This is a genomic window from Olegusella sp. (genome assembly GCF_057238325.1).
This window is the reverse complement of the sequence record NZ_DBHHGF010000009.1, coordinates 1-57,671: the sequence shown is the minus strand read 5'-3', so window position 1 is coordinate 57,671 and position 57,671 is coordinate 1. Positions and strand designations below refer to the sequence as shown.

51 protein-coding genes and 2 tRNA genes (1 of these 53 running past the window's edge) are annotated in these 57,671 nt (G+C 49.6%); 41 read left to right on the top strand and 12 right to left on the bottom strand.

What is annotated here, in order from left to right:
* From ACO5JD_RS07245 to rpsI, 5 genes are all read left to right on the top strand, one after another.
* Window positions 1-589, top strand: partial view of an ROK family protein gene (locus tag ACO5JD_RS07245; RefSeq protein ID WP_484988779.1) — the 3' portion only. The gene continues 386 nt to the left of window position 1, outside the view; only the last 589 of its 975 coding nucleotides appear in the window; its start codon lies off the left edge, out of view; it ends in the stop codon at window positions 587-589.
* Between the two features lie 11 nt (window positions 590-600).
* The gene (locus tag ACO5JD_RS07240; RefSeq protein WP_484988777.1) at window positions 601-1,290 is read left to right on the top strand and encodes an N-acetylmannosamine-6-phosphate 2-epimerase; all 690 of its coding nucleotides are present in this window, start codon (window positions 601-603) and stop codon (window positions 1,288-1,290) included.
* Between the two features lie 97 nt (window positions 1,291-1,387).
* A complete protein-coding gene (gene nagB / locus ACO5JD_RS07235) occupies window positions 1,388-2,116 on the top strand; it encodes a glucosamine-6-phosphate deaminase (RefSeq protein ID WP_484988775.1) in 729 nt (242 codons plus the stop codon).
* Between the two features lie 257 nt (window positions 2,117-2,373).
* Window positions 2,374-2,814, top strand: coding sequence for a 50S ribosomal protein L13 (rplM, locus tag ACO5JD_RS07230; RefSeq protein WP_021626479.1), 441 nt, complete (start codon window positions 2,374-2,376; stop codon window positions 2,812-2,814).
* A gap of 2 nt (window positions 2,815-2,816) precedes the next feature.
* Window positions 2,817-3,209 carry a 30S ribosomal protein S9 gene (rpsI, locus tag ACO5JD_RS07225; RefSeq protein WP_021626478.1) on the top strand — a complete coding sequence of 131 codons (393 nt, stop codon included), beginning with the start codon at window positions 2,817-2,819 and terminating at the stop codon, window positions 3,207-3,209.
* Between the two features lie 709 nt (window positions 3,210-3,918).
* Here the strand turns inward: rpsI and ACO5JD_RS07220 are convergent.
* Window positions 3,919-4,806, bottom strand: coding sequence for a DeoR/GlpR family DNA-binding transcription regulator (locus ACO5JD_RS07220; RefSeq protein WP_484988773.1), 888 nt, complete (start codon window positions 4,804-4,806; stop codon window positions 3,919-3,921).
* A gap of 283 nt (window positions 4,807-5,089) precedes the next feature.
* Here ACO5JD_RS07220 and ACO5JD_RS07215 point away from each other — a divergent pair, with 283 nt between their 5' ends.
* From ACO5JD_RS07215 to tsaE, 12 genes are all read left to right on the top strand, one after another.
* The gene (locus ACO5JD_RS07215; RefSeq protein ID WP_484988771.1) at window positions 5,090-5,542 is read left to right on the top strand and encodes a PTS sugar transporter subunit IIA; all 453 of its coding nucleotides are present in this window, start codon (window positions 5,090-5,092) and stop codon (window positions 5,540-5,542) included.
* An 85-nt stretch (window positions 5,543-5,627) separates the two neighbouring features.
* A complete protein-coding gene (gene ulaA / locus ACO5JD_RS07210; RefSeq protein ID WP_484988769.1) occupies window positions 5,628-7,091 on the top strand; it encodes a PTS ascorbate transporter subunit IIC in 1,464 nt (487 codons plus the stop codon).
* 193 nt (window positions 7,092-7,284) lie between these two features.
* Entirely contained in the window at window positions 7,285-7,566 is a 282-nt protein-coding gene (locus tag ACO5JD_RS07205; protein WP_021626590.1) for a PTS sugar transporter subunit IIB, read from the top strand.
* Window positions 7,567-7,648: 82 nt separating this feature from the next.
* Window positions 7,649-8,503: a transketolase gene (locus ACO5JD_RS07200; RefSeq protein ID WP_484988767.1), complete on the top strand. Its 855-nt coding sequence runs from the start codon at window positions 7,649-7,651 to the stop codon at window positions 8,501-8,503.
* Window positions 8,504-9,463: a transketolase family protein gene (locus tag ACO5JD_RS07195; protein WP_484988765.1), complete on the top strand. Its 960-nt coding sequence runs from the start codon at window positions 8,504-8,506 to the stop codon at window positions 9,461-9,463.
* Between the two features lie 199 nt (window positions 9,464-9,662).
* Window positions 9,663-9,845 carry a hypothetical protein gene (locus ACO5JD_RS07190; protein ID WP_484988763.1) on the top strand — a complete coding sequence of 61 codons (183 nt, stop codon included), beginning with the start codon at window positions 9,663-9,665 and terminating at the stop codon, window positions 9,843-9,845.
* 157 nt (window positions 9,846-10,002) lie between these two features.
* Entirely contained in the window at window positions 10,003-11,850 is a 1,848-nt protein-coding gene (gene glmS / locus ACO5JD_RS07185; protein ID WP_484988761.1) for a glutamine--fructose-6-phosphate transaminase (isomerizing), read from the top strand.
* 4 nt (window positions 11,851-11,854) lie between these two features.
* Window positions 11,855-12,355 (top strand): holo-ACP synthase, encoded by a 501-nt coding sequence (locus tag ACO5JD_RS07180; RefSeq protein ID WP_484988759.1) that lies wholly within the window; start codon window positions 11,855-11,857, stop codon window positions 12,353-12,355.
* A 4-nt stretch (window positions 12,356-12,359) separates the two neighbouring features.
* Window positions 12,360-13,976, top strand: a complete 1,617-nt coding sequence (locus tag ACO5JD_RS07175; RefSeq protein WP_484988757.1) for an NAD(P)H-hydrate dehydratase — start codon at window positions 12,360-12,362, stop codon at window positions 13,974-13,976.
* A 10-nt stretch (window positions 13,977-13,986) separates the two neighbouring features.
* On the top strand, window positions 13,987-15,147 hold the full coding sequence (gene alr, locus ACO5JD_RS07170) for an alanine racemase (protein ID WP_484988755.1): 1,161 nt from the start codon (window positions 13,987-13,989) through the stop codon (window positions 15,145-15,147).
* Between the two features lie 43 nt (window positions 15,148-15,190).
* Window positions 15,191-15,805, top strand: coding sequence for a uracil-DNA glycosylase (locus ACO5JD_RS07165; protein WP_484988827.1), 615 nt, complete (start codon window positions 15,191-15,193; stop codon window positions 15,803-15,805).
* A gap of 11 nt (window positions 15,806-15,816) precedes the next feature.
* Window positions 15,817-16,302 (top strand): tRNA (adenosine(37)-N6)-threonylcarbamoyltransferase complex ATPase subunit type 1 TsaE, encoded by a 486-nt coding sequence (tsaE, locus tag ACO5JD_RS07160; RefSeq protein WP_484988825.1) that lies wholly within the window; start codon window positions 15,817-15,819, stop codon window positions 16,300-16,302.
* Between the two features lie 234 nt (window positions 16,303-16,536).
* Here tsaE and ACO5JD_RS07155 read toward each other — a convergent pair whose 3' ends face one another.
* Complete coding sequence (locus ACO5JD_RS07155) at window positions 16,537-17,244, bottom strand: hypothetical protein (RefSeq protein WP_021626601.1); 708 nt, start codon at window positions 17,242-17,244, stop codon at window positions 16,537-16,539.
* Between the two features lie 921 nt (window positions 17,245-18,165).
* Here ACO5JD_RS07155 and tsaD point away from each other — a divergent pair.
* The 13 genes from tsaD to ACO5JD_RS07090 all read left to right on the top strand — a co-directional run bounded on the left by tsaD (window position 18,166) and on the right by ACO5JD_RS07090 (window position 29,911).
* Complete coding sequence (gene tsaD, locus ACO5JD_RS07150; RefSeq protein ID WP_484988753.1) at window positions 18,166-20,655, top strand: tRNA (adenosine(37)-N6)-threonylcarbamoyltransferase complex transferase subunit TsaD; 2,490 nt, start codon at window positions 18,166-18,168, stop codon at window positions 20,653-20,655.
* Window positions 20,656-20,793: 138 nt separating this feature from the next.
* Window positions 20,794-20,867 (top strand) — tRNA-Gln (locus tag ACO5JD_RS07145).
* Window positions 20,868-21,061: 194 nt separating this feature from the next.
* Complete coding sequence (locus ACO5JD_RS07140; protein ID WP_484988751.1) at window positions 21,062-22,057, top strand: bifunctional UDP-N-acetylglucosamine diphosphorylase/glucosamine-1-phosphate N-acetyltransferase GlmU; 996 nt, start codon at window positions 21,062-21,064, stop codon at window positions 22,055-22,057.
* Window positions 22,058-22,184: 127 nt separating this feature from the next.
* Window positions 22,185-23,192 carry a ribose-phosphate diphosphokinase gene (locus ACO5JD_RS07135; RefSeq protein WP_484988749.1) on the top strand — a complete coding sequence of 336 codons (1,008 nt, stop codon included), beginning with the start codon at window positions 22,185-22,187 and terminating at the stop codon, window positions 23,190-23,192.
* 9 nt (window positions 23,193-23,201) lie between these two features.
* Window positions 23,202-23,786 (top strand): aminoacyl-tRNA hydrolase, encoded by a 585-nt coding sequence (gene pth / locus ACO5JD_RS07130; protein WP_484988747.1) that lies wholly within the window; start codon window positions 23,202-23,204, stop codon window positions 23,784-23,786.
* 213 nt (window positions 23,787-23,999) lie between these two features.
* The gene (locus tag ACO5JD_RS07125) at window positions 24,000-24,491 is read left to right on the top strand and encodes a hypothetical protein (RefSeq protein WP_484988745.1); all 492 of its coding nucleotides are present in this window, start codon (window positions 24,000-24,002) and stop codon (window positions 24,489-24,491) included.
* Between the two features lie 56 nt (window positions 24,492-24,547).
* Window positions 24,548-25,318 carry a GntR family transcriptional regulator gene (locus ACO5JD_RS07120; RefSeq protein WP_021626608.1) on the top strand — a complete coding sequence of 257 codons (771 nt, stop codon included), beginning with the start codon at window positions 24,548-24,550 and terminating at the stop codon, window positions 25,316-25,318.
* Window positions 25,311-26,033 carry a GntR family transcriptional regulator gene (locus ACO5JD_RS07115; protein ID WP_021626609.1) on the top strand — a complete coding sequence of 241 codons (723 nt, stop codon included), beginning with the start codon at window positions 25,311-25,313 and terminating at the stop codon, window positions 26,031-26,033. Before ACO5JD_RS07120 ends, ACO5JD_RS07115 begins: the two co-directional genes overlap by 8 nt.
* A 169-nt stretch (window positions 26,034-26,202) precedes the next feature.
* Complete coding sequence (locus ACO5JD_RS07110) at window positions 26,203-27,264, top strand: SIS domain-containing protein (protein WP_484988743.1); 1,062 nt, start codon at window positions 26,203-26,205, stop codon at window positions 27,262-27,264.
* Between the two features lie 39 nt (window positions 27,265-27,303).
* Window positions 27,304-27,729 carry a PTS sugar transporter subunit IIA gene (locus ACO5JD_RS07105; protein WP_484988741.1) on the top strand — a complete coding sequence of 142 codons (426 nt, stop codon included), beginning with the start codon at window positions 27,304-27,306 and terminating at the stop codon, window positions 27,727-27,729.
* 39 nt (window positions 27,730-27,768) lie between these two features.
* Window positions 27,769-28,239: a PTS sugar transporter subunit IIB gene (locus ACO5JD_RS07100; protein WP_021626612.1), complete on the top strand. Its 471-nt coding sequence runs from the start codon at window positions 27,769-27,771 to the stop codon at window positions 28,237-28,239.
* Between the two features lie 48 nt (window positions 28,240-28,287).
* Window positions 28,288-29,058, top strand: a complete 771-nt coding sequence (locus ACO5JD_RS07095; protein WP_484988739.1) for a PTS mannose/fructose/sorbose/N-acetylgalactosamine transporter subunit IIC — start codon at window positions 28,288-28,290, stop codon at window positions 29,056-29,058.
* Window positions 29,048-29,911, top strand: a complete 864-nt coding sequence (locus ACO5JD_RS07090; protein ID WP_484988737.1) for a PTS system mannose/fructose/sorbose family transporter subunit IID — start codon at window positions 29,048-29,050, stop codon at window positions 29,909-29,911. Before ACO5JD_RS07095 ends, ACO5JD_RS07090 begins: the two co-directional genes overlap by 11 nt.
* 826 nt (window positions 29,912-30,737) lie before the next feature.
* Here the strand turns inward: ACO5JD_RS07090 and ACO5JD_RS07085 are convergent.
* Window positions 30,738-31,751 (bottom strand): LacI family DNA-binding transcriptional regulator, encoded by a 1,014-nt coding sequence (locus ACO5JD_RS07085; protein ID WP_484988735.1) that lies wholly within the window; start codon window positions 31,749-31,751, stop codon window positions 30,738-30,740.
* A gap of 241 nt (window positions 31,752-31,992) precedes the next feature.
* Between ACO5JD_RS07085 and ACO5JD_RS07080 the strand changes: the two genes are divergently transcribed.
* The 7 genes from ACO5JD_RS07080 (at window position 31,993) to gltA (ending at window position 40,253) form a co-directional block, all read left to right on the top strand.
* Window positions 31,993-33,024, top strand: a complete 1,032-nt coding sequence (locus ACO5JD_RS07080; RefSeq protein ID WP_484988733.1) for a Gfo/Idh/MocA family protein — start codon at window positions 31,993-31,995, stop codon at window positions 33,022-33,024.
* 38 nt (window positions 33,025-33,062) lie between these two features.
* Window positions 33,063-33,983: a sugar phosphate isomerase/epimerase family protein gene (locus ACO5JD_RS07075; protein ID WP_484988731.1), complete on the top strand. Its 921-nt coding sequence runs from the start codon at window positions 33,063-33,065 to the stop codon at window positions 33,981-33,983.
* Window positions 33,984-34,073: 90 nt separating this feature from the next.
* Window positions 34,074-35,183 carry a substrate-binding domain-containing protein gene (locus ACO5JD_RS07070; RefSeq protein WP_484988729.1) on the top strand — a complete coding sequence of 370 codons (1,110 nt, stop codon included), beginning with the start codon at window positions 34,074-34,076 and terminating at the stop codon, window positions 35,181-35,183.
* A 69-nt stretch (window positions 35,184-35,252) separates the two neighbouring features.
* Entirely contained in the window at window positions 35,253-36,782 is a 1,530-nt protein-coding gene (locus ACO5JD_RS07065; protein WP_484988727.1) for a sugar ABC transporter ATP-binding protein, read from the top strand.
* Window positions 36,782-37,810 (top strand): ABC transporter permease, encoded by a 1,029-nt coding sequence (locus tag ACO5JD_RS07060; RefSeq protein ID WP_484988725.1) that lies wholly within the window; start codon window positions 36,782-36,784, stop codon window positions 37,808-37,810. Before ACO5JD_RS07065 ends, ACO5JD_RS07060 begins: the two co-directional genes overlap by 1 nt.
* A gap of 209 nt (window positions 37,811-38,019) precedes the next feature.
* The gene (locus tag ACO5JD_RS07055) at window positions 38,020-38,862 is read left to right on the top strand and encodes a sulfide/dihydroorotate dehydrogenase-like FAD/NAD-binding protein (protein WP_484988723.1); all 843 of its coding nucleotides are present in this window, start codon (window positions 38,020-38,022) and stop codon (window positions 38,860-38,862) included.
* Window positions 38,850-40,253, top strand: coding sequence for an NADPH-dependent glutamate synthase (gene gltA, locus ACO5JD_RS07050; protein ID WP_484988721.1), 1,404 nt, complete (start codon window positions 38,850-38,852; stop codon window positions 40,251-40,253). Before ACO5JD_RS07055 ends, gltA begins: the two co-directional genes overlap by 13 nt.
* Window positions 40,254-40,591: 338 nt before the next feature.
* On the opposite strand, the gene ACO5JD_RS07045 is transcribed toward gltA, so the two are convergent.
* The 3 genes from ACO5JD_RS07045 to galE all read right to left on the bottom strand — a co-directional run bounded on the left by ACO5JD_RS07045 (window position 40,592) and on the right by galE (window position 43,773).
* The gene (locus tag ACO5JD_RS07045; protein WP_484988719.1) at window positions 40,592-41,521 is read right to left on the bottom strand and encodes a peptidoglycan-binding domain-containing protein; all 930 of its coding nucleotides are present in this window, start codon (window positions 41,519-41,521) and stop codon (window positions 40,592-40,594) included.
* Entirely contained in the window at window positions 41,522-42,580 is a 1,059-nt protein-coding gene (locus ACO5JD_RS07040) for a polyprenyl synthetase family protein (RefSeq protein WP_484988717.1), read from the bottom strand.
* Between the two features lie 125 nt (window positions 42,581-42,705).
* On the bottom strand, window positions 42,706-43,773 hold the full coding sequence (gene galE, locus ACO5JD_RS07035) for a UDP-glucose 4-epimerase GalE (protein ID WP_484988715.1): 1,068 nt from the start codon (window positions 43,771-43,773) through the stop codon (window positions 42,706-42,708).
* Window positions 43,774-43,965: 192 nt separating this feature from the next.
* On the opposite strand from galE, the gene ACO5JD_RS07030 reads away from it, so the two are divergent.
* Complete coding sequence (locus ACO5JD_RS07030) at window positions 43,966-46,629, top strand: acyltransferase family protein (protein WP_484988713.1); 2,664 nt, start codon at window positions 43,966-43,968, stop codon at window positions 46,627-46,629.
* On the opposite strand, the gene ACO5JD_RS07025 is transcribed toward ACO5JD_RS07030, so the two are convergent.
* Window positions 46,626-47,231, bottom strand: coding sequence for an HD domain-containing protein (locus ACO5JD_RS07025; protein WP_021626631.1), 606 nt, complete (start codon window positions 47,229-47,231; stop codon window positions 46,626-46,628). The two genes, ACO5JD_RS07030 and ACO5JD_RS07025, sit on opposite strands and share 4 nt — an antisense overlap.
* A gap of 305 nt (window positions 47,232-47,536) precedes the next feature.
* On the opposite strand from ACO5JD_RS07025, the gene ACO5JD_RS07020 reads away from it, so the two are divergent.
* Window positions 47,537-47,992: a hypothetical protein gene (locus ACO5JD_RS07020; protein ID WP_484988711.1), complete on the top strand. Its 456-nt coding sequence runs from the start codon at window positions 47,537-47,539 to the stop codon at window positions 47,990-47,992.
* A 144-nt stretch (window positions 47,993-48,136) separates the two neighbouring features.
* Here ACO5JD_RS07020 and ACO5JD_RS07015 read toward each other — a convergent pair whose 3' ends face one another.
* The 3 genes from ACO5JD_RS07015 to ACO5JD_RS07005 all read right to left on the bottom strand — a co-directional run bounded on the left by ACO5JD_RS07015 (window position 48,137) and on the right by ACO5JD_RS07005 (window position 53,344).
* A complete protein-coding gene (locus ACO5JD_RS07015; RefSeq protein ID WP_484988709.1) occupies window positions 48,137-51,868 on the bottom strand; it encodes a phosphoribosylformylglycinamidine synthase in 3,732 nt (1,243 codons plus the stop codon).
* Window positions 51,869-51,937: 69 nt separating this feature from the next.
* On the bottom strand, window positions 51,938-52,534 hold the full coding sequence (locus tag ACO5JD_RS07010; protein ID WP_021626634.1) for a hypothetical protein: 597 nt from the start codon (window positions 52,532-52,534) through the stop codon (window positions 51,938-51,940).
* Window positions 52,535-52,720: 186 nt separating this feature from the next.
* Window positions 52,721-53,344 (bottom strand): glycerol-3-phosphate acyltransferase, encoded by a 624-nt coding sequence (locus ACO5JD_RS07005; protein ID WP_021626635.1) that lies wholly within the window; start codon window positions 53,342-53,344, stop codon window positions 52,721-52,723.
* 184 nt (window positions 53,345-53,528) lie between these two features.
* Here ACO5JD_RS07005 and ACO5JD_RS07000 point away from each other — a divergent pair.
* Window positions 53,529-53,605 (top strand) — tRNA-Met (locus tag ACO5JD_RS07000).
* A 692-nt stretch (window positions 53,606-54,297) separates the two neighbouring features.
* The gene (locus ACO5JD_RS06995) at window positions 54,298-55,434 is read left to right on the top strand and encodes a CobW family GTP-binding protein (protein WP_484988707.1); all 1,137 of its coding nucleotides are present in this window, start codon (window positions 54,298-54,300) and stop codon (window positions 55,432-55,434) included.
* 27 nt (window positions 55,435-55,461) lie between these two features.
* Here the strand turns inward: ACO5JD_RS06995 and ACO5JD_RS06990 are convergent, their stop codons facing one another.
* Window positions 55,462-56,220 carry an ABC transporter ATP-binding protein gene (locus tag ACO5JD_RS06990; protein ID WP_484988705.1) on the bottom strand — a complete coding sequence of 253 codons (759 nt, stop codon included), beginning with the start codon at window positions 56,218-56,220 and terminating at the stop codon, window positions 55,462-55,464.
* A 12-nt stretch (window positions 56,221-56,232) separates the two neighbouring features.
* Window positions 56,233-57,671: ABC transporter permease/substrate-binding protein (locus ACO5JD_RS06985; RefSeq protein WP_484988703.1), on the bottom strand; the 1,439-nt coding region annotated here is incomplete at its 5' end.

Sequence of the window (57,671 nt, the reverse complement as noted above, 5' to 3'; positions counted from 1 at the left end):
GCGCCGCGGCGGTGGTCGTGGAATGTCGAGCTGTTTGGTGGTAGCTGTCGGTACTGGCATTGGTGGCGCCTATGTAGAACGTGGCACCATCATGCTTGGTGCTCACGATGAAGCAGGACACATCGGACATGTAGCCTGCATTGCAGCGGCAGGTGTTCCCTGTTCTTGCGGAGCAACTGGTCATCTTGAGCCTATTGCTGCAGGTCCTGGCATTATTGAGGAATTTATTCGCCTTGGTGGCAGTGATACTCAGGCAGATGGCAGTCCCATGGATGGTGCTGAAATTGATCGGCTGGCTGCGGATGGGGATAGTGCCGCCAAAGGAGCAGAAGAGCGCGCGGGCAGAGCATTAGGTGAGGTACTTGGTAGCATGTGCAATATGCTTGACCCTGCCTGCGTCATATTGTCTGGCTCGGTAGCACAGTGCGGTCCCGACTGGTCTGATGCCATGCATCAGGCGTTTATGGGACAAGCAATGCCGCCCGTCCAAAAGACAGCGATTGTCAGTGGTGATCTCGGTGGAGATGCTCCGATTATCGGTGCGGCAGAAAACTTCTTGCACTCAGGTTACGCAGAGATTAGTGAGTAGGAGGAAGCTTCATGGCAGTGCCACAGCTCATCCAAAATCTGAAGGGCAAACTCATCGTTAGCGTGCAGGCTTATCCTGGTGAGCCCTTGCGTCATCCCGAAACTATGGCTCAGATGGCGCGTGCATGCGAGCTAGGAGGGGCCGCAGCTATTCGCTGTCAAGGATTGTCCGATATTGCTGCTATCAAGGGTCGAGTGGACGTTCCCGTTATTGGTATTTGGAAAGAAGGCCATGAGGGTGTCTATATCACACCAACTCTGCGCCATGCTATTGCTTGTGTAAATGCAGGTGCTGATGTGGTTGCAATCGACGCGACGGATCGCCCTCGTCCGGATGGCCGCAGCTTTGAACAGACGGTTGCTGATTTGCGCGCGCAGTGCGAGACGCTGGTGATGGCTGACTGCATGACAATCGAAGATATTCGTCGCGCAGTTGCTGCTGGTTGTGATTTGGTTTCGACAACTCTTTCGCACAACAAGGCTGCTATCAATACCACAATGGCGGAAGGCCCCGATTTGCCAATTTTGCGTCAGGCGGTTGAAGAATTCCCAGGCATGCCTGTGATTTGTGAAGGGCATGTCCACACACCAGCTGATGCTGCTGCTGCTATGAGTGCGGGCGCGTGGGCAGTTGTTGTGGGTACGGGCATTACCCATCCCACTTCTCTTACCAAGTGGTTTTGCGCTGCAATTGATGAGTAAGGTGTAATCCAGTATTGTTGCGAAAGATTTGAGTGAACGAACGTTTTGCTCGGCTTAAAAATGAGTTTCATTGGGTTTCCGCGAAAGGAGATGCCGTATGCGCATCATTGAGGCAAAAGACTATGAGGATATGAGTCGCAAGGCTGCAGCCATTATTGGTGCACAGGTACTGCTCAAGCCCAATTGTGCTTTGGGTTTGGCTACGGGTACCACTCCTATTGGGGCGTACAATCAACTTATTGATTGGTACAAGCAGGGCTATTTGGATTTCTCTCGGGTAAGCTCGTACAACCTTGATGAGTATCGTGGTCTGTCTCACGATGATCCTCAGAGTTACCACTACTTTATGAACGAGCATCTCTTCTCACACATCAATATTGATATTGAGGCAACCCACGTACCCGATGGCTCCAACCCCAACGCTGAAGAAGCATGCTCGAGTTATGATGCGTTGGTTGAAGCTGCTGGATATGTCGATCTGCAGCTGCTAGGCATTGGTAATAACGGTCATATTGGTTTTAACGAGCCCGCCGCCGCCTTTGCTGCTGGTACCCAATGCATTGATCTTACTGAGTCGACCATTGAGGCAAATAGCCGTCTCTTTGATCATATTGAAGACGTACCTCGTCAGGCATACACCATGGGTGTTGGCACCATCATGCGTGCTCGTCGCGTTCTGCTGATTGCTAATGGTCCCAAGAAGGCACAGGCAATTTACGATACTGTTCGTGGTCCCGTGACGCCTGAAGTGCCTGCCTCTGCTTTGCAGCTGCATCCTGACTGCACAATTGTTGCCGATAGCGAGGCGCTGGCTTTGCTTAAGTAAGTAAAGCTGCAGGAACAGATGGTTTTTTGTCCTCCTGGGTTTTAAGCCGGACATTTTGTAGTTGTGACCCCCGCTAGATTGTCTAGTGGGGGTTTGCTTGTATAAGTTGTGTATGAAAAAAAGCCCTGCACATGGGCATTTTTTCGCGCTATACTTGAGAACGCTTCTTTGCAGAGCCCCGTAATCTCTGAGAAGAAAAAGCAAGCGTCTGTTCGTCCAGGAGCTGGCGCATTTTAGTAGGTAAGTGGAGGAGTCAAGTGAACAAGTCGACTCATTACGCCAACAAGGGCGAGATTGAGCGCAAGTGGTTGCTCATCGACGCTGATGGCGCAACGCTCGGTCGCCTCGCAACGACGGCGGCTATGGCGCTTCGCGGCAAGAATAAGCCGCAGTACACCCCTAATGCTGACACGGGTGACTTTGTTGTCGTTATCAACGCTGACAAGGTTGTTTTGTCCGGCAACAAGGCAGATGCAAAGCGCTACTGGCGCTACTCCGGCTGGCTGGGCGGAATGCATTTTGAGTCTTTTAAGGAAGCTATGGAAAAGCATCCTGAGCGTGTTGTTGAGCACGCTGTCAAGGGCATGCTTCCCAAGACCAAATTGGGTCGTCAGCAGGGCATGAAGCTCAAGGTCTATGCTGGCCCCGAGCATCCTCACACCGCTCAGAATCCCACGCAGATTGATTGGAGGGCCTAGCCATGGCAGATACTGTCGTCTACACCGGCACTGGCCGTCGTAAGGAGGCCACCGCTCGCGTGCGTCTCGTACCCGGCACTGGCAAGGTCGTGGTCAATGGCCGCGACGCCCTCAACTACTTTGGTCGTCAGCAGCTTGTTGACAATGCTTTGGCGCCTTTCCGTGTGACTGATACCGTTGACCACTTTGATGTTTTTGCCAATTGTGATGGCGGCGGCATCAATGGTCAGTCTGGCGCAATTCGCTTGGGCATTGCTCGTGCTCTGCTTTCTGCTGGTGAGTACCGCGCTGACCTCAAGAAGGCCGGCTTCCTCACCCGTGATGCACGTGCTGTCGAGCGCAAGAAGTACGGTCTGAAGAAGGCTCGTAAGCGTCCGCAGTTCTCCAAGCGCTAAACTTTCTGCGTCGCATTTTGTGCATATCTGGGTTTTGCCCTTTCCGCCCGCTGGGAAACCGGCGGGCTTTTTTGTGTTGTGGCTTTGTGTGCGGCGGTGGGGCGCTCTGGTGTTCCGCGTGCGGTGCCGCTCTGGGCTTGCTGTGGTGCTCTGCCCAGCTGCAATCTGTCTCTGCTTGCCAAAGGCCACCTATCGTTTCAATCGGTATGGCTCTGCTTGTCAAACACCACATCCCGTTTCATCTCGCCCAGCTTTGCTTGTCAAATGCCACACATCGTTTCAAGCGGCGCGATCCTACTTGCCAAAAGCCACGTTCTGTTTCAGAAAAAATGTCAAAAGCCACATTCTATTTCAAAGGACCTGACGTTTCCGCAGGTAAATTTTTTGGGCATGAAGAGATGCGTGGCTTTTGATGAAAAAAGTGAAGTAGAACGTGGTGTTTGGCACTTGGCATGAAACAGAGTGTGGCTTCTGCTACACGATGCGTTGCTACAAGGCAAGTTGATATCACAGACGTGTACCCTTCTCGTACGCTCTGCTTCTACCTGACCCAACCTCAAGTTGGAACAGATGGGGGTATAGATAGGACATATACCCAGACATTTTTTCTTACGTGCATGAATATGGGGATGGGGCGATGGCGGATCTGAGAAGAAAGTGAGTTTAAGCGTAGGCGGATTTGCTTGGCTGAAGAGCTCGGCATGCCTAACTAGCTTGGATTTGAGCGAAGTGTGGGGATGCCATAGCGAGAAAGCTTGGCCAAGATCTCAGGATCCGAAGTGTTTGTGATAATTGCTGAGAAGTCCGTGATGGAAGCAAAACGGAACATGCCAGGACGATGGAACTTCTCTTCTTCTACCAGCAGAAAGCGATAGGAGGCATTATGAATCACACGCTCTTTCATCTCGCCGGTGTCGATGGAGTTGGAAGTCACGGCTCCTTGTTTGAGATTGACGCCGCTTGCTCCGATAAATGCCTTTGCCATCAGTAGAGGCTCCAACAAACTTTGGGTAGCAGAACTCATTGAACCTGTAACTTGTACGTTGAGATAGCCGCCTGTACCTAACACCGTAACATGAGATAGAGAAGACAGGCGCTGCTGCACTTCAATCATATTGGTGGTAACAATGACACGCTTGTCGCCTTCGGCAATTAAATCTGCTAGCAACAGGTTTGTTCGCGACACATCCAAGAAAATGGAGTCACCATTATTGATTTCAAGATATGCGCGCCGGGCAACTGCTTCGCGAGCTTGATGTGCTGTGGTATCAGCTTCTTGTTCGACAGAAATGGGGCCCAAGGTGGGTTCGGAGATATTCCAAGGCCAAGGATGAGTTTGAGCAGTAGGCCGGGGGGCAGCTCCGGAACCTCGAGCAAAGTTCTGACCACTACGGCGGACAGCAGTAGGGGAGGGATTACTAATCCTGCGGGCTCCACCGTAATAACGCTCAATACGGCCTTCGCGAGAAAGACTTTGTAAATCCTTGCGGATACTATCGACGCTCACGCCAAAGCGACGTGCAAGGTTCTCGACACTAGCCGAACCCTCGATTTCAAGAATAGCAACGATTTGCTCCCAGCGCTCCCGACGAAACAAGCTCGCACCCCCTCTCTAGGCCGATGAGCTTGTGAAAAAATTTATCTCACGATACCTCCAAACTGTTGAACCTTTTTTAAATTTACCATAAATATGTAGGAATTATGTACAAAACAAGAAGAAACGCAAATGTGTACTTTTTTCGAACAAAACAGGAAAAAACATGAATAGAATATGCACGTAATGAGAAGCATCTATGAACTTTCCAAAAGCTTAAGCGCTAACAGAAAGATCTTAAGGTGCTTTTAGTGTTTAGAGCCGATTTTTGAGGGGAGGTAACACTATGGGTGCTATGTCTGAAATGCTCAAAAGAGAAAACGTGCAGATTGTTCCTTCTTGTGCAGACTGGCAAAACGCTATTCATGTTGCCGTCCAACCGCTGGTAGATGGCAGCTTTGTTACACCTGCCTATATTGACGGCATCATCGAAAACACAAACAAGTTTGGTCCGTACTTTGTGCTTGCTCCGGATTTGGCTCTTTTACATGCTCGTCCCGAGCAGGGCGTTATCAAGCAGCAACTCGCGGTAACCATTGCGCGTCAGGGTGTCGAATTCAAACCCGGCGAGCCTGTTCGCGTCATCGTTACGTTGGCTGCAACAGATCCCGATTCGCACATTGATGTTATGCGCATCTTGGCGACGATGTTTGCCGACCCTGCAAACATCGAAAAAGTGGCAACTGCTGCTGATGCCGATGAGGTTTACAGGATTTTTGTTGAGGCACCTGTCGCCTAATGCGTGGCTTTGCGGCTTAGCCGTCTGAGCACGTTTGTAATACAAGCAGAACCATGTAAAGCACATTGCAACTGGAGGAGGAAAAATGGCAGTACTAGACTTTGTTGTCAACATTCTGTCGACGCCGGCTATTCTAGTCGGTCTGCTTGCACTTGTGGGTCTTTGCCTGCAGCACAAGCCTATCGAAGATGTTGTCAAGGGCACCATTAAAACCATTGTTGGCTTCTTGGTGCTGTCCGCAGGTGCATCTTTCCTGCAGACTGGCTCTCTGCTCGCCTTTGGTGAGCTTTTTAACTACGCCTTTAATATGCAGGGCGTTGTTCCCAACAACGAGGCAGTTGTCGCTGACGCTCTTCAGAACTTTGGCACCAGCTCCGCCATCATCATGGCTTTGGGCATGGCGCTCAATATTGTTCTGGCCCGTTTCTCCCGTATGCCTTATATCTTCCTGACTGGTCACCACACTCTGTACATGGCATGCATGATTGCTGTCATTCTTGGTGGCGCTGGTCACCTTGAGGGTGTCTCTCTGTACATTGCTGGTGGTTGCCTGCTTGGTTTCATCATGGTTCTGTCTCCCGCTTATTGCCAGGTCACCTTCCGTAAGGTTACTGGCACCGACGGTGTTGCCTTGGGCCACTTTGGCGGTATCGGTTATTGGTTTGCAGGCGTTATTGGTAAGCTTTTTGCTAATGACCCCAAGCGCAAGAGCACCGAGGAGATTAACTTCCCCAAGCGTCTTGTCTTCCTGCGTGATACTACCGTTTCTATTTCCATCACGATGATGGTTTTCTTCCTGATTGTTGTTGGCGTTGCTGTTGCCAAGGGTCTGCTGAACATCGTTCCTGCTGGTACCGATGCAGCTGCAGCTGCTGAGCTGCTTGCTCCTTATGGTCTTACTGTTGGCAACCTTGGTGCTCTGCTTAACATTGGCACCGAGACCAAGACCAACTGGATTGTCTGGGCTCTTACCTCTGGCATGAGCTTTGCTGGTGGCGTCTACATCATCCTGTCCGGCGTCCGTCTGATCATTGGCGAGATCGTTCCTGCTTTCAAGGGTATTGCTGACAAGCTCGTTCCTGGCGCAAAGCCTGCTTTGGACTGCCCCGTTGCCTTCACCTATGCTCCTAACGCTGTCATCATCGGCTTCTTGAGCTCCTTCATCGGCGGTATCGTTGGTCTGCTTATTCTTAACGGCATCAACACAGCCATTCCGGTTGCTCTTATCCTCCCCGGTGTCGTGCCACACTTCTTCTGTGGTGCAACCGCTGGTGTCTTTGGTAATGCTGAGGGCGGTCTCAAAGGCTGCATCGCTGGCTCCTTTGCACATGGTCTGCTCATTACCTTCCTACCTATGATTTGCATGCCTGTCTTTAGCGCTCTGGGCTATGTTGGCACTACGTTCTCTGATGCTGACTTCTCTTGGATGGGTATCGTCTTTGGTAACACTGTGAACTTTGCACAGGGTGGTCTGCTTGTTGCCATTTGTGTCATCGTTTACTTGCTGCCGATTATCTACAACTTCGTCGCTCCCAAGAAGCAGGCCTAATGCCTCAGTTCTTGTCCGAATGACGAGATAGCCAAACATGGAGCCGGAGCCCGAGTGTCTTCGGCTCCTTCGCTAGAAGCACCGTTTATCGGCGTGGTAATTTGTTTTGTATTACTGCTAGAAAAAGTGGATAGACTAGGTACGAACACGCCGCTAAAACGATTATTGGCGGCCCAACCAAAAGGAGATCACTATGGCTATTCGTAAGATTATGTGCGCCTGTGGTTCTGGTCTCGGCTCCAGTCTCATTGTTCACATGAACACCGAGGAAGTTGTCAAGAAGCTTGGTCACAGCGAGATCGAGGTTGATCACACCACCATTTCTGATATCAACCCCACGGCTGCCGACCTCTTTGTGGTTGGTGCCGACCTCGGTGACTTCATTGCCAACATCCCCGAGGATCGCAAAGTTGTTCTGAGCAACATCCTCGACAAGGCCGAGCTTGAAGAAAAGCTCAAGGCAAAGCTGGGCTAGATTTTTGAATAAACGCCCTGTGTAGCTTCGGCTCGCAGGGCTCTTTTTTGTTCTAAAGGTTTCACAACTCATTGGAGGCACGGTGAAAGAAGAAGAGCTCAAGGAGGCAACGCTACTTGCGGCAAAGGTGCGTCGCGATGTACTTGCCATGTTGCAGCACCGCGGATATGGTCATATTGGTGGCTCCTTGTCCTTGGTTGAGTTGATGGCCGATTTGTATACCAAGCAGCTCAAACACGACCCTGCAAACCCTAAGTGGGAAGAGCGCGACCGCATTGTCTTGTCCAAGGGCCATGCAGGTCCCGTTATGTATTCTGTGCTGGCAGAGCGAGGCTTTTTCCCCAAAGAGTGGTTAATGATGCTTAATGATGGCGGAACCAATCTACCATCTCACACTGACCGCCTGAAAACTCCGGGTGTTGATGCAACGACGGGTTCGCTAGGTCAGGGCACTTCTGAGGCAGCGGGCATTGCTCAGGCACTTGCGCTTAAAGGATCTGATGCGCACACCTATCTCATCGTAGGCGACGGTGAGCTCAATGAGGGCCAGTGTTGGGAGGCATTCCAGTTTATTGCGGCCAAGAAACTTTCCAACTGTATCGTCTTTATCGATAGTAACAAAAAGCAGCTTGACGGTACTACTGACGAGGTTCTCTACGGTTTTGATTGCGTGGAGAAGATGAAAGCTTTCGGCTTTGAGACTCAAAAGGTCAACGGTCAAAATATTGCCGCGATTGATGCTGCTATTGAGGCTGCAAAGCAGAACAAATCCTCTGCCAATGCAATCGTTCTGGATACTGTTAAGGGTGCCGGCGTCAAGTACTTTGAGACTGCTGTTTCTAACCACTCTATGAAGTGGAATAACGACGAAATCAACCAGGCAACCGATGAAGCCATTGCTGCTCTTGATGCAGAAATTGAAGGGAGTGAGGCATAAATGTTCACACTTTCCGAAACGCTCGGCGGCAAGGGTGCTTCATATCGCGATACCATTTGCGATACCATCATTGACCTCATGAACACTAACGACAAGATTATTATGCTTGAAGCTGATCTTGGTGGCGCTTCTGGTACGAGTAAGATTTTGGAAGCACATCCCAAGCAATATGTGCAAGTAGGTATTGCTGAGGCTGACATGATGGGCATTGCTGCTGGTATGAGTTCTGAGGGATTTATTCCCTTTACTCATACTTTTGGCCCTTTTGCGACACGTCGCGCTTTTGACCAGATTTTCCTGTCTGGTGGCTACGCGGACAATACGATCAATATCTGGGGTTCTGATCCCGGCTTTACTGTGGGTGCAAACGGTGGCACGCATACGACCTGGGAAGATGTTGCAATTATGCGTACATTGCCAGGTTCTGTTGTTTGTGATGCGGCTGATGCGGTGCAGGCAGACTGGATTGTGCGCGAGTTTGCCAAGATGGATGGTATTCATTACCTGCGCACAGGGCGCAAGGATGCTCCTTCTATTTATGCTGATGGCTCAACTTTTGAGATGGGCAAGGGCAACGTAGTTCGCGAGGGCTCTGATGTGCTGATTATTAGCGCTGGTCAGTTAGTTGCTGATGCGCTTAAGGCAGCGGATTTGCTTGCCGAGAAGGGTATTTCTGCAGAGGTTATCGATATGTTCTGCATCAAGCCTCTTGACGTCGAGCTTGTTTTGGCTGAGGCGGTCGGTAAGCGTGCGGTGGTGACTTTCGAAAATCACAGCATCGTTGGCGGTTTGGGTGAAGCTGTTGCTGCTACCCTGATGGAGGGTGGTGTTGCAGTGTCGTTTAAGCGCCATGGCGTCAACGAGCGTTTTGGTCAGGTAGGTACGCCCGACTTCTTGCAGGCGGAGTTCAAGCTTACTGCTGCCGATCTTGTGGAGACGGTTGAGGGTCTGCTTGCGTAAGTGAGCCCGCAAGCTGCAATTGTTTTGCTTGTTTTGCTCGCTAACGATATCTTGAGCTGAGAGTTGCGTGTAATTACAGGACCAGTGGTTGCCGCTGTGGCACCACTGGTCCTTCTTTTGTTGCAATATCCAAGCGTATAATTGCGCTGAACATGCAATTTGTTAAAGGGCACTTTGTGAACCCGTTGCATCCCCCTTTATGCAAACGGTTCAAAACCGTACCTTACACGCCACAAAAGCTCTGATAAAAATTGTTGCGAGGGCGCTTATTGAACCCGTTGTAGGCACTTTTCCACAGGCGGTTCAAAAGCGTACCAAATCGCCGGAGAATGCTCAGATAAAAATTGGCGTAAGGGCACATATTGAACCCGATGTGGGTTGAAGGGCGCTTATTGAACCCGTCTGCAGCGGGAGCGGGTGCTTCCGGAGTCTGCGTGGGAGCTATATAAGCAATTTAATTATGCGTACTTTCTATATATCGTCTTTTGTTGATGCTGGTAGAATTATGCAGAATATGGCTCTTTTGGAAGAAGGCATACATGTGCGGCATCGTTGGCTTTACCGGCAGAAAGCAAGTACAGCAATTTTTGCTTGATGGCCTACAGGCCCTAGAATATCGCGGCTACGACTCCGCGGGTCTATCTATCTTGTCTCCTGATGGCGAACTGCATGCGGTGAAGTGTTCCGGTCGTGTAGCAACTCTTGCCGAGCGCTGCCAAACGGCAAATTTGGTAGGTACCCAAGGTATTGCTCACACACGTTGGGCGACACATGGTGCGCCGACCGATCGCAATGCACATCCTCATACTGATTGCACAGGACGCATTGCTATTGTGCACAATGGCATTATCGAAAACTATCTCAGCTTGCGCAGCTATCTTATGCAGCATGGCCATGAAATCAAGAGTGAGACTGACTCCGAAGTGGTGGCGCATTTAGTAGAAGATGCGTGGAATGGTCCCGCGCGCGGCAATTTGCTGGCAGCAGTTCGCAATGCCGTATCGCGCCTTGAAGGCTCATGGGCGCTAGCGGTTGAGTGTGCCGATGCACCAGGTGAGCTTGTCGTGGCACGCAAGGGCTCTCCGCTGGTAGTTGCTTCAACCCCTGAAGGTGCTTATGCTGCTTCCGACGTTATGCCACTTGCAGGCGTTGCTTCTGAAGTTATCAATCTTGAAGACGGTCAGTTTGCGCGCCTTTGCGCTAATGGCAAAGTCGAGGTATTTGAGGCAGATGGCACACCCTGCGAATATCCTCAGACCTTACAGGTGGATTGGGATGCTTCTGCGGCAACGCTGGGAGGCTATCCTGACTTTATGGCAAAGGAAATTGCCGAGCAGCCCGAAGCGCTGGAGCGGCTGCTGGCAGGCCGTTTGGGCAAGCATGGCATTGAGCTTGATGAGCTTTCAATGACAAAAGAAGAGCTAGCGGCAATTGATCGTGTGTATTTGGTTGCGTGTGGCACTTCGTACCATGTATGTCTCATTGCTCGTGAGTTGATTGAGCGCTGGGCACATATTCCTACGATTTGTGAGTATGCTTCCGAGCTTAACTATAAAGATCCATTGGTTACCGGCCATACGCTTTGCGTTATCGTGACCCAGTCGGGCGAGACAGCAGACACACTGACGGCAGCTCGTCGTATGAAGGCTTTGGGTTGTAAGGTCTTTGCCATTACCAATGTCCTTGGCTCAACTGCTGCGCGAGAGTCCGACGGTACAATGTATGTACAAGCAGGGCCTGAGGTTTGTGTTGCTTCGACCAAAGCTTATACAGCGCAGGTAGTTGCTGCATGCCTCTTGACGTTACGACTTGCCTTTGCCAAGGGTGCCATGACCACGGAAGAAATTTCTCGACGTTATCATGACCTTGAGGCGCTGCCCAATCTCATCCGCGAGGTTTTGAAGCGTAGCTGGCAAGACAAGCGTGTAGCACAGGTTTTTCGCAAGGCTCATTCAGCGCTATTTTTGGGTCGTGGCGTCAATGCAACTACGGCATTTGAAGGTGCGCTCAAGCTCAAGGAAATCAGCTATTTGCATGCTGAGGCCTATCCTGCAGGCGAGATGAAGCACGGCCCGATTGCTCTGCTTGAGCCAGGTTTCCCTGTGGTTGCAATTGTGCCGGCAGACCATGTGCATGACAAGACGGTCTCGAACATCCAAGAAGTTCATGCTCGTGGTGCACACTGCATCGCGGTGGCCACTGATGGTGATGTTGATGTGGCGCGTCAATGTGAGAATACCCTTTGGATTCCGCCTGTCCCCGAGGAAGAACTCGTGCCTATTGTAGCTATTGTGCATTTGCAGATGCTTGCTCGTTTTGTCGCGATGGAGCGCGGTTGCGACGTGGATAAGCCTCGTAACCTCGCAAAGTCTGTGACGGTGGAGTAGGGTTATGGCAACAGCTGGCATCGGCGTTAACATCATGGATATAGAGCGCGTTGAGCGTACTTTGGCCCGCCGGCCGTCAATGGCCCGTCGGGTATTTACTGATGATGAGCGTCGTTACTGCGAATCTCGTCCTCGCCCTGCAGCTCACTATGCAGCGCGTTTTGCTGCTCGCGGGGCCGTCGCGACTGCCTTGGGAGCGGGTCCCGAGGATGGTATCTGGATGAGAAATGTGACTGTTGAGCGCGATGAAGATGGCAAGAATCATGCTGTTCTTGCTGGTCGTGCACTTGAATTGGCACAAAAAGCAGGTGTTACCGAAATTGCCCTCTCGCTGTCTTTGACACACGAAGTGGCTGTTGCCAATGCAGTTGCTGTGACCGAAGATGCGCGTCCGCGCCTTGAAGAAAAACGTGATCCTGTCGAGGAGCTGCGCGCCACTTTTCGCCGTGCTCGGACGGTAATTGATGAATTAGAGCGTATCCAGACAAACCCCACAAAGGAGTGATGACATGCAGCCAGTGCTTAATGTCGAAGATGTCAAAAGGGTTGAGGAGGCGCTCACCAAGGCAGGTGTGAGCGTGTCAGAGCTTATGCACCGCGCAGGTGCTGCGCTGGCCCATGAAGTACTGCGCATGGAAGGCATTCATGAGGTTGCCGTCCTTGCGGGCTTGGGTAACAATGGTGGTGATGGCTGGGTAGCAGCAGATGAACTCAAGCGTCGTGGACTCAGCGTAACTGTGGTTTCACCTGCAGAGATCGAAGATATTCATAGTGATCTTGCACGTGTGTGTGCTCAAGCAGCCCATAAAGCAGGCGTTGGTGTGATGGTTGCTCCTCCGCGCGATCAGTTGGATGCTCTGCTCGCTAGTGCCGATGTCGTGGTTGATGCCATGTTGGGTACGGGTTTTCAGGGCAGCGCTCGTCCACCTTTCAATGTATGGATTGACGCAGTGAATGCGTCGGGTGCGCGTGTGGTTTCTGCTGATGTGCCAAGTGGACTTTCTGCCCAGCGCGGCGTGGCATCTGGCCCTTGCGTAGCTGCCGACATAACCGTAACAATGCTCGTGCTTAAACCTGGTTTGTTGGCTGATGATGGCCGCGATGCCTGCGGGTCCATCGTTGTAGCTCCTTTGGCCGAGCAGACCGAGCGACTTGTTCGTGAAGCAGATCCTGTAGCATGGCGCCCCGACCTTGACGACTACTTAGATGTAATGGCACCGCAGTCTTCGGCGGTGGACAAGTTTAGCCGCGGTTCAGTGTTGGTGGTTGGTGGCTCTACTCGCTATCCCGGCGCTCCAATGATGGCCGCGCGTGCTGCTGCTCGCGCAGGTGCCGGTTATGTAACGCTTGCGGTACCTGCGGCTATTGCAGGTCTTGTGCAGACACATATGATGGAAATTCCCGTAATTGCCCTACCTGCTGATGCTGATGGTTGTTTTTCAACACGTGCTCACGATCTTATTGAGTCTCTGGCAAAAAAGTGTGATGTAACACTCGTGGGGCCCGGCATGCGTGTGAGCGGTTCGACAGTTTCTATTGTCTCGTCTTTGCTTACCGTTGATAAGCCGCTGGTTATTGATGCTGACGGCCTTAACTGTCTTGCTCGTCTTACCTCAAACCAACTGGATGAGTTCCCTGAATTGATTCGTCGTAAGGCGCCGTTGGTGCTGACGCCGCACCGCCTGGAGCTTGGTAGGTTGGTAGGGCTGTCTGACACACCTCCTGATTCACTTACCTCGGTCCTTGAGGCTGCTCGCCGTATTGCATGGGCCGATGGCGGCTCTGAGCTTTGTGTAGTGGCAAAAGGCAGTGCGACTGCTTGCGTGAGTCCAGAATCTGCTCTGCTTCCCAAACCTGGACCTGCAGCGTTGGCGACTGCTGGTTCGGGTGATGTATTGGGCGGTATCATTGCAGCGCAGCTGGCAACTACCAAGATCGGTACAGAGGGACTGCCCTTGCTTACTGCCTTGGCCTGCGAGATTCATGGCCAGGCAGGAGCCATTGCGGCTGGACGTTTTGGCTCGCGTGGCGTAATGGCAACAGACATTATTGATGCAATTGGACTTGCGGCAGATGCAATCGAGGAGCAGGTGGCGCTTCTAGATTTGCCTGGCGCAGCGGAGTAGGGGGTGCAATATGGCGCAGGCACAGTATCCCTCTGACCGTTGGGCGTGGGTTGAGATTGATCTTGGCGCAATCAAGAGAAATACACGAGCATTTCGCTCGATGATTGAGCCAGGTACCAAACTGATGTGTGTGGTTAAGGCAGATGGCTATGGCCACGGTGCGGTCGCTTGTGCCAAAGCTATGCGTTCTGGTGGAGCAGATCAATTTGCTGTAGCAACTGTTGCGGAAGGTGTAGAGCTGCGTAAAGCTGGGGCAACTCGCCCTATTTTGATACTTAATCAACCGCCAATCGACGCAGTACAGACGCTTGTGGAATACGACATTATGCCGTCGGTATATGGGACAGAGTTTGCTTTGGCATATGGTGAGTGTGCTGCTGCTGCCAACAAAGTGGGTAAGTATCATCTGGCAGTTGATACGGGCATGACACGTATTGGGGTGATGCCTGACGAGGTGCGTGAGTTCCGCCATGCAGTTGATTTTCATCGCGGCCTTGAATGTGCGGGTACTTTTACGCATTTTGCAACAGCTGAAGTGCCGGGGGACTGGGATTTTGAGTTGCAAGCTAACCGCTTCTCTGAGGCTATTGCTGATTTGCGCGCATCGGGCGTTAATCCTGGTCTGGTACATTGTGACAATACACCGGGTACCGTACTGCATCCGCGCCAACATTTTGACATGTGCCGCGTGGGTATAGGTTTGTATGGTCTGCAGGCCTCTGATACAACTGCGGCACGTATGGATTTGGAGCCAGCAATGAGCGTGCGCGCTCGCGTGACGCGTGCGGTCAATCCGCCCGTGGGAGCAGGTGTTGGCTATGGGATGACTTGGCGCGTTCCTCGCGGAAACGTGCAGGTTGCAACAGTGCCCTTGGGCTATGCAGACGGACTTGCTCGCACACTATCCAACCGTATTGACGTGCTCTGTAACGGACATCGCTTCCAGCAGGTGGGCAATATCTGTATGGATCAGTTTATGTTTGCGGTGGAGGTTAATACCGCTCGTAGCTATCAACCCATCGAGCCAGTACAAGAAGGCGATGTGGTAACCATTGTTGGTCGTGATGGCAATGATGAAATCACGCTCGATGATATGGCTGCAGTGCGTGGAACTATCAATTATGAAGTCGCTTGTGACTTTGGGCTAAGGCTTGATAAGGTTTATGTCTAGGGCGCGCAAAATTCGTCCGAGTCTGTTTTCGGAAGAGGGCAACATGGGGGTTATGCATATTCCTGGTCATCAAAATCAAAAGCCAGGTGAGGTTTCTCTTGCAGAAATTCGTGCGGTGCTGGGTGACTGCCATTTATGTCCATTAGGAGAGACTCGTAATCAACTAGTTTTTGGTGTGGGCAATCCTCATGCGCGAGTGATGTTTGTGGGTGAAGCGCCGGGCAAAAACGAAGATCTCAAAGGAGAGCCTTTTGTTGGTGCAGCCGGCCACAACCTTGATGCACTGCTGAGTCTTGCGGGGCTTCGACGTGAAGACATCTATATTGCCAACGTACTCAAATGTCGTCCGCCTGGAAACCGTAATCCTCAACCTTCAGAGATCGAGTGTTGCTCACCCTTTTTGCGCGAGCAAATTCGCAGCGTATGGCCCGATGTTATTGTGTGCCTGGGTAACTTTGCGGCGCACTTTGTACTGCATACCGATGCAGGCATTATGAGCCTGCGCGGGAAGTTTTATCAGACGGGGCATTTTGCAGTGCTGCCCGTCTTCCATCCTGCAGCTGCTTTATATCACCGTGAGTGGCAGCAGTTTTTGGATGATGACTTCCGTATGTTGGGGGCCTGGCTGGCAGAGCATCCGGCAGGAGGCGTAAGGTGAGCGAGCAGCTGATGGGCGGGGGATTGTGTGTAAAAACACAGTCCACAGAAGAAACTATTGAGTTCGGTCGCAAACTTGGCGCGCGGCTAGTACCTGGTGATGTGCTGATTTTGACTGGGGACCTTGGTGCAGGTAAGACTCAGCTTACCAAGGGTATTGCGGATGCCTTGGGTGTTGAGGACGATGTGACAAGTCCCACTTTTACTATTGAGATGGTCTATGAGGGCAAGGATATGCCTTTATACCACTTTGACTTGTATCGTCTGGATGATCCTGACCAGCTAGAAGATACTGGTTTGTTTGATGTGCTCGGTGGCGACGGTGTTTGTGTCATAGAGTGGGGTGAGCAGTTTGCAGATGAGATCGGCGATGAGCGCCTAGATATTTACCTTAGTCGCCTAGACGATGAGGTAGAAGCAGGTCAAGAACCTCCCCGCAAGCTCTGTCTTGTTCCTCGTTGCCCGCGCTCTGCTTCTCTTCTCTCCCGTCTAGCCTAGTTTCCAAATCCTTTGCAGGTTCTCTGGCTCTGCTTCTCCATATTGAATGCCATATATATGGAACTTAGTTTTGTTTAACTCCGTTGCAACCTGAGGTTGCAACGGAGAGCAGCTACCTGCATATTTACAGGTTTGTGCAGGTAGATAGTGGTATAAGAAAAGTGTTGCAACCTCAGGTTGCAACGAATCATTCCAAAAAGCCAAAAGGTACATAGCTGTACTGAGAGGTAATTATCAGAACATGCGACGTTTCATTTGGTATAAAAAGTTATGAAGTAAGTATTGCTTTTGGATAGTTATATTGTCTAGAGAAGGATGCGGTAGCCCCAGTTCTGCTTCCCAAGTAAAAATTGAGTCATTGAAAGCTTGATTGTTTAACAATTGACCAAAAGTAACTGAAATAACCTTATGACCCTGCGCTCGTAGTATTCCTGCACGAGTTTGTGTGTGGTCGAATTGCTGTCTATTCATGTGCTCTTCGTAACTGTCATATTCGAAGATGGCATCTAAATCCGGAAAATAGATATCAGCGCGAAGATAGTTACAACCGAGAGTACGTTGCCATCGATAGTTATGCAAAGGGAATTCCTGAGCTGCTTGATGTGGTGGAAATCCGCGCCCTCCCAGTCTAAGCGGAAGTGCCAGCTCGATTGAGAGGTTAACCTCTTGAGGTGATTCACAATTCTCATGCACGTACAGCAGCGCCTCTCGCGCTTTTGCAACACCATATACACCGGTAAGTTGATTGAGGTAATTTGAAATACGCTCAATCGAAGTGAGGGGATTACGTTTTCCTATAAGTCCATAACCCTCTGGAGATATATAAAATTTGCTGCAGAGATAGTAGCCGATCTCTATAGCATGAACGATATTAGATGTCCCCGAAGCAATTTCAAAGAATGTTGCTTCGGGGGAAGTAATCAAATCTTGTTCATTGAGCATGAGAATCGACCCTTCTGGCAAATGATGCTGAGATGTGGTCTGAGCAGTTCCTCTGATGGCGTGTGCTTGGAAATTTTGGGCTCTCCTAATGTCAGCTCGTGATTGCACCAACGTATGAATAGGGTGGTCGGTTTTGGATGACTCATAGGTGCTATGGGAATTGCAATGAGCGGTGCCTCGATCTAGTAAAGCGCCACAATCTATCAGAAAGGTACGCACTCTATCTACATCAGCTGTGCTGGTAGTGAGTGACTGAATCAATGAGTGGTTTGCGACGCATAATTGTCCTGGCGATTGGCTGCGGGTGAGCCAATAAGCGAGTGCCGTTGAATGTGCAATGCAAGTTCCCATTCTTAGAAATTAAGGTATGTAGCTTGGATTTAGCTTGGACGATTGCTTGCCATAAGCTGGACTTTAACTGGAGCTCAGCTGCGTGCATGCGTAAACCTAGAGCTAGATAGGGGTACTTCCAAACGGTTTTTAAGAAAAGAGGACATCTGGAAAGAGTAATTATTTTCTTTACGAAATAAAAACCACATTCTCATCATTTTTTCTACCCAAGAATGTGCACAGGTAAAAAAGAAATTTGCTTCTGTCCGAAGGGCCAATCGTTGCAACCTCAGGTTGCAACGGGATTCATCTATCTGCAGATTTTTATATTTTCGCAGGTATATGGGGGTGTAGAAAAAACATTGCAAGCTCAGGTTGCAATGTTTGTCGATGCGAGGATGAGCAGGGAAAAGTTGAGGGACGTGTTAGGCGGGAAAGGCAGGAGTGAGGAGACTGAAAGCAGAGGTATGGAATGAGGGTGAAGAGGGATGGTGGGCAGTGAGGAGGTTTAAACTAGAGAATTTGGGATTGGCAGCTGAGCAGCCCCATCCAGTGGGTTTTCAGCGTAAATTTTGATGAGATGAGTAGCGGATGGATGACGCTAAAGATATGAACACAAAACAGAACGAGTGGAACGTCCAGCCAGAGAAGCTGGTGCTTGCTCTTGATACCTCCACGGATATGCTGGCATGTGCGGTGGGTCGCATACAGGGCTCACAGGTTGAGCTGCTCGCCTCATCTGATCACCTATGCCGTCGCAAAGCCAATGTTGAGCTCGTGACAAGCTGCGAAGAAACTCTTGCACAAGCAGGACTCTCCATGGAAGACTTGGATGCAGTGCTTGTTGGTCGCGGCCCCGGCTCTTTTACCGGTGTCCGCATTGGTATTGCTACAGGTAAAGGTATTGCTTGTGGAGCAAACTTACCTCTGTATGGCGCCTCTGCCTTGGATTCCGTTGCTTGGTCGATGTGGAAGCAGGGCGCGCGCGGCAAAATAGCTGTGGCGGCTGATGCCATGCGTGGTGAAGTGTACCTAGGCATTTATATGCTTGATGAGGCTGGTGCACATCGCACTTTTGAAACCGAAACTGTGATGAAGGCAGCTGCCTGTGCAGAGGCTTGGGGCGTTCGTGAAGACCGTGATGAGTTGCTGGTTGTTGGCGGTGGCCTTATTAAACACCGTGCTGCCTTCGAATCTGCTGGTATGACGCGTTTTGCCGCGGAAGAAAATTGGCTACCCACAGGCGAAGGCTTGCTTATGGCGGCGATGTCTGCTGATGGACGCAGCCGAGCAGGCAACGGCGATCCTGCACTCGTGCTCCCCGTTTATACTCGCTTATCTGATGCTGAGGAAAGCGAGCGTCAGCGCTTGGGCCTTACCCTTCCCGCCTCGGTAAAGGTTACAGGGGTCGATGATGTACTTGCATCCATTCATCTACAGCTTCGTCCCATGTCGGTTAACGATCTTGATGCGGTAGTTCGGCTTGAACAAGACGCTTTCCAAGGTGCAGCCCATACGCCCTGGACGCGTGCAATGTTTTTTGAGGAGCTTTCCCAGCCTGGTCGCAGTTGGTGGGTAGCTCACGATCGTGGCCAGGTGATTGGTTTTGCAGGTGGCATGCTTGCGGGGGATGATCTTGAGCTCCTGGATGTTGCAGTAGAGCAGAGCCGCCGTGGGCAAGGTATTGCAACACGTTTGATTTCTCGCGTGGCCTACGATGGCCAAATGCTTGGTGCTCACTATCTATCCCTTGAGGTCGATTCCAAGAACACTGCAGGTCAGGCAACCTATGCAGCACTCGGTATGATTGAGGAAGGCAGGCGTCCTGCTTACTATGGCAAGGGTCACGATGCGTTGATTTTGCGTGCTGCTTTGCCGCTGGCTCTAGATGAAAAGCTTGTTGGTACTCGTCCCGAGCACAAGCCGTCCTTACGTGAATGGCCAACTCATGTTGCTCCACGCAGCACAGAGGCTCAAGCGCGCATCAAAGCGGCAGCTCCGCTTATCTTGTCTATTGAGTCTTCCTGCGATGAAACTGCTATGGCAATCATCAACGGTAAAGGCGAAATTCTCGCCAATGTTGTGGCAACTCAAATTGACTTCCATGCTCGTTTTGGCGGTGTTGTCCCCGAGATTGCCAGTCGCAAACATACCGAGGCAATTGTAGGCGTCTACGAAGAAACGCTCGTACAAGCAGGTGCATCGTTGGGTGTTGGCACACTGCAGCCATCAGATCTTACAGCTGTCGGCGTTACTGCGGGTCCTGGACTTGTTGGTGCGCTCGTGGTGGGCGTTGCTTTTGCAAAGGGTCTTTGCATTGGTGCTCATTTGCCCTTACTGGCAGTGCACCACCTCGAAGGCCATCTTTTTGCCAATCTCTTTGAGACGCCTGATCTTCAACCACCTTTTGTGGCAAGTTTGGTCTCTGGTGGCAATACCATGTTGGTACATGTCCGCGACTGGGGAGATTATGAGATCCTAGGTACAACCATTGATGATGCGGTGGGCGAAGCCTTTGATAAGGTGGCAAAAGCACTCGGTCTTGGCTATCCCGGTGGCCCCGTGATTTCGCGCCTGTCTGCCCAAGGCAATCCCAAGGCGATTCACTTCCCCCGTGCGATGATGCATAGCCATGATTTCCGCTTCTCCCTTTCGGGTCTCAAAACCTCTGTTATTACCTATATCGAAGGCGAAAATAAGGCTGGACGTCCTGTCAACTTACCAGATCTGGCTGCAAGTTTCGAAGCAGCGGTTATTGATGTGCAAGTTGCAAAAGCAACAGAAGCAGTGCGCCAGACGGGTGTCAAAGAGTTCTGTGTTGGCGGCGGTGTTGCTGCAAATCCTGGGTTACGTGCGGCTTACAAAAAGGCCTTTGACAAGATGGGCGTTCGTGTTACCGTGCCACCAATGGTAGTTTGTGGAGATAACGGCGCCATGATTGCGGCTGTTGCGTTGCGTAATTGGCGCGCAGGCATGATGGCTCCTCTTACCTTGGATGCAGATCCAAATGCAAAGATTGATGCGTGGACTAGCTCAGAGCCACCAGTTATTGCAAGTACTTGGCCTCCGCGCAACAAATAAGAGGAATGGTTGCAATAAATAAATAGTCGCAATAAATAGGAAGGGCGGGACGCAGCAAATTTTATCGCGAAAGTTTCGTATGCGTGTTAGATGACGACTGCGCAAATGCTAGCCATCTGGTAGAATCAGCCGAGTCACTGGGGTATCGTCCAATGGCAGGACAACGGTTTTTGGTGCCGTGAATGGGGGTTCGAATCCCTCTGCCCCAGCCACTTTTTATTGCGCTTTTGTATGCGCGGCAAAGCCTTGTATCAAAATGTAATTCTTTTAATCCTGTGGTCGCATTTTGCAGGAACGTTTTCGCCGCCCATACGGCAGTCTCTACGCTATAGTAATTTGAAAAGAGAAGTTACCTTGTGCAGCTTCACTTTTAGGATCTGCAAACCCCATACTGGAGGGTCTTGGCATGTCAACAACCGCGATTGTACTCGCTGCCGGCGAGGGAACGCGAATGAAGTCTGCCCATTCCAAAGTTACCCACAAGCTCCTCGACAGGCCGCTGGTCTGGTGGTCTGTGCGTGCGGCGCATCAAGCTGGCGCTGACCGCATTGTGGTCGTTGTGGGAAGTCACAGCCAAGAAGTACGTAATTGCCTTGCTGGTGAAGACGTGATGTTTGTCGAGCAAGTAGAACGTCTTGGCACTGGTCATGCCGTTCGCTGTGTGCGCGATGCGCTTGGTAGCTTTGATGGGCCAGTCGTAGTTTTATCTGGTGATTCTCCGCTGCTGCGCGCTGAAACCATTGTTTCTCTTATTGAGCGCACAAAAACAGAGCATAACGCTTGTACTGTACTTACGATGACGCCTCCCGACCCTACGGGATATGGACGCATTGCCTTTGACGAGGCGGGCAAAGTCCAGGCAATTATTGAGCATAAAGATTGCACTCCTGAGCAGCGTCAGAGTTTGACTGAATGCAACTCAAGCATTTACTGCTTCTGCGGAGGCAGACTTACGGTCAATATTGACAAAATTGGCAACCACAATGTCCAACATGAGTATTACCTCACAGATATGGTGGGCATTTATGTGGACATGGGCGAGCCTGTTTCCTCTGTGCATGTTGATGATTATGCTGAGTTGCTGGGCGTGAACAGCCGTGCACAGCTAGCGGAGGCAAATAAAGCCATGCAGCTGCGTATCAACAATGCGTTGATGGCCGAAGGCGTCTCGATGCTTGATCCTGCGCTTGTCTGGGTAGGCCCCGAAGTGAGCATCGGACGCGATACTACGTTGATGCCTCTGACGATGCTCTGGGGTAATACGCAGATTGGCAAAGATTGTCTCATTGGTCCCAATACGCGCCTTACAGACGTGCAGGTAGGTGATGGCTATATCCTTGAGGATTTTGTTGCCAAGGAAATCAACATTGAGGATGAACTTGATGCCGCACAACCTTCCTAAGTACTTCTTTTACGTTTAGCAATTCAGGTGTTTCGACACCTTGATAAGCAGTTCGTTCGTTGTATCGTCCAAATATTACAAACAGTCGTAGCGCCAGCCACACAGCCCCATCAAGGAGGACAAGTACATGTACGAAGATCTAAGCGCCCCTATGTTTGCCACTAAGGAAATCAAACTTTTTACCTGCAGCGGCAACAAGGGGCTCTCGCAGGAGATTGCCGACATCTTGCACCTTGAGGTTTCTGGTCTCAAGCTCGAGAAGTTTGCTAATGGCGAGATTTATGCTCGTTTTGACGAGTCTGTTCGTGGTGACGAGGTCTTCCTTATCCAGTCTATCGCAGGTAAAAACGTTAATGACCTATTGATGGAGCTGCTCATTGCTACCGATGCGGCCCATCGCGCATCTGCTGCAAGTGTGACGGCCGTTATTCCTCACTATGCCTATGCTCGTCAAGATCGCAAGGCTGCTTCCCGCGAGCCAATTACTGCTCGCCTTGTTGCCAATCTGCTTGAAACTGCAGGTGTTAATCGTGTTATCACTCTTGATTTGCATCAAGGTCAGATCCAGGGATTCTTTGACATTCCTGTAACTCACCTCACTGCCCTTGATCTCTTTGGTAAGTATTATGCCGAGATGGGTGAGGAAAAGGGCTGGGATTGGGAAAACGTTGTTGTTGTTTCTCCTGATGTGGGTCGCGCTAAGGCTGCTAAAAAGCTCTCCGATATGCTGGGCTGCTCGCTTGCTATCGCCCACAAGGGTCGTCCTCGCCACAATGTTTCCGAGGTCATGGCTATCATTGGCGATATTCAAGGCAAGACCTGCATCATTAACGACGATATGATTGATACCGCAGGAACGCTTTGTGGCTCGGTGAGGGAGCTCAAGAAGAAGGGCGCCGGCGACATCTATGTTTGCGCCACACATGGTGTTTTTTCTGGCCCCGCTATTGAGCGTCTTGAAGATGCGCCTATTGAAGAGTGCTGCGTTACCAATGCAATTCCTTGCGAGTATGCAAATAAGGAAGGCTCCAAGATCAAGACGGTCTCTGTGGCCCCTGAGTTGGCCGAAGCAATCTACAAGGTATATACCAATCAGCCGACCTCTACAATTTTTGGTGGCGGCAGCGAGCTATAGGACGCTTTTATGCCCTCTGTTCCAAAAACAATTCGCATAGTCTGTGGTCTGGGTAATCCTGGCGCAGACTATGCGTTTACTCGTCATAGTATTGGCTTTGCCGTAGTTGACCGTCTGGCGGATGACTATGGTGCTCGCTATTGGAAAAGCGAAGCTGGATGTATGGTCGCGCGAATCAAGGTGACGGATGTGTTTGGCGAAACGCGCGAAGTGCTGCTTGCCAAGCCACAGGATTTTATGAATACCAGTGGTGGACCCCTTTCCAAACTTGCACGCTTAAATCATGTGAGTCCCGCGGAGTTGTTGGTAGTGCACGATGAGGTTGATTTAGCGGCGGGCAAGGTTGCTGCCAAGTGGGGCGGAGGTCTTAACGCGCATAATGGCCTGCGTTCAATTGCTGACAAGCTGAGTACACGCGATTTTGGTCGCCTGCGTTGCGGTATTGGTCGTCCTCCTGGAAAAATGGATGTGGCAACTTATGTGTTGCGTCAGCTCAAAGGTACCCAGCTGGAGGAGTTTGAGATGCTTGCCGCCGATGGTGCGGCTTGCGTTGAGCGCTGTTTGAAAGAAGGACTCGCTAAGGTAGCAAAATAAGCTACCAATCTCGAGGTGCCGCGCGTCGCGCTGACTTGAGTCACGCCGTTGGCATCTACATCCCATGGCATCTACGAAAGCGATGCTCATGCCCCGATCCCATAAATGTATCAAAGCGTGACATATATACAACTCTATTGGGAGTTTGTGGGAACAAGTACGCATCTGTTTGTAGTATCAAAGAAACATAGGTTTTGGTTCTAAGGGGATGTGATGTCGCTTTTTACCAGGGATGCTACAGCCAAGCTTGCAGCTGCAGATTTTCACAGCACAAAGACAATCTTTGAGGCTCCGCGATTTTCTTTTTTGCCTTCCTTTTACCAAGATGAGAAGAATAAAAAATGGGCAGTTGTTCTTAAAGGAATGCCTGCAGCAATTCATAGCTACGCAGATATCGTGGATTGTCAAGTTATTGAAAATGAGGCCTTTGATAGTAAAGGGGCCGATCAAAAGGCACTTTTCAAAAAGATTCTTATGAATCCCGCGCTCGTTTCAAAGGCAAATGCAAGTAAAAATGGAAAGTACTGCACGTCCATGCATGTGGTATTGCAGGTACTAGCAGCAAATGGTGAAGTTTCGACCCTTGGAGTTCCCCTCGTGCAAAAAGAAGTGCGACGTGATTCTTCTACCTATGAGATGATTAAGCAGGTTGCCAAGAAAATGAGAGACGATTTTCTTGCAATGAAAGAAGCAGGTCAAGCTTAAATTCTGAACTTTGATTTTGGAAAACTACAGCTGTGATGTAGTTCTCGCGAGGCGCTATGAGTGATGGAAAGATTCCAGCGTTTGACTACGCTTTGGAAAACATAAAAAACTACATTGAGAAGTTTGAACTCAAAGCTGGAGATCGCCTACCTTCTGAGCGCGATATGTGCCTTGAATGGGGTGTCTCGAGGACTGCATTGCGCAGTGCTATTCAGTTTTTGGTAGAAGCACATACCCTAGAAAGCAGAGGTGGATCCGGTACATATGTGGCGCCTGTTCGTCCTGTGTCGTATACAGGTCGAGCTGGTTTAGTTGGCTTTAGTGACAACGTGCGCGCGGTGGGTAAATCGCCAGCATCCGTTCTTCTTCATGCAGAAATACTGCCTGCGAGTCCTCATGTAGCAAAAAAATTGCGCATTAACCCTAGCGATTTAGTTTTCTATTTACATAGGTTGCGCCTTGTTGATGGTTTGCCTTGTATGGTCGAAAAAACCCAAGTGAACTATGCAATGTGCCCTGGAATAGAGAAGCATGATTTTGCATCGGAGTCGCTCTTTGATGTGCTCAAGACAAACTACGGAATTTATGTTGCACATGGTGAGGACCGTATTTCAATTACTCGAGCAGATACGCAGGAAGCAGAGCTGCTTGATATAGCTGTTGATGAACCGGTCTTTTTTGAGACGGGAACAGCTTGGATGGATGATGAAAGGCGTTTTGAGTACTACAAGTCAGTCATTCGTCCCGATCGTTATAGCTTTGTATCTGAAGCCGAAGACAGCCGTTATGTGATGGCAAAAACGTCGAGGACGGTACGCAATGACTGAGACATTCAAGCCACATCAGCCTATGTACCTGCAGCTTCGGGAATTGATCCGTACAAAGATTGAAGAGGGTGAATACCAACCCTACGACAGCATCCCTTCAGAAAATGAGCTTGCAGCCGAGTTTAATACCACGCGCCCTACTGTTCGTAATGCTGTAGATGCGCTAGTAGAAGAAGGACTCTTGCGCCGCGTGCAAGGCAAGGGCGTCTATGTGGTTGATCGCTCTCAAGAATTGGTGGAGTCACAGAAGGTTCGTGGCTTTCGTGAAGGCATAAGTGCGCAAAACGCTGTGCCAACGGTAAAAATTCTTTCGAAGAATCGTCGTCCTGCAGGGGAATATTATGCGCGGCTTTTCTCAATTCAGGCAGACGATATGGTGCTTGTGGCCCGGCGGTTGAACTATGTGAACAATGTTCCCATTTCCATTGAACGTACAGTAATCCCTCTGCCTATATTTCCTGAAATCGAAAAAATTGATATAGCGCTTTTCTCACTCTATGATGCGTACGCCCTTTTTGGACATCCTATTGCGCAGGCAGTTGAACGACTTGATATGGTGAGACTTACGGCACGCGATGCACGATTTCTCGAGATGAAAGAAAACCAACCCGTTATGGTTTATGACTGCATCAGTTATGACGAAACGGGAGCCGCAATGGAGCACTCGCGTATGTTGCGTCGGGGCGATAGGGCTTCTTATGCCGTTGTTTACTAATAATTCCATATACCACTTATCGTAAATTTAATACCACTAACCCAATCGCTCTGCTTTTTGTCAAAAGTGGTCTTATAAAACATTATCTTGTAAAAAAGTGGTTCTTAGAAACATGCAACATGTTTCTATAGCCTTATGTTCACGCCACACATATAAAGGGAGATTCACCATGAGGGAAAGTGCAACGGTGGAAATCATGAACTTTGATCAAGAAGGCTATCTGAGCGATGGCAAGCAGCTATACGAAATCGGAAAGAAGATGAAAGCGCTTGCCGATAAGGTTTGTGATGAAGGTTTTGATCACTTATTTCTGCTGGGTGTTGGGGGTACTTGGGATGAATTTTTGCGTCTCCAATATCTCATGAACAAGTATGCGGACGCTGAGTATCAAGTACATCTTCTTCACGCAGCTGAGTGGAATGTTGTTGGTGACAAGTTTATGACCGACAAGTCAGTAGTTTTTACTTCTTCTGAGTCGGGTACCACTCCCGAAGTACTCCAAGCAGTAAAGAAAATGAAAAAGCAGGGCGTGCGTATTTATGCCATGACAAATCCCGAAGGACCCATTGGACAGGCGGTTGGTGCTGAAAACTGCATCATGATGGAAAACGACCACGCTACTGGTGGTTGCGAAAAAGGTTATTACCTTGCCGATTGCTTTGGCCTGCGTATCCTTAACCGCCAGGGCTTCTTCCCAAAGTACGATCAATTTATCGAGCAGACCAAAGGTATTTGGCAGGTACTGCTTGATATTCGCAAGGCCTTTGAACCCAAAGCTGAAGCCTTTGCAAAAAAATATGCCTTGGCTCCTTACACTATGTTTATCGGTTCGGGTGCTTTGTGGGGAGAAACGATTCTTTTTGCCATGTGTATTCTTGAAGAGATGCAGTGGAAGCGTACACGCTATATCAGTTCCGCAGACTTCTTCCATGGGACTCTTGAATTGGTAGAGCCTGGTATGCCCGTAGTTTTGTTCAAGGGCGAAGATGAATGCCGCGCCCTTGATGAGCGCGTAGAAGCCTTTCTCAAGAGTGGCCGTACGGGTGATACGGATATTACCGTTATTGATACGGCTGAGTATGGCGTACCTGGACTTGATGATGACTTCCGCACGATTATTTCGACATATATTATTTCCGTGCTGTCTACCGATCGTTTGGCGCGCTACTACGAGACAGTAACAAAACACAATCTCAAATATCGTCGTTACTATCATCAGTTTGCTTACTAAGACAATGCTGGTGTCAACTCACTTTGGAGATTTACAGGCATGAGTAGAAAGTACGTAATTGCATCACATGCGCATTTTGCTGCGGGCATCTATGAAAGTCTCTGTCTTTTGGCGGGAGAACGAGATGACGTCTATATCCTCAATGCTTTTGTCGATGGAAACGATGATATTGCTTCAGCAGCAGTGGAGTTAGTTGATTCATTGCCATGCACCGATGATGTGGTTGTGTGTACTGATCTCTTTGGAGGCAGCGTCAACAATGAGTTCACCAAATTGATGCTCTCTCGCCCCAATGTCTATTTGATGTCAAATATGAACCTTCCTCTACTGCTTACCTTGTTTTTTGCGGATGCAGAGGAAGACACGGATGCATTGTTGCGTAAGCTCGCTCATGATGATTCGCTGCATCCTGTGTACTGCAACGATGCAGTTTCAGGCGTGGATACCGAGGATGAAGACTTCTAACGTCAGGGCAAGAGGTGCGAGCAAGAGGGAGGGAATTCAATGATTTTATTGACACGAGTTGACCATAGGTTGCTACATGGCCAGATTGCCGTTTCTTGGGTACAGGGTATGCATGCGAACTGCATCTTTTGCGTTGGTGACCATGTGGCAAACGATCCTATCTGGAGGACCACTCTCAAGCTTGGCAAGCCTGCAGGTTGCAAACTGGTAATCAAGGATATGGCGCATGCAATTGAGGCAATCAATTCTGGCGTTACAGATAAGTATCGTATGTTGATCTGCTTGCAGACTATTGCAGAAGCAAAGCAACTTATCGATGGCTGTCCTCAAATCAAAAGTTTGAACTTAGGTAATACAAAGGCTACGGCGACCACACGCGAAGTGGCGCGTCAAGTCTTTTTGGAACCCGAAGAAGAAGAGATTTTGCGTCAGCTGGTAGACCAAGGAGTGGAGGTGGAAATACGTCCGCTTGCAGATGACCCAAAAATCGAGATTCAAAGTGTTCTGTAACTAGTTAAAAGTTTGAAAATCTAGCAACGGAAAGGATTGGAGGAGAAGATGCTTTTGCAAGCCATTTTGGTCGGCTTAGTTGCTGCCCTTGCAAATATGGACTATCAGTTTGGCACGCTTTATGCATTTAGGCCACTGATTACTTGTCCTCTTGTTGGTCTCGTTCTGGGAGATTTGCCCACAGGATTGGCGATTGGCGCAAGCCTTGAGCTGCTCTTTATGGGAAACATCTCTATTGGCGCTTATGTTCCCCCTGATGAAAAAGTTGGCAGTGTCCTTGCGTGCGCTTTTGCTATCACGCTTGGCAAGGGCACTGAGGCGGCAATCGCTCTCGCAATGCCTATTGCAGTGTTGTCGTTATCTATCAACAACATCATCAATGCCTTTATGCCTGTTTTGGTTGATCGTGCAGAGGTATATGCAAAGCAAGGCAATTTAAATGGTATCTATGCGATGCACTGGATTATTGGTCTTGCAGGCGTTGTGAAGAACTTCTTGCTTGTTTCTCTTGCCTTCTATCTTGGTGCGGATGCCATTCAGGGCGTACTTAACTGGATTCCCGAGTTCATTCTTACTGGTTTTGGCGTTGCAGCAAACATTCTTCCGGCAATGGGTTTTGCAATGCTTGGTCGTTTGGTACTTAAGAAGGAAAATCTACCTTTCTACTTCTTGGGTTTCTTGCTGGCATCGTATATGGGCGTTCCTGCTTTGGGCGTTGCCCTTATTGCCATCATTATTGGTATCGAAAAATTTAACCTGCTTGGTGTTGCCACTGACAATCAGCTAGCCGTAGAAGGAGATGACGACGATGACTTCTGATGCAGTAAATAACAATCTGCAGACTGCAGATGATCAGTACAAGATCACTAAAGATGACCTCATTAAGTCATCCCTTAATCTAGGCTCCTTGGGTATGGAGTTCTCTTGGACCTACTACAAGCAGATGAATCTTGCGTTTTGCTTGATGGTTGCAGGTATGCTCAAGAAGATTTATCACGATCGTCCTGAGGATTATGCAAAAGCGCTCACTCGCCATGCGGCATTCTTTAACATCACTGTGCAGTTTGCTCCTTTTGTTGGCGGCATTGCTATGGCAATGGAAGAGCGTATTGCTCGTGGCGAAATTGAGCCTGAGGCGGTTAACGATGTTAAAGCTGCTCTCATGGGTCCGCTGTCGGGCATTGGTGATTCTATCTTCCTGACAACTATTCGTGTCATTGCTGCCGCAGTTGGTATTTCGCTTTGCCAAGCGGGCAATGCTTTTGGTCCCCTTGTTTTCCTGTTGATTTACAATATCCCTGCGTTTTGGCTGCGTGTGTGGGGTGTCCAGAAGGGTTATACCGTAGGTGTTAGCTTTTTGGAAAAGGCGTCCGAAAGCGGTCTGATGCAAAAGGTCATCATGGCCGTAAGTATTGTCGGTGTCATGGTAATTGGTGCAATGACAAAAGACATGTTCTGGGCGACTATTCCTGTCCAAATTGGTACTGCTGCAGAAGGCGCAGATCCCACTACGATTCAGACTGTGCTTGATGGCATTATGCCAGGTACTGTTGGTTTGATTGCTTTCTGGCTGTACTATTGGCTGCTTTCTAAAAAGATTAATCCCATGTGGTTGATCTTGGGCACTATGGTCTTAGGTGTTGTTGGTGCCTACTTTGGATTCCTTGCCTAAAGGTTGGAAAGTTAAGCTACTTTTGGTTTTGCATAGGCGGTGACTCTTTTGGGCCATCGCCTTTTTCATAGACACACATAGACCCAAAACTCAGATGGTTCATCTTTCGAATTTTTGAAAAATATGACCTGCAGTTGGGCTTACTTACCCCGAAACTTGAACCATCTATGGGTATATTCCTAAAAATGGCAATCATGCGATTCGCTTTGGACATCAATGCAGCATTTTCAGACCCCTCTTCGCTCTAATGTACGATATGCGCCATTGCCTCTTTTTTATATTGCAACATTTCTGCTGGTAGAAAGCCTGTTTTGAAAGACGGCTATTTTCCCGTGTTCTGCCGCATCTTTTGGTTTTAGCAAACTGGCTGCTAGACGACGTATGTCTATACTTCCAATATAAATATATTATTCAATATCAGCTCTAAATGGCGCATATCGGCTCTCAGAGCGAAGAGGGGTTTGAAAACACGCTTCATAGCGATAGAGAGACGAAAAATTTGCCAGTACAGGCAGCTGGGTACCTGATGTGGTGAGTGAAATCGCCTAGGGTGTATACCTTAGTTGAACTCGATTTTTTTATGATCTGGGGTAAAGCGCTCAGAGGAGGCGTTTTTGGTAGGATTCCGATCGAAAACGCCTCCTCGGGGCTAAAATTTTTAACTAACCAGATGTGCTCAAGTAAATCAAGGAAAAAACATGGCGGGCACCTTCTTTGGCGTACCTTTATAGCGCACCTTCGCCTATGTGTGGCAGCTCTTAGCAACATATAGAAAAACTGAGCATGAACATGAAAGTGCTGAGGCTGCTGTATGGTGCTTAAAAGTTTACCTGCGCATGTGGGTCGTGGACTCGCGGGAGATGAGTTCGGTTTGCAGGAGCATAGACGATACGCCCGACGATGTGCCACGAAGTCTTTCCAACATTAAAGTGCAGGCTGAATATCCCATTTGATAGCGTGGTTGAGCAATGGTGGTGATAGACGGTGTGAGCATCATCGAAGACTCAATATTGTCAAAACCAACTACAGCGAGTTCTTCAGGGATTTTGATGCCCATTTTGAGTGAGGCACGAATAACAGCAGCTGCATATACATCAGAGCAGGTAAAGATGCCATCGGGAATTTCATCCAAACCAAAGAGGTGGCTTGCTGCCGAATATGCAAGTGCATAACTATTGTCAGGAAGCTGCATGGTGTACTCGGGGCGGAGCTGTAGTCCATGCTCATCGAGCGCCTCAACAAAACCTCGGTAGCGCTCGCGTGTGTATTTGTACGTCTCGGGGCCCCTCATGATCGCTAGCCGCTCGCACCCACAGCTCACAAGACAATCAACCGCTTTTTTTGCGGCCATTCGGTCATCGATACTGATGAATGGCAAATCTGCTGCAGGAGTGTATTCGGCACACTGTACTACAGGAAATTGCTTGTCGAGTTCAACGAGAAATTCTGCATCAGTAGGACAGAGCATGATGACTCCTGATGCGTTGCAAGCTTCTAGCGCTGCTATGAAGCGCTCAAAGCTGCCACTAGCAGGGGCTTCATAGCGGACAAGAATCTCGCTACCTGCCATACGCGCGGCATCTTGGGCACCATGAATAATCTCACTATAAAAAGGGTTATCAAACCAAGGTATACACATAACAATGGGCCCGCGCGGTGTACGAGTAACTCCGCGTGCTGGAACTTCGTAGCTGTAGCCAAGACGCGCCATGGCCGCATGAACGTTACGTGCGGTTGCAGGGTCGACAATATCAGGGTGGTGCATAACACGAGAGACGGTCGCTGGGGATACTTGGGCCTCTTTTGCCAGCTGTGAGACCGTTACTTTTTTTGCTGCCATGACGGATTCCTTCGTCTGAACAGATGAGATGAGAAAATTTTCAGCTTCTATCTTTACATAAGAAGAAGCTCAAATTGCCCAGAATCTTTCATTTAGATGAAAATTATGAAAATAAACCATTAACAGTAAAAAATAAGCCGTTTAGCGATGAAAACGTGAAAAGTAATGAAAAGATATTCAAGATAAATGAAACAAAAGAGTCAATGTTTCATGAAACGTGTTCATGAGGATGGGAGAGTTTATGCTGAAGGTAGGAGTTATCGGATGCGGACGTATTGCTCAAACTCGCCATCTACCTGAATATGCCGCCCGTAAAGATGTCGAGGTAGTGGGTGTATTTGATCAAAATTCCGCCCGTGCAGAAGAGGTGGCTAAGCAATTTGGCGCTCAGGCATACTCCAGTGCAGAAGAGCTCATTGCGGACAAGCAGATCGATGCTGTAAGTATTTGCACTGCCAATGAAACGCATGCAGAACTTGCAATTGCATCCCTTCGTGCGGGCAAGCATGTTCTTTGCGAAAAACCCATGGGTACCACCCTAGAAGAGTGCGAAGCTATGGCAGTAGCTGCACGTGAAACTGGCAATCAGCTGATGGTTGATCAAAACCAACGCATTGCTGTAGCTCATAGCCGTGCTCGCCAGTTGATTGCTGAAGGTCACATTGGAAAGCCGTTGAGCTTTTCTACTACTTTTGCCCATGGTGGCCCCGAAACTTGGAGTGTCACTCCCGGTACTACGAGCTGGTTTTTTGATAAGAAGCGCGCGTCTCTTGGCGCGATGGCGGACCTCGGCGTGCATAAGACCGATTTGATTCAGTATTTGCTTGGCAGTACGGTAGTCGAGGTCAGCGCAAAGATTGCCACACTCGACAAGCGTACCCCCGATGGCGAGCTTGTGAGTGTTGATGACAATGCCCTGTGCATCTATCGCATGAGTGATGGTGTAATTGGCACGATGCGTGCTAGCTGGACTAACTATGGCCCTGAAGACAACTCGACGATTATCTATGGTGATGCAGGCGTCATGCATCTGTATGACGACCCTGACCACACCATTGTGATTGATTTGCGCGATGGCACGCGTGAGCTCTATGACCTTGATGCCATCCAAACCAATGACAATCAAACTTCCTCAGGCATTATCGATGCTTTTGTCGAAGGCATCACAGATGGCACGGGTCCTCTTATTTCTGCAGAGAGCGTATTGCCCGCAATGAGAGCAGTGTTTGCTGCAGTTGAATCTAATCGCCTTGGTAAGGCCATTCAGCTTTAACACAAAGTACCAATAGCGCGAGAAGGGAGCAAAGCTTTATGAAACTAGGAATGCTCACTGCAATCCTTGATGATTACAGCTATGAAGAAGCAATTGATGCTGCAGCTGCATTGGGCTATGAATGTGTAGAGGTTGCATGTTGGCCCCAGGGCAAGGCAGAGCGACGTTACGCAGGTACGTCTCATATTGATGCGGAGCGCATACTCGTTGATGACGCTTATCGCGATCATGTAAAAAGCTATGCGGCCGAGAAAGACATTGAACTTTCGGCTTTGGGTTATTACCCCAATGTGCTTGACCCCGATCCATATCGTCGCGAGGTGTTTGTTGCTCATTTGATGGCGCTTATCCATGCTGCGTCGCGTTTGGATGTACCTGTTGTGACCACCTTTATTGGTCGAGATCAAAAGCTCAATGTTGAGGAAAACCTTGAGCTCGTAAAGCAGGTCTGGCCAGTGATTATCAAAGCAGCCGAGGATGAGGGTATCAAGATTGCTATTGAAAATTGCCCCATGCTTTTTGGTCCTGACCAGTGGCCAGGAGGTCAGAATCTCTTTACTTCCCCTGAGATGTGGAAGCGTATTTTTGAGATCCTTCCATCCAAAAATCTTGGTATTAACTTTGATCCCTCGCACTTTGTGTGGCAGCAGCTTGACTACGTCCGTGCTGTTAGGGAATTTGGCGACAAGATCTTCCACGTGCACTTTAAAGACATCAAGCTCCTTCCTGATGAGCTGGCGCGCGTAGGCGTACTTGCCTATCCGCTGGAGTACATGGTCCCCAAGCTTCCTGGTCTTGGCGATGTTGACTGGGGCAGTTTTGTCTCTGCCTTAACTGAGGTGGGCTATGACGGTCCTGCTTGTGTAGAGATGGAAGACCGCGCCTTTGAGAGTAGCCGCCAAAAAGTAATCGATAGTCTCACACTGGCACGTCGTTACATGTTGCAGTTTGTCATTTAGGAATCATGCCTCCATCGAGGATGGAGGCTTAAAGGGGCAGGGATTGGCCCTGCGATGATTGGCAGCAATGCTGACGAAAAGGAGAGAGAAATGATCCAACTTAACCGTCGTACATTCTTGGCAGGCGCAATGGGCACAACTCTTGCTACGGCACTTGTAGCTTGCGGATCATCCAATACCGCAAGCAACGGCTCTGCTGCGGGTAGCTCGGCTGCTGGCTCGGGCAAGCATATTTATGTTTTGACCCCTTCCGAGGACCATGGCTGGACTGGTTCTGTCGCTACTTTTGCAAAGGCAAAGATCGAGGAGGTTAATAAGGCTGGTGCATACGAGGCTGAGCTTATTACTTCCGACAGTGCCGCCGACCAGATTAAGCGCGTTGAGGATATCCTTGCGGGCGACACCAGCAAGATTGCAGGCATCGTTATTCAGCCTATGGATGACACACTGCAGGCAACCATTCAGTCCATCGCTGACGCCAAGATTCCTTACGTTGCATTTGACCGCATTATTGATGCTGTTGCCTCTACAGCAGTCTCCAATGTCAAGGGTGATAACCAAGGTATCGGCGCTGGCTCCGCTGCTTGGTTTGTTGAGAATGGCCTTAAGCCCGGTGACGACGTTTACGTCTTTGAGGGCGATACCTCCTCTGTTACTACCCTGCGCAACGAAGGCTTCACCAAGTATCTGACGGGCGACCTTGATTTTGATGGCACCTCTATCGATGGTGCTGCAAAGTGGAGTGAGGACGATCTTAAGCACATCACCAAGTCTGGCGCTACCAACTGGAGCCGTTCTGATACCAAGGCAGATTTTGAATCTTTGCTGGGTGATGAGGCAAACGCAAAGATTAAGTGGTGGTATTGCGAGGATGACGAGCTGGCTATGGGTATCCTCGAGGCTCTCAACGGCGGTGGCATTTCCGATTCTGCCAAGAAGACCTTCTTTGAGCAGAAGCCCTTCATCACTGGTTGCGGTGGCCTTGACGAGCTTTACGAAGTCCTGCGTGGCAACTCCTACCAGGACATCGTTGCCAAGATTGGTGGTCTCATGTCTGTCACCTATTCACCTTCCATGATTCAAACCGCCATCCAGGACCTTATCGACAGTCTTGATGGCAAGGATGTTGAGCAGGATCACGTTATTGAGTGCCACAACGTGACTGCTGAAAACGTTGCTGACTTCAAGTCCTTCAAGTAAGCAGTACGACGCACGACACGGGTGGGGTCCCTCTGCTCCACCCGTGTACTTTTTTTGGGAGGAGAGTGCATGAGCCTACTTGAAATGCGCGGCATCAAAAAAGCATTTAATGGAATCAGCGTGCTTAATGGCGTAGACCTCACGGTGGAACGCGGAGAGGTCCATGCTCTGCTTGGTGAAAATGGAGCAGGTAAATCCACGCTGATGAATATCCTGACGGGAGTATATTCTTCCGATGCAGGTACGGTGAACTTTGATGGCCAAGACCTTACGGGTCTATCAATTCGTGACACCGAAGCTGCAGGTATTGCCTTTGTGCATCAGGAACTCAGTCTATTTAATGACCTCAAGGCCTATGAGAATATCTATCTTGGCAAGGAGTTGGTCAACCGTTTTGGTACATTGCAGCGTCGCCAAATGGCGGATACCGCAGCTGAGCTCTTTGCACGACTGGGTGTAGATATTGATCCCTACGCAGAAGTTTCCGAGCTCAAGACCAGTCAAAAGCAATTGCTTGAGATTGCAAAAGCACTCTTTTTTGATGCGAAACTCCTCATTCTTGATGAGCCGACAACTGCACTCAACAATGAGGAAGTGGAGCATCTCTTCCAGATTGTGCGCAAGCTCAAGGAAAAAGATACAGCATTTGTTTTTATCTCCCATAAAATGCCAGAGATTTTTGAACTCTGCGACAGTTATACCGTCCTGCGCAACGGAAGCTTTGTGACATCAGGCAAGATTGCAGATACAACACCCGCTCACGTGACGGGGCATATGGTGGGCAGCGAACTGCGCCAAGGAGATGTGTATGTGGCTCGTGAGGTGGGCGATATCGTGCTGTCGCTCAAGGATTTTTCGGGCCCAGGATTTGCTCACATCAATCTTGAATTACATCGAGGCGAAGTTGTGGGCTTTACAGGACTGCAGGGGTGTGGGAGCAGCGAACTTATGCAGTGCATGTTTGGTGCAACTTCGCCCACCTCAGGCACAATTGAGGTGAATGGAAAGCGGTTATCTGGTGGATCTATTCATGAGGCAATGCGCTCTGGTATTGCTATGCTTGCCTCAAACCGCAAGGAAAACTCTCTGCTTCCAGACTTGTCGTTGCTTGAGAATATGTATGTCTCCGAGCATGTACTTTCTGCTTGCCACTTCAATATCAAGCATGCAGAAGAAGAGCAAAAGTTTGCCAATTACCGGGAGTCTCTGGGTATCAAATGCAATAGCAGCGAGGATTTGATTACCTCGCTTTCTGGTGGTAATCAGCAAAAAGTTTTTGTGGCACGTTGGCTCGATACGGATGCGCAGGTTTTGCTTTTTGATAACCCCACGCAGGGCATTGATGTGGGTGCCAAGGCAGAAATATACCGGCTCATTCTTGCGCTTGCTGAGCAAGGCAAGACTATCGTCATCAATACGCTTGAGATTCCCGAAATCCGTCAGGTAGCAGATGCCTGCTACGTCTTCTATGAAGGCTCGATTATCAAGACACTTCCTCATCAGGAAATTGAAGAGCATACCGTGATGTTGTATTCCACCAATTCCCTTGCCGCAGAGGTGACGGGTAGCAATAAGATCAAGTGGCAGGAGGAACACTAATGGCAAAAAATACTAAGGGAGGAGCTTTGCTTGGCTCCCTCAAGAAGTACGGCTATATTCTGGTTTTCTTGGTCATCTATCTGGTGTATGCCAGCGCAAGCGGTGGTTTGAGCGTTGCCTCTTCAATGAATATCTTGCGTCATAGTGCAGTTATTGGCAGTGTAGCAATTGGCATGGGATTGATTTGCTTGACAGGTGATATTGACCTGAGCGTGGGTTCTATGCTGGCACTTGTTGCGGGTTTTGCGGTAGTAGTGTTCAATGCTACGGGCTCCATTATTTTGACCCTGCTCTTTGCGCTTGTCTTTGGTGCGTTGCTTGGCTTTATTAATGGTGTGTTGGTGGGCGTGGTAAAGATGCCTGCTTTTATTGCGACTCTTGCGACGATGCTTATTTATCGTTCTCTATCTCAGTATTTTTGCCAGCACCTGCCGGCAGAACTTATTGGCAACGGTAGTTCGGTTTATCGTATGTCTGCAAGCATTCCTTCTTATCAGGGACTCTATGGTTTTGGTAATGGCAAGCTTGGTGTTATCCCCATCGTGGGCATTGTGTTGATTGTGCTGGCTGTTGCCTTTGTATATGTGAGTGGTTTTACTAAATTTGGCAAGAAGATCTATGCCGTGGGATCTAACGCTAAAGCAGCTCAGCTTGCGGGTATTAACGTCGCTCTTATGCGCACGCTTGTCTTTACCCTTTCGGGCGTCTTGGTAGGTTTAGGCGCTTTTCTCTGGATTGCAATGAACGCATCTGCAGATCCTGCAACTACAGGTAGTGGCTACGAGATGTATGCTATCGCCTCTGTTGTTCTTGGCGGCGTAAGCATGGCTGGAGGTCGTGGTACCTTCCTTGGCGTGCTTTTTGGTACGCTTTCCTACGATGTTATTGACAAAATTATTATCGCCCTCAAGATGGATTCTCTTATCAACAATTCAATTAAGGGTGTCATTTTAATTTTGGTTATTCTGATTCAAATTTCAGCCCCCGAAATCCGTGCTTGGTTTGCATCGCGTCGCAAGTCCGCCTAAGGTGAAATACCGCTTCTTAGCTAGGCTTTTTGTTTTCCCACCTCCTCCCTTAGTTTTAGTCATTTTGGGGAGGAGGTGGGGTGTTTTTGGACGTATTGCCTTAGGGGGAGAGGCGTGATTGCGTTACAATCTTTATGTTTTGTGGTTCGACCGGCGCGGGGGACGTGCGGGTCGAATTGAGATGCTGCGAAGGAGAGGAGCCCTGCGCTATGTACAAAATCCTCGATAAGACGCAGTTCTCGGAGAAGGTATTCAAGTTCCGCATTGAGGCACCCAAGATGGCCAAGCATTGCAAGGCTGGTCAATTCCTGATGGTGCGTGCAAACGAGACGGGCGAGCGCGTGCCTTTCACTTTTGCGGATTGGGATGCCGACGAGGGCTGGGTTGAGTTCATCTTCATGGTAATTGGCAAGACTACCATGATGCTTTCGACGTATCAGGTTGGTGACTTTATTCAGGATGTCACTGGTCCTTTGGGTCGACCCAGCGAGTTTGAGGATGGTGTTTGGACGGTTATTGGTGGTGGCGTTGGCTTGGCTATCGCATTCCCGATTACCCGTCAGCTAGTCAAGACTGGTCATGAGGTTCATGCCATCATGGGTGCTCGTACCAAGGATTTGCTGTTGCTCGAGCCTCAGTTCCGTGAGATTCTTGACGACGAGCACATCCATATCACCACCGATGACGGCTCCTATGGTGAGCAGGGCGTTGTCACTGCACCGCTTGAGCGCCTTTTGCAGGCTGGTCAGACCGACCACGTCTTTTGCGTAGGCCCCGTGCCGATGATGAAATTCTCTGCTATGACTGCCGAGAAGTACAACACGCCGATTATCGCTTCTTTGAATCCCATTATGGTTGATGGCACTGGTATGTGCGGTTGCTGTCGTGTTGAGGTTGGTGGCGAGACCAAGTTTGCTTGTGTCGATGGCCCCGACTTTGATGCAACCAAGGTTGACTGGAATGACCTGCGTGCACGTCAGGCTGCATACCGCACCGAAGAGGGTCAGGCCATGAAGGCCTATGAGGAGGCGAACTGCGCATGCCAGAAGTAAAGGGTCGTTATATCCCCGATATGAAGACGCCGCGTGTTCCTGCTAATGAGGAACCAGCGCTTGAGCGCGCTCGCGACTTCCGTCCTGTTGACAAGGGCTACACCGAGGAGATGGCTGTCACCGAGGCTAATCGTTGTCTCGACTGCAAGCGTCCATTCTGTGTTGAGGGCTGCCCCGTCAACATCAATATCCCTAAATTCATCGAAGCCATTCGTGAGCGCGACTTTGGTCGTGGTCTGGATGTCATTCGCGAAGACTCCATGCTGCCTGCTATCTGCGGTCGTGTCTGCCCACAAGAGAGTCAGTGCGAGGGCAAGTGCATTCGTGGCAAGAAGGGCGAGCCTGTAGCAATTGGTCAGCTCGAGCGCTTCTTGGGTGACCGTCCTGAGCTTGCTTCCGCTCCTGTCAAGAAGCCTGCAAATGGTAAGAAGGTTGCCATTATTGGTTGTGGTCCTTCTGGTATTACCTGCGCTGGCGAGCTTGCTCGTGAGGGCTTTGATGTCACCGTGTTTGAGGCCTTCTTTACCGGCGGCGGCGTTTTGGTTTACGGCATTCCTGAGTTCCGTCTTCCCAAGGCAGTTGTCAAGCGCGAGATTGATGGTCTCGAAGAGCTTGGTGTCAAGTTCGAGTACAACTCAGTTGTCGGTCGTATCACCGATGCTCAGGAACTCTTTAACCAGGGCTTTGACGCTCTTTACATTGCACTTGGTGCAGGTCTGCCCAAGTTCCTGAATGTTCCTGGCGAGAACCTGCCTAATGTCTTCTTTGCAAACGAGTACCTCACCCGTGTCAACCTCATGAAGGCAAGTCAGTTCCCCGAGTACGACACTCCTACCAAGCACGGTAAGCATGTCGTGGTCTTTGGTGGCGGCAATGTTGCTATGGACTCTGTCCGTACTGCTTTGCGTCTGGGTGCTGATGAGGTTACCCTGTGTTATCGTCGTACCGAGGCTGAGATGCCCGCGCGTCGTGCTGAGGTGCTCCATGCCAAGGCTGAGGGTGTCAAGATTCATGAGCTGGTCTCGCCGCTGGAGTTTATCGCTGGTGAGGACGGCGCTGTTTGTGGTGTCAAGGTGCAAAACATGCAGCTTGGCGAGCCCGATGAGTCTGGCCGTCGTCGTCCCGAGCCTATCGAGGGCGACACCGAGGTTATCCCCTGCGATGTTGCAGTGTCCGCAATTGGCACTAACGCTAACCCCTTTGCCGAGATGATTGGTGATTACGACCTCAACAAGTGGGGTTATATTGCTGCCGACGAGGATGGCCGTACTTCCGATCCTCGTATCTGGGCTGGTGGCGACGTTGTAACTGGTGCTGCTACGGTTATTCTGGCAATGGGTGCTGGCAAGAAGGCCGCCGCAAGTATGACCAAAGCTCTGCTTGGCGAGTAAAGCTTTAAGTTATTTATCTAAGCAGGTCATATGGGGCTCGCAGATGCGGGTCCCGTTTTTTATAGCTGACCAACTTGGTTCCCTGCATTTTTTGCAGAAAAACTGCTGAGGTAAAACCAATCTAGTCCTGCTTATCCTTTGACCAGTCCTCATAAACGTTGCAACCTCAGGTTGCAACGCTTCCTTTTTACCTGCACTTTTTCATAAATAAGCAGGTAGATAGGTATGAAAAATATTCGTTGCAAGCTGAGGTTGCAACGAATACAAAGAGGGATTTGCAATAAAAAGCTCCAGCCTGAGACTGGAGCAGAGTAGAGGTAGAGATTAGAGAAGCAGAGCTAGTTTGCCTCAGGCAAAGCAAAAGCAGCGCAAATTGCATCTAGCAGCATGACAGCAAAGGTCTGAGAGTCGCCTGCAGTAAAACTGCCGTCATATCCTAAATTGAGCGGCAACTCAATGCGAAGCACCTGTGGCTCATTGTGTTTATGTGTGACATCCAAAGCAACGCGGATACGCATTGGCAGTGCATCTACATCATCCATCGTTACATTTTGGATGGGCGAGTCAGTTGGTAGTGGTGTTGTGGCCACAATAAAGAGCACATCAATATCTGAGCGTGCGTCCTCAGGGGTGTTGATGAGTTCGAGACCACTCTCTTCGGTTGTAGCAGAAGCGAGGTTCCATACGCGCCCTGCAATACTACGAGAAATGGGGTCTTCGCCAGTAATCTGTAGGCTCATTGATTCCAGTACATCTGCTGCGCGAGCAAAGCCCATGCCGCCCATGGGATGCGGGCCAGAAGCAGGCTTGCCACCCCACACATGATGTAGGCGGTCAATGGCATCGAAGGTATCCTGGAAGCACATACCATCGGCTAGTGCCCCCTGGCTTTCTTGGAATTGTTTTACTGCAGACTCGGTATAGGCACCGTAGTATCCGTCAGCCTCCCCGCAAGAAAAGCCCAAGATATTAAGGCGTGTTTGCAATGTGCGCACATCGGAGCCGTGGAACTTAGGCAATCTTAGATAAAGTGTGCGATCGCCTAACTGATAGCCTTCATCTACCAAAGCAGACCATGTTTCGGTGTCAACGCAGCCATCCAGCGTTAGCCCCTGCGCGAGGCGAAAACGACCTACGGCCGTTGCGGTAGAAGGACCAAAACGACGAGCCTCGAGTTCGGCTGCATCAATTTGTTGACCGGTAGCAACTAGGCGCTCCTGGATATCCTCCACGGCAGCGCCAGTTGCGCCCTCGCGAATGGGTTCCATTTATGCACTCCGTTCAATAAAGAAATCTGCCATAGAAAGCAGGGTGGCACGTGCTTCTCTAGCAAACAGAGCACCATCCAGCTTGAGTTTTGCGGTAGCAATCAGGCGAGTAGCTTCCTGCTGTACGTAGCTAATCGAACCCGCTTCCTGCATGAGCTCGACTGCATATTTGAGTTTAGCAGCATCGGCCGTATGAGTCTTAAGAATTTGCAGTAGTTCTGCATGCTTCTCTTCAGAAAGATGTGTAAGTGCATGAACAACTGCAAGCGTGCGTTTCCCCTCAGTGATATCACTGCGGAAGTCTTTGCCCTGTGCTGCAGCGTTTCCTATGAGGTTAAGTAAATCATCGGTTAGCTGGAATGCGAGTCCTGCCGCCAAGCCAAATTCTCTTAGAGCTTTTACTTGAGCAGGACTGCCTCCACCGCAGATGGCACCTACTGCCAAGGGTACAGCTCCTGAGTAATACGCAGTCTTATGTTGCGCCATGTATAGATAATCTTCGGGCGTAACATCCCAGCGCTCATCACGTACCCAACCCAGGTCAAGCGCCTGCCCCTCGACGGTCATGCGCTCCATACGTACAATTTCGCTGATAGCACGCAAAGTTACCGTGTCGGGCAGACTGCTGTGAGCAAGCATATCGCTTATAACTTCTACTAATGCGAGGTCTCCCACGTTTATTGCAATTCCGACGCCTTCACTTACATGCACGCAGGGTTCACCCCGCCGGGTTTCTCCCTGATCGGCAATATCATCGTGAATCAGTGCAGCACTCTGAAAATTTTCAATTGCGCAGGCAAAGGGCATTGCCCGCGTGGCATCTCCCCATACTGCCTCACAGCCGAGCAGACAGAGTGCAGGACGTGTCCTTTTGCCTCCACGTGCGGTAAATTCTGCGAGCGGCCCATAGAGATAACGCTCTAAGTCATCATGCTGGCTACCAGCAGCTGCATGTGGCGCATGCGTCGCAAGGTAGTCTTCGATGACAGGCAGGCTCCGACGTAAATATGCAACAAAACGACCAGGTTCAGGCTGTACACCCGCTGCATGAGAAGTCACGTTTCGCCTGCTTTCTTGTTGTCGTAAATACTTCGTTTTGAGTTTGGAATTCAATTTTAGCGTATGCATGCTGTGCGCTGCGAGAGCTGACGGCCACACTGTTTGCGGCTGTCATAGGGGAGTAGTTACTCCTCACCTTCAGACTCATAGCCATTGGGATTGTTGCTCTGCCAATTCCAGCTATCGCGACACATATCATCGAGGTTGTATTTTGCCTTCCAACCCATCTCTCGCTCTGCTTTACTGCAATCTGCATAGTTGGCAACAACATCGCCTGCGCGACGGGGACCAATCTTGTAAGGCAGCTCCTTTCCACAAGCGCGCGAGAAGGCGTGCACCACATCCAACACAGAAGAACCCTTACCAGTGCCGAGGTTAAAAATCTCAACACCTGTGCGACCATTCATCCAAGCAAGGGCCGCCACATGACCTGAAGCAAGATCCATCACATGGATATAGTCGCGGACGCCAGTGCCGTCGGGCGTGGGATAGTCATCGCCCCACACACGGACATATTCGCGTTTGCCCACGGCAACTTGTGCGACATACGGTACAAGGTTGTTGGGAATACCTTTGGGATCTTCGCCCATAAGACCTGAGGGATGTGCGCCGATGGGATTGAAGTAGCGAAGCAAAACGACATCCCACTCGGGATCTGCCACATGCAAATCGGTTAGGATTTGTTCGATCATCCACTTGGTCCAGCCATAAGGATTGGTGGCAGGTTTCTTGGGACTGTTTTCGGTTAGCGGCAGCGTGTCGGGTTCACCATAGACGGTAGCTGAGCTGGAAAAAATTATGGACTTGCAGCCGTGATCACGCATGACCTCAACGAGGTTAAGTGTATTACCTAGATTATTCTTGTAGTATTCGATGGGTTTTTCGACGGACTCACCTACGGCTTTGTAGCCCGCAAAGTGAATAACACGGTCAATTTGATTGTCTGTAAAGATGGTATCCATGGCCTTGCGGCTATTCACATCGGCCTCGTAGAAGGTCAGGCGGCTGGCTGCTTCGTCGCCCACAATCTCATCAATGCGGTCGATAACAATATCAGAGGCATTGGAAAGATCATCGACAACAATAACCTCATAGCCTTGCTGTAATAATTCGACTACGGTGTGGCTGCCAATGAAGCCTGCGCCGCCTGTAACGAGTACGCACGTATCCTTGGGATCCTTCTTCTGGCCCATGTCTGCTCCTTAATTAGATAAGAGTGAAACCAAGCTAGAAAGAGTATACATGCGCTTGATGTTGGTAACGTGGGGAGCTGTGATGGACATTTTACCGATAAGTAGAACAACCAAAGTTTACTTATTAGGTATTTATACCTGCTGACCTGCTACCATAGCGAAGTATCAAAGCTTAAATGATGGAGGAGTGACGTGAATCAGCGTATGGAACCAGATTACTCTCGCGGTAACAGCTCTCGAAGCTCAAATAACCGCAGAGCTCATACGCCGCGCCGCAGTGTCCGTGAAGCTGAAGAACTCCGTCGTGCTCGTCGCAATGTTCGTCAACAAGAGCATCGAGGTCTGTTTGGGCACACTGATGCGGGGCGCTCTGAGCATGCAGCGCAAGCAAAACAAGCGGCTCGCGACTTGCACAGAGAAGAAAGGCTGAGTGCTCGTCAAACGAGAGGTGCCGCCACACCTGCCATGTCCAATAGTGCTACTCCATACAGCGGAGGGCGTAATGCTGCTTCACGCAATAAAGGGCGGCGTATTGATGCGCTCGATGGCCTGCGTGCGATTTGCGCACTAGCTGTTATTGCATATCACATGGGTATTAAGTGGATGTCGGGTGGCTTGCTGGGTGTTACGATTCTCTTTGTGCTTTCGGGTTATCTGGCAACCGACAGCGTGATGAGTGAATTTGCTCGTAACAAGGGACGTTTTGATATCAAAGCTTATTTCCTGCGTCGTGTTCGCAGGTTGATGCCGCAAGCAATACTTTGCATAGTAGTGACGGTGGCGCTTTGTACGCTGTTTAACCACATTTTGCTGACCAAAATGCGACCCGATGTTATTCCGTCTTTGCTGATGGTGCTTAATTGGTCAAAAATTTTGACTAAGGTTTCTTATTTTGCAGCTGCGGGCGCTCCTTCGCCATTGACGCATTATTGGTCGTTGGCCATTGAGTGGCAGTTCTTCTTGGTGTGGCCACCGCTTTTGTATCTTTTGATGCGTTGCCATGTGCCCAAACGCCATATTCGTATTGGCTTGCTTGTATTGGCAGCTATTTCTACTGCGCTGATGGCCTTTCTCTATACGCCTGGAGCAGATCCTTCACGTGCGTACTATGGTACCGATACGCGCGCAATGAGCCTGCTTTTGGGTTGCTGGCTTGCTTTCAAGTTGCCACTCCGGCAGACCGCAGCAGTGGTTGCTGAGGGTAAAAATCGCCAGATTGCCGAGGCGGCAGGAGCTCTGTCTATCGCGGCACTGCTTGTCATGTTGGTGTTTACTGAAGGATATACGTCGTTTTCTTATTATGGCGGCGTTGCGCTTGCATCTGTGGTGAGTGTTATTGCCATTGCCGCCCTGCTTCCTTCGGGAACTATCATCTCCAAATTGCTATCTCTGCCACCTTTTGTGTGGCTGGGTCAGCGCTCTTATGCTCTTTACCTCTGGCATTACCCCATAGTTCTACTCTTCTCAAATTTCAATTCGACCTCAGGTACGCCCTGGTGGTCATATGTGTTGCAGCTGGCGCTTACGTTACTGGCGGCTGATTTGACCTACCGTTTTGTCGAGCAGCCTTTGAGCAAAAAAGGTACGCTTACTACAACGATTGCAAACTTTTTTGACGAATTGCGTGAGCGCGGAGCTGCGTTGGCGTTCAAGCAGCGCGTGCTGATAATTGTGCCAGCGACGTTGACGTTGTTGATTGCAGTGTTTGGTTTGGCGTTGGTGCCTGCTGCTGATGCGGCAGGTGGCAAGCCTGGAGAAGATCACGTAGCGGCTGCTTCTCTGCGTACTCCCACTGCTGATGGCGTTTACGATGTTGTGCTTGTAGGCGATTCTGTGCCATTGGATGCCTATGACAAGCTTGCAGAAGTTTTCCCCAAAGGGCTGATTGATTGCAAGATTTCTCGCCAGATGGACGCGGGTATCAAGGTGCTTAAAGGCTATATCGACCAAGGTGTTGTGGGCGATACCGTGGTGAGCTGTCTTGGTTCTAACGGCGCACTTAAGGAAGCAGAGCTTGATCAGCTGCTTGAACTTGTTGGTGATAGGCGTACGCTCTGGTTGGTCAACAATCGCATGAAAGATAATTGGCAGGACGCTAACAATCAGCTGATTAGCAAGTTTGCTGAAGCTCATGACAATGTGAATGTTATTGACTGGTATGACCACAGCAAGGGCCATGACAATTGGGTTTGGCAAGATGGTGAGCATGTTACACCCGAGGGTGCAGCAGCGTACGCGCAGCTCATTAAGAAGTCGATGAATTATGAGACGCCTACCAAGGAAAATACAACCTATTCGACTCTGGTGGTTGGCGACACCGTAGCCTTGGATGCCACTGATGAGCTAGCGGCTGCTTTCCCACAGGGTGCAATTGACTGTGCCGAGGGTCGCAGCTCCAAGTCTACGCATGAGACAATTGCAAGCTATCTCAAGAAAAAGGTTGTGGGACCCAATGTTGTAATTGCTATTGGCGCTGAGTCTGTCTTGGTGAAAAGTGACCTTGAGAACACGATTGATGAGTTGGGTTCTGATTGCAAGATTTGGTTGGTGAGTGTTCGTTCGACAGGCCCTTGGCAGGATGGTAACAACAAGCTGTTAAAGGAGTTGGCTGACTCTCACAACAACGTGAAACTTATTGACTGGTACAAGGCGAGTGCAGGCCACGATGAGTACTTTGCAGGTGACGGTGCTAATCTCAGTAAAAAGGGTGCTAAGGCATACGCAAAGCTCGTGAGTGATGCGGTTGGTGATACGGTAGAGGCTGATAAAAACGATGTGTCGAGCGGTGATGCTGCCCATACAGACCTAGATGATTCAACAGCAGGTGATGTGGTAGCAGGGACGCAGAAGTCTTAGGATTCTCTAAGCTTCCAGCCTGTTTCCGTGGAAAGCTCATCAAGAAAACCAATCATAAGCTGGTGTCGCGTTGTAGCAATGCGGTGTGCTGCTTCCGTGTTGAGCTCATCTTTGAGCAGGAGTAATTTGTCGTAAAAATGGTCAACAGAAGCCTGCAGACTGCGATTATGCTTGCCCCCATATGCAAAGGTTCTTGCGATACCGATAGCGCCAAGCGCATCTAATCGGTCTGCATCTTGTACGATTTTACCCTCGAGAGTTGCAGGCTTCTTGCCACGGTTTTGACTGAAAGAAACCGATTTAATGGTGCAGCAGACTTGCTGGATCAGTGTGGGGCCTAGCCGCTGTGTAGCGAGGAATGCGCGCGCATTATCGCAATCGCTGCTTTGAAAAAGCTTGTGATCATCACAGTCATGGAGCAAAGCAGCGAGTGCTACGACAAAAAGTTTACACTCGGCTTCTTCGGCTGCAATCTGCAGTGCATTGTTATATACGCGTAGGCTATGAGCGCTATCATGCCCGTCCACATTGTTAGAAAAGAGTTGGTCAATATAAAATTTTGTATTTTCAACTACAAGTTCTTCTTGTGGAGAGAGTGTCATGTGATTTCCTTTGGGGTTTAGAACATGATGCAATATTCATTGCGCTTTATTGTAGAAGCTGACAGATCAAAAAGACTGGTCAAAATGTGCTCACATAAAAGAGGACTGGAATATTGATAACTATAAATATGGAGTCAGGTCTACTATCTTTTTATTAACCGTTTACCGAAATAAACAGTACGCATGCGGATATTACGCCATATACGGGTTACCATGTTGATACGCATGGAAAGAAACATTTTTTACGCGTAACCATTCTTTCCCAATTGTTTGCGGGCATGATTACAGAGTAGTGAAGGCTTAATATGTTCAAGAACATAACAAAGCAAAACGCCTTGCTCCTATGTATCACTGCTGTGGCTTCAATAGTTATTACTTTTCTTGTAATGATGTTTATAGGGAAAGGTGTGGTGCTTAACTACATCGCCACGGGTGCACTCGAGGGGTATTCCTTGAAGGGGACATATGCTGTTGGAACAGAAATAGATAACTCTATTTATTTTGAAACTAAAGAAGACAGTCGCATCGTCACATGGGGTGCACGGACTCCTGACACCGACTATGTGACGGGGACTGCGGAGCAAACTGATGACCCAAATATTTATGTATTGCTTGATGAAAAAGGCAGCTTTTATGCTTTAGCTCACCTAGCTTATGAAAGGAATAACACTGGCAAGTTATATGTCAGCTACGATGGCAAAAACTTCGAGCCTTATGAAAAAATTTCTAATATACGCGTGACATATACAGCAGAACCCTAATGGCCCGTAATCTTTACCTCGCTTAGTTTTTCGATTGTGGCGAGGTATGCGTCAAAATCAGGCATGCTTTATGTTCTACGAATCAAAAAAGCAGGGACGAAACACTCTTCGCCCCTGCTTTTGTCTGCTATAACAACACTTTGTTTAACTGAAGTACTCGACACCACCTTCAAAAATAGGTTGGAAGTGATTGCCAGGGACGTTTTGGAAATTGCCCGCAGTCCAGCGTTCAGTATGTCCCATTTTGCCAAAGATGCGGCCGTCAGGGCTGGTAATGCCTTCGATTGCCATAACAGAGCCATTGGGATTCACGTTTAGACTCATGCTTGGTGTGCCCTGCTCGTCTACGTACTGAGTTGCAATCTGGCCGGATGCTATCATCTGAGTAAGCAGTTCATCGTTTGCCACAAAACGGCCTTCACCATGACTAATAGCAATGGTATGTATATCGCCAACCCCGCAGCGTGAAAGCCAAGGCGAAAGATTAGAAGCAACGCGTGTGCGTACGAGCCTACTTTGATGACGGCCGATGTTGTTGAAGGTCAACGTGGGGCAACTCTCGTCCATTGGACGGATATCGCCGTAGGGCACAAGGCCCAGCTTAACCAGTGCCTGGAAGCCATTGCAAATACCTAGCATCAAGCCATCACGTGCCTGCAGCAAGTCGCGTACTGCCTCGGTAACCTCAGGCGCACGGAAAAATGCAGTGATAAATTTTGCAGAACCGTCTGGCTCATCGCCGCCACTAAAGCCACCGGGGATCATGATAATTTGGCTTGCCTTGATTTGGCGTACCAACTCGGCGGTACTTTCGGAAACGGCCTGAGGTGTGAGGTTGTTGATAATAAGCGTACTCACCTCAGCACCTGCACGTTCAAAGGCATAAGCAGAGTCATATTCACAGTTGTTGCCAGGGAAAACAGGGATGATGACGCGAGGTTTAGCGAGCTTAAGCTTGGGAGTTGGACGGCTGATATTCTTGTTGGCAATGTCAAAGCTTATGGTCTCGACCTGCTCACCTGCACCGCGATAGGGGAAGACGGGCTCCATATGGGACTCCCAAGCTTCCTGTAAGCCAGAAAGATCAATCTGCTCATCTTCGCAGCTCAAGAGATAGTCGGCGGAGCTAACACCTAGGCGAATGGCGTTGACGTTCTCAGGCAGTTCGGGCAAGCATGCACCCTCTGCCAGTTCAAGTACAAAGCTGCCATAAGCAAGCTCAAAGAGGCTGTCTGAGCTGATGGTCTCGTCGAGAGTCAGACCAATTTGATTGCCCACGCACATCTTGAAAAGAGCCTCAGCCAAACACCCATAGCCAGGAGTCGCTGCGGCACTCACGGCTTTATCGCCGATGAGTTTCTGAATATAATCAAGCATTGCAAGCAGTGACTTGGCTTCGGGCATAATGCCATCAGATAAATAATTTGGTTTGATAAGCCATAGTTCGGATCCAGCATGTTTGAGTTCAGGGCTGGTAATGCGGTCAATCGAGCCTACTGCTGTTGCAAACGAGACGAGTGTGGGCGGTACATCAAGATTCTCAAAGGAGCCAGACATGGAATCCTTGCCGCCGATAGCGCCCACTTCAAGTTCAACTTGCGCCTTGAGCGCGCCCAGCAGAGCAGCTAGAGGCTTGCCCCAGCGCTCGGGTACATCGCGCAGCCGTTCAAAATACTCTTGGAAAGTCAGGTATGTGTCCTGGCGATTGAGGCCGGCAGCAACAAGACGTGACAATGACTCAACTACAGAAATATATGCACCAGCAAATTGATTGACTTCCATCAGATATGGATTAAATCCCCAGGCCATACCACTAACTGTAGTGGTTTCACCATCAACAGGTAGCTTTGCCACCATAGCCATTGGAGGTGTGAGCTGGGTTTTGCCACCAAAAGGCATGAGTACAGTTGCAGCACCGATGGTGGAGTCAAAGCGCTCGGAAAGTCCCTTGTTGGAAGCAATATTCTCGTCGGTAACCAAAGAGACGAGACGCTCGCTCAGGCTATCCCCCTGCCAAGACGGATGATAGCTGCTCTGCTTTTCTACGTGGACATCCTGATGTTTTGGCGCACCATTAGAGCCTAGGAACTCACGACTCACATCAACGATGGTCTTTCCTTGCCACATCATGCGTAGGCGCGGCTCTGCAGTGACTTTAGCTACGACCGTTGCTTCGAGATTTTCCTCGCGCGCATAGCCCATAAACTCATCAACATCAGCAGGATCCAATGCAACTGCCATACGCTCCTGAGATTCACTGATAGCAAGCTCGGTGCCATCAAGACCTTCGTACTTCTTGGGAACAGCATCTAGATTGACTGCCAATCCATCGGCCAGCTCGCCAATTGCAACAGAAACGCCACCTGCACCAAAGTCATTGCAACGCTTGATAAGTTTGCAGGCGTCTTCGCGGCGGAAAAGTCGTTGGAGCTTACGTTCGATAGGAGCATTGCCTTTTTGAACTTCAGCGCCGTCCTTCTCTAGTGACTCGACATTGTGAGCCTTGGAAGAGCCGGTAGCTCCGCCAATACCATCGCGGCCTGTACGGCCACCAAGCAAAACAATTTGATCCCCTGGAGCAGGGACTTCGCGACGAACATGGCTTGCAGGGGTGGCTGCTACAACAGCACCAATTTCCATGCGTTTTGCCACATATCCGGGGTGATAAAGTTCGCTGACCTGACCTGTCGCAAGACCAATTTGGTTGCCATAAGAAGAATATCCTGCGGCTGCAGTCGTCACAAGCTTGCGTTGAGGAAGTTTGCCTTCCAGTGTATCCGCAACGGGTACCAAGGGGTCACCAGCACCGGTAACGCGCATGGCTTGATAAACGTAGCTACGGCCAGAAAGAGGATCGCGGATTGCACCGCCGATGCAGGTGGCGGCACCGCCAAATGGTTCTATTTCGGTGGGATGGTTGTGCGTTTCGTTTTTAAAGAGATAGAGCCAGTCCTCATCGTGACCATTAACATCAACCTTGCATTTGACCGTGCAGGCATTGATTTCCTCAGATTTGTCCAAACGTGTCAAAATACCTCGGTGCACAAGGGCCATGGCACCAATCGTGCCAATATCCATCAGGCACAAGGGTTTTTCCTCGCGACCAAGCTCACGGCGTAGTTCTAGGTAGTGCTCATACTCAGCGCGAACATCCTCATCATCAATGCTTATATTTTCGAGCTTGGTGCCAAAGGTGGTGTGGCGGCAGTGATCCGACCAGTAGGTGTCAATAACACGCACCTCTGTAATGGTGGGATTGCGCTGCTCACTGCGGAAGTAGTTTTGCAAAAACTCAATATCAGCTTGATCCATTGCTAGGCCATGGCTGGTGCGAAATTCCGCCAGCTCATCGCTGCCCAGAGCGTTGAAACCATCTAAAATCTCAACCGCGTCAGGTGTCACAATATGCTGTTTGAGTGTCTTGCGAGGTTCAAGAGAAGCTTCGCGTGCTTCGACTGGATTGATGACATAGTGCTTGATGGCATCCACGTCTGCGTCAGTTAAATCACCAGTGAGTACGTAAACCTTGGCCGAACGTACCTCAGGACGTTCACCCTGACTAATGAGCTGTATACACTCGCTTGCACTTGTTGCGCGCATGTCAAATTGACCCGGCAAAAACTCGGTTGCAAAAACGTACGCATCTTTAGGTAAAGTGGGTAATTCAGATGTGACATTGTCACTTTGAGGTTCGGAAAATACCGTAGGTATGCACTGCTTGAATAGAGCCGTATCAATATCTTCGACGTCGTAACGGTTAAAAAGGCGCAAATTGTCGAGATGTGCGATGCCCAGAATTTCTTGAAGTTCGTGAGCGAGCTGACGAGCTTCGATATCAAAACCGGGCTTCTTCTCCACGAAAACGCGCGAGACCATAGGGACCTGCCTTCCAAAATGGGGATGCTTAGGTTGGGTTTCGTGCCAGGCTCTATGATAGCGCGACCGTTAGATTTTGAGGTCTGTCTCGTTGTGACTCATGACATCAAATCGGTTAATGCGCGAGAGGATTTGTTCGAGGTCAAGAGTGCCCCAGAGAAAGGCATGGGTAGATTGTCCATAAATAAGCAAGCTGCGGTAGCCACTGCCCAAATAACTGCGCAACCAACGCATTCGCTGGATCTCGTCATAGCGGATTTTCTTTGTGCTACCAAAAAATGGAGTTACATTGAGTGAGTCTGCAAAGGTTGTCACACGATAGCGACGGATGCCGAGCCACATAATAAAAGCCACCACTAAAAAAGAAGCAAAAAAAGTGTAGACCGAAATAGCATCTGCAGTAAAAACGCCTACCGAGCAGAGCCAGCCGGCAACGAGGCCCAATACACCGACAAATGTCATCATCAACATGAGCGTAGAGGAAATTGAGCGAGGCACGAGATAGGTATCGTGATGGCTGTGGTGGCGCTCGGAGATGCCAGAATCGCCAATCCACTCAATCAAAACTGACAGTAGAGGCACCAAGCCGATAACTATGACTAGTGCAAACGTGCCCATCGCCAATCCTCCAAAGGCGAATGCCATCACCGCGATGAGGTGAGGCATATGCAATAGGGGGCGCAAAATGCCAGTTCATCGGCGGCGTGCTGCTTATCCACTAAAGAAGGGGAAAGCAACAAAACTTTTATCGTCAGAAAGTAGGTTATCAATTTAGCGACAAAATTTTTGTTGACGCACAAGGTGTGCGGTATCAGTTTCACGGTACGCGGTGCAGCGGTAGCTATTCTTCTGTTAGCGGTGCAAAATACCACGTATTTTGGTTGAAATACCTGCGCGGGGCGTTGATCCGCTGGGGATTCCTCGTAGGGTGCTGCCATGTGCGATAGCCATCAATGCCAGCAGGGCTACCGCAATGAGGAGAAATTCTGTTGGCATGTGGGCAATGGCTACAAGAGCAAGCCAGCAGGTACAAATTGCGATGGCGCCCACACAGAGATAGCCCGACAGGATTACGACAAGTAGACCAAAGAGGCAGGAGTCAATGCCCAGCAGAGGAGAGGCAAGAATGATGGCAGAGCAGGTGGTGGTGACACCTTTGCCTCCGCGAAAGTGATGCCAGATAGGGTAGTTGTGACCGAGCGTAGTGCCAAGACCCGCCCACATTCCTGCAAGCAGAGCAACATTAGGAAAGAGTGCACGAGCGATGAGCCATGCTGCGATAGTTTTTGCGATATCACCCGCGAGGACAAGTAGTGCGGCACCTTTACCAAGCTCATGTCCTATGTTTGCCATGCCGGGGTTGCCTACTCCCAGCTCAAAGGCACTTTTGTGAGCAAAAGCGTAAGAGACGATGTCTGCGGTGAGAAAGCAGCCAAGGAAATAACCAATGAGCAGACTAGTGATGCGCATTTCCATGGGGCTCCCCTCGAGATTATTGTTCTTCGAAATGGTTGTAGCTTTCAGAATAGCTTTTTTCTAGGACAGTATTGGTGACGCGTGCAAGGAGATGTGAATAAAATTTCACGATTTTGGATTGCCGTTTGACAGAGGCGGAGCTAATGCGTATCTTTATATATCGCGCTAAGGCGCATCCAGATATTGCGGGGTGGAGCAGTCTGGTAGCTCGCCGGGCTCATAACCCGGAGGTCGTTGGTTCAAATCCGGCCCCCGCGACCAAAATCAAGGCCCTGACCTGTGAAGACAGGTCAGGGTTTTCTTTTGACCGACATCTGACCGCCAACCCGACCGACATTTTACCGCCAAAAATTTTTCGCGGGTGGCCAAAAACGCCGCGAAAACGGGCCTCTGGTTGCGGTGTGGCGCAAGCGGTAGTTATTAACATGCGCCCTGGCGCAAATATGGTTGCGGCAGAAAGAAACCTCTTTTGCGCCCTGGTGCAAGCAACGAGGGTCGAATTTGCGCTCTGGCGCAACCGTTCTGAACTTATCTTTGAATTTTTATAAAAACCAACTGGCCCTATATCGCGGCCGACCACCTGGAGGCATCTTCTCGCAGTGGCGTATATGAACATCGGGCCATCGAAACTGCTCGCAGCATTCGGGGAATTTATAACGGGCCGATTGCGAGCAGACCGAGTGTGGTGGTAAAGGCCATCCTTAAAGCGGTAAACGCGCGCAGACCGAAAACTCGCTATCTTGTAGGAGCCGGGGCACACGCTGGTGTTTTCTGGCACTCGGTGCTTCCCACGCGGGTATTTGATTTCATTATCAAGCGTATGATGTAGCACATAAAAGCAGTACCTGCGATAGCACCCTGCCTACATGGTATCGTGATATTTACAGGAACTTCGACTTTGGTTGGGGTTCCTCTTTATGGTCAGTGATGGCGGCTTGTGATGGGAGTTTGTGATGGCCGATTCCAAAGAAGTCAGAATTGCCCTGCTTACCGGATATCTCGGTGCAGGAAAAACAACCATTTTGAATCATATCCTTTCCAATACCCAAGGTATTCGCGCTGCCGTTATCGTGAATGACATTGGTGAGATTAACGTGGATGCCAGCTTGATCCGAGACGGTGGATATGCAAAAGAGGGCGATGTCATCCCGCTGACAAATGGCTGTCTTTGCTGCACACTTTCAAATGACCTTGCCTTGCAGCTTGGCGATTTGGCCGATACCGGGGAGTTTGATTACATCATTATCGAGGCATCCGGCATTTGTGAGCCTATCCCCATCACCTACAACATCTCGGCATTCTGCAATCAGAGTCAGCACTCCTCCAAGCACTCTCACGTAAGCCTTGACAATATCATTGCCGTGGTCGATTGCGCGCGCATGTACGACGAGTTCAACGGCGGAAAAGCTCTTCTCGCCAGCGATATAGAAGAAGACGATATTGAGAGCCTTTTGATTCAGCAGATTGAGTTTTGCTCGACGCTGGTTTTGAATAAGACCGATCTGGTGACTGCGGAACAGTTGACGGAGCTTAAGGCTCTGGTGCGCGGGCTGCAAAGAGATGCGGTCATCGTTGAGGCTCAGAATGGCAACATTCCTCTCACCGAGCTTATCAACACCGGCCGTTTTGACTTTGATAAGGCTTATGCGTCGGCTGCGTGGATGGATGCAATGGAGCATCCGGAAGAGCATGAAGATCCCGAGGTGCTGGAATACGAGATTACAACTTTTGTGTACAAGCGTCGTAAGCCCTTTAACCTTAGGAAACTGAATGAGTTCGTGTCCGGATGGCCCAAGAGCATCATTCGTGTGAAGGGGTCGCTGTGGGTGGCGCAAGATCCCGATATGAGCTATGTGTTTGAACAGGCCGGTAAGCAGGTGCAATTTTACGAGAATGGTCTCTTTTATGATTCTATGCCGCCTGAGGCCTGTGAAACATTGCTTGACGAGAAGCCCGAGCTGCGCGAAGACTGGGATCCCAAACTGGGGGATCGTCAAACAAAGCTCTGCTTCATCGGTCGGCACATGGACCATGAAGAGCTTAAAGCCGGTCTGGATGCGTGCCTCACCGAGTATGTCCCCGAGGCCTAGGCGATACGTAGGCGTAGTCGGACACAATCAATCGTTTTCGGTAGATAGATCCTGATAGACACCGCGCTTTACCAACTGCCCGACAAAATCCGTTGCAGGTTTATGGAAGATTTCGTGAGGTGTTCCATATTGCTGAATCTCTCCTGCATTCATGACCAGCACTTTTGTACCCAACTTGAGTGCTTCGGAAATATCATGAGTGACAAAGAGGATGGTAATGTTCGTTTCGTTATGGATACGCTTGATTTCTTCTTGGAGCTGATCGCGGGTAATCTCGTCAACCGCGCCAAAAGGCTCGTCCATAAGCAGAATGTCTGGCGACGCCGCAAGAGAGCGGGCAATACCTACGCGTTGTGCCTGACCTCCGGAGAGTTCGGCAGGATAGTGATCTTTAAGCTCTTCGTCAAGACCTACGATTTGCATCCATTTGGTAACGGCATCTTTGGTTCGCTTGGTATCCTTTTTATTAAGGAGATTGGGCACATAAGCAATATTTTGCTCAACGGTCATGTGTGGGAACAAAACACTGCCTTGGATGGCGTAGCCGATGTTTCTCCTAAGCTCAATGAGGTTCTTCTCGCGAATGTCTTCTCCATTAACAAGAACGTTTCCGCTGGTGGGCGTAGTAAGGCCATTGACCATTTTAAGAAGCGTTGTCTTACCGCAACCCGAAGATCCAATAAACGTGACAAATTCACCTTGCTCAATCGTAAGGGAAAGATCACTGATGATGATTTTCTCGCCATAGGCTTTGTGAATGTGTTTGAATTCGATTGCAGTTGCCATGGGTATTACCTCCTACACGAGACCCTTGGACACAAGGTATTCATGGGCCACGTCTTTGGGTTCCCTGCCGTTGGTTTCAACTTCGTAATTCATACGGGCCATGTCCTCGTTGGTGATGGTGTTGGTAAGGCTTTCGAGAAGATCCTTGAGCTCAGGATGTTTTTGCAAGACCTCGCTTCGCACTACATTACCTGCCTGATATGAGGCAAAGAAGTGGCGATCATCTTTTAGAATGACAACATTGGCAGTATTGAGTTTACCGTCAGTAGTAAAGACTATCATGGCGTCGATCTTTCCCTGGCTCATGGCTTCATATTTAAGACCGATGTCTAAATCAACGGTCTTTTTGAAGGTCATTCCATATGCTGTGCAAAGGGCGGTATATCCATCTTCGCGTTCAAAGAAGTCATATTCACCGCCAAAGGTAAGTCGGTCTGAGACGCGTGCAAGATCGGAATAGGTCTGCAGGTTATATTTTTGGGCTATGTCTTTCCTGACGGCAAGGCCAAAGGTGTTCTCAAATCCGTACATACCTAGCCAGTCCATATTGTATTTTTGCTGGTATTCGCTCTGAAGTTGTGAGAACTTGTCGTTGGAATAGAAATCGGTATTTTTTAGGACTAGGTTCCATCCAGTGCCCGTATATTCCGGATAGATGTCGAACGAGCCCTTCTCCATTCCGGGCTGAATGTTTGAAGTGCCGCCACCGACTCCCTGCGTAAGATTTACTTTGAGGTTCGTTTTGTGTTCGATGAGTTCTTTGAGTGCCTCGCCAAGTATGTATTGTTCAGTCATTGGTTTGGTTGCAATACTGATAATTTCTTTCTGACCAAAAGGTAAAAAGAGCGTAACAGCAGCGATGACAGCAAGGACAATACCTATAATACCTGCAATTTTATTATGCTCGTGAGTCTCGGCGCTTCTGAGCTTCATGCGCTTTTCGATACATCCAAGCAAAAAATCTACGGTTAAGGCGAGAAAGGCAATAAGGAGGCTGCCGTCCATGGTCATGGCTGAGTTATTGGTGGTAATGCCGCGATAAATGGCAACGCCCAAGCCTCCCGCGCCGATGAAGGATGCAATGCCGCCAAGAGCAATGGTCATGACGGTCATACTGCGAATGCCTGACATAATAACGGGAAGTGCCAGAGGAATTTTGATTTTGACAAGCGTTTGCAGGGTGGTACTGCCCATACCTTCAGCAGCTTCAACGAGCAGCGGATCAATATTGGTAAGTCCGGTATGCGTATTGATAACCATGGGAAGCAGTCCATAAACCGTTAGGGCAATGACGGCGGTGACGTTGCCGATTCCTGAGAACGGGATCAAAAAACCAAGCATGGAGATGGACGGGATGGTGTAGAGAAAGTTAATGACGGCAAGCGTGAGCTTTGCAGTTCTTTGAAAGTGGCTTATGAGAATGCCGGTTATACCACCTACGATGATGGCAA

What these genes read in the sequence shown, in the direction of transcription:
- ACO5JD_RS07020 (WP_484988711.1), top strand. Translation starts at nt 47,537, where the DNA reads ATGTTCAAGAACATAACAAAGCAAAACGCCTTGCTCCTATGTATCACT.
- tsaE (WP_484988825.1), top strand. Translation starts at nt 15,817, where the DNA reads ATGGGCGGGGGATTGTGTGTAAAAACACAGTCCACAGAAGAAACTATT.
- ACO5JD_RS07190 (WP_484988763.1), top strand. Translation starts at nt 9,663, where the DNA reads ATGCAAACGGTTCAAAACCGTACCTTACACGCCACAAAAGCTCTGATA.
- ACO5JD_RS07080 (WP_484988733.1), top strand. Translation starts at nt 31,993, where the DNA reads ATGCTGAAGGTAGGAGTTATCGGATGCGGACGTATTGCTCAAACTCGC.
- ACO5JD_RS07100 (WP_021626612.1), top strand. Translation starts at nt 27,769, where the DNA reads ATGATTTTATTGACACGAGTTGACCATAGGTTGCTACATGGCCAGATT.
- ACO5JD_RS07015 (WP_484988709.1), bottom strand. Translation starts at nt 51,868, where the DNA reads ATGGTCTCGCGCGTTTTCGTGGAGAAGAAGCCCGGTTTTGATATCGAA.
- ACO5JD_RS07110 (WP_484988743.1), top strand. Translation starts at nt 26,203, where the DNA reads ATGAGGGAAAGTGCAACGGTGGAAATCATGAACTTTGATCAAGAAGGC.
- ACO5JD_RS07090 (WP_484988737.1), top strand. Translation starts at nt 29,048, where the DNA reads ATGACTTCTGATGCAGTAAATAACAATCTGCAGACTGCAGATGATCAG.
- ACO5JD_RS07065 (WP_484988727.1), top strand. Translation starts at nt 35,253, where the DNA reads ATGAGCCTACTTGAAATGCGCGGCATCAAAAAAGCATTTAATGGAATC.
- ACO5JD_RS07240 (WP_484988777.1), top strand. Translation starts at nt 601, where the DNA reads ATGGCAGTGCCACAGCTCATCCAAAATCTGAAGGGCAAACTCATCGTT.
- ACO5JD_RS07105 (WP_484988741.1), top strand. Translation starts at nt 27,304, where the DNA reads ATGAGTAGAAAGTACGTAATTGCATCACATGCGCATTTTGCTGCGGGC.
- ACO5JD_RS07115 (WP_021626609.1), top strand. Translation starts at nt 25,311, where the DNA reads ATGACTGAGACATTCAAGCCACATCAGCCTATGTACCTGCAGCTTCGG.
- ACO5JD_RS07005 (WP_021626635.1), bottom strand. Translation starts at nt 53,344, where the DNA reads ATGGAAATGCGCATCACTAGTCTGCTCATTGGTTATTTCCTTGGCTGC.
- ACO5JD_RS07055 (WP_484988723.1), top strand. Translation starts at nt 38,020, where the DNA reads ATGTACAAAATCCTCGATAAGACGCAGTTCTCGGAGAAGGTATTCAAG.
- ACO5JD_RS07135 (WP_484988749.1), top strand. Translation starts at nt 22,185, where the DNA reads ATGTACGAAGATCTAAGCGCCCCTATGTTTGCCACTAAGGAAATCAAA.
- ACO5JD_RS06990 (WP_484988705.1), bottom strand. Translation starts at nt 56,220, where the DNA reads ATGGCAACTGCAATCGAATTCAAACACATTCACAAAGCCTATGGCGAG.
- ACO5JD_RS07140 (WP_484988751.1), top strand. Translation starts at nt 21,062, where the DNA reads ATGTCAACAACCGCGATTGTACTCGCTGCCGGCGAGGGAACGCGAATG.
- ulaA (WP_484988769.1), top strand. Translation starts at nt 5,628, where the DNA reads ATGGCAGTACTAGACTTTGTTGTCAACATTCTGTCGACGCCGGCTATT.
- ACO5JD_RS07045 (WP_484988719.1), bottom strand. Translation starts at nt 41,521, where the DNA reads ATGGAACCCATTCGCGAGGGCGCAACTGGCGCTGCCGTGGAGGATATC.
- alr (WP_484988755.1), top strand. Translation starts at nt 13,987, where the DNA reads ATGGCGCAGGCACAGTATCCCTCTGACCGTTGGGCGTGGGTTGAGATT.
- rpsI (WP_021626478.1), top strand. Translation starts at nt 2,817, where the DNA reads ATGGCAGATACTGTCGTCTACACCGGCACTGGCCGTCGTAAGGAGGCC.
- glmS (WP_484988761.1), top strand. Translation starts at nt 10,003, where the DNA reads ATGTGCGGCATCGTTGGCTTTACCGGCAGAAAGCAAGTACAGCAATTT.
- pth (WP_484988747.1), top strand. Translation starts at nt 23,202, where the DNA reads ATGCCCTCTGTTCCAAAAACAATTCGCATAGTCTGTGGTCTGGGTAAT.
- ACO5JD_RS07095 (WP_484988739.1), top strand. Translation starts at nt 28,288, where the DNA reads ATGCTTTTGCAAGCCATTTTGGTCGGCTTAGTTGCTGCCCTTGCAAAT.
- ACO5JD_RS07125 (WP_484988745.1), top strand. Translation starts at nt 24,000, where the DNA reads ATGTCGCTTTTTACCAGGGATGCTACAGCCAAGCTTGCAGCTGCAGAT.
- ACO5JD_RS07215 (WP_484988771.1), top strand. Translation starts at nt 5,090, where the DNA reads ATGGGTGCTATGTCTGAAATGCTCAAAAGAGAAAACGTGCAGATTGTT.
- ACO5JD_RS07010 (WP_021626634.1), bottom strand. Translation starts at nt 52,534, where the DNA reads ATGCCTCACCTCATCGCGGTGATGGCATTCGCCTTTGGAGGATTGGCG.
- ACO5JD_RS07070 (WP_484988729.1), top strand. Translation starts at nt 34,074, where the DNA reads ATGATCCAACTTAACCGTCGTACATTCTTGGCAGGCGCAATGGGCACA.
- ACO5JD_RS07180 (WP_484988759.1), top strand. Translation starts at nt 11,855, where the DNA reads ATGGCAACAGCTGGCATCGGCGTTAACATCATGGATATAGAGCGCGTT.
- ACO5JD_RS07205 (WP_021626590.1), top strand. Translation starts at nt 7,285, where the DNA reads ATGGCTATTCGTAAGATTATGTGCGCCTGTGGTTCTGGTCTCGGCTCC.
- ACO5JD_RS07060 (WP_484988725.1), top strand. Translation starts at nt 36,782, where the DNA reads ATGGCAAAAAATACTAAGGGAGGAGCTTTGCTTGGCTCCCTCAAGAAG.
- ACO5JD_RS07165 (WP_484988827.1), top strand. Translation starts at nt 15,191, where the DNA reads ATGGGGGTTATGCATATTCCTGGTCATCAAAATCAAAAGCCAGGTGAG.
- ACO5JD_RS07175 (WP_484988757.1), top strand. Translation starts at nt 12,360, where the DNA reads ATGCAGCCAGTGCTTAATGTCGAAGATGTCAAAAGGGTTGAGGAGGCG.
- tsaD (WP_484988753.1), top strand. Translation starts at nt 18,166, where the DNA reads ATGGATGACGCTAAAGATATGAACACAAAACAGAACGAGTGGAACGTC.
- ACO5JD_RS07075 (WP_484988731.1), top strand. Translation starts at nt 33,063, where the DNA reads ATGAAACTAGGAATGCTCACTGCAATCCTTGATGATTACAGCTATGAA.
- ACO5JD_RS06995 (WP_484988707.1), top strand. Translation starts at nt 54,298, where the DNA reads ATGGCCGATTCCAAAGAAGTCAGAATTGCCCTGCTTACCGGATATCTC.
- ACO5JD_RS07155 (WP_021626601.1), bottom strand. Translation starts at nt 17,244, where the DNA reads ATGCTCAATGAACAAGATTTGATTACTTCCCCCGAAGCAACATTCTTT.
- ACO5JD_RS07195 (WP_484988765.1), top strand. Translation starts at nt 8,504, where the DNA reads ATGTTCACACTTTCCGAAACGCTCGGCGGCAAGGGTGCTTCATATCGC.
- ACO5JD_RS07025 (WP_021626631.1), bottom strand. Translation starts at nt 47,231, where the DNA reads ATGACACTCTCTCCACAAGAAGAACTTGTAGTTGAAAATACAAAATTT.
- ACO5JD_RS07120 (WP_021626608.1), top strand. Translation starts at nt 24,548, where the DNA reads ATGAGTGATGGAAAGATTCCAGCGTTTGACTACGCTTTGGAAAACATA.
- galE (WP_484988715.1), bottom strand. Translation starts at nt 43,773, where the DNA reads ATGGGCCAGAAGAAGGATCCCAAGGATACGTGCGTACTCGTTACAGGC.
- gltA (WP_484988721.1), top strand. Translation starts at nt 38,850, where the DNA reads ATGCCAGAAGTAAAGGGTCGTTATATCCCCGATATGAAGACGCCGCGT.
- ACO5JD_RS07085 (WP_484988735.1), bottom strand. Translation starts at nt 31,751, where the DNA reads ATGGCAGCAAAAAAAGTAACGGTCTCACAGCTGGCAAAAGAGGCCCAA.
- nagB (WP_484988775.1), top strand. Translation starts at nt 1,388, where the DNA reads ATGCGCATCATTGAGGCAAAAGACTATGAGGATATGAGTCGCAAGGCT.